Origin of the sequence: Micropruina sp. (assembly GCF_047606365.1) — a bacterium.
In the GTDB taxonomy this organism is placed as follows: domain Bacteria; phylum Actinomycetota; class Actinomycetes; order Propionibacteriales; family Propionibacteriaceae; genus Micropruina.
Window position 1 is genome coordinate 1 of record NZ_JASGEN010000081.1, and the last position, 57094, is coordinate 57094.

Annotated in this window: 46 protein-coding genes; 20 read left to right on the top strand and 26 right to left on the bottom strand. The window is 70.0% G+C overall.

Annotated elements, in window-relative coordinates; all coding sequences use genetic code 11:
* Together QM624_RS09185 and QM624_RS09190 are read left to right on the top strand one after the other, a co-directional pair.
* A partial coding sequence (locus tag QM624_RS09185; protein WP_415091028.1) for a hypothetical protein occupies nt 1–960 on the top strand: 960 nt, incomplete at its 5' end.
* Nucleotides 938–1762 carry a patatin-like phospholipase family protein gene (locus QM624_RS09190; RefSeq protein ID WP_415091030.1) on the top strand — a complete coding sequence of 275 codons (825 nt, stop codon included), beginning with the start codon at nt 938–940 and terminating at the stop codon, nt 1760–1762. The genes QM624_RS09185 and QM624_RS09190, both read left to right, overlap by 23 nt.
* On the opposite strand, the gene QM624_RS09195 is transcribed toward QM624_RS09190, so the two are convergent.
* From QM624_RS09195 to QM624_RS09205, 3 genes are all read right to left on the bottom strand, one after another.
* Nucleotides 1759–2571, bottom strand: coding sequence for a phosphatase PAP2 family protein (locus tag QM624_RS09195; RefSeq protein ID WP_415091032.1), 813 nt, complete (start codon nt 2569–2571; stop codon nt 1759–1761). The genes QM624_RS09190 and QM624_RS09195 overlap by 4 nt on opposite strands.
* Nucleotides 2572–2655: 84 nt before the next feature.
* Complete coding sequence (locus QM624_RS09200; RefSeq protein ID WP_415091034.1) at nt 2656–3375, bottom strand: TetR/AcrR family transcriptional regulator; 720 nt, start codon at nt 3373–3375, stop codon at nt 2656–2658.
* 14 nt (nt 3376–3389) lie between these two features.
* Nucleotides 3390–4628 carry an FAD-dependent monooxygenase gene (locus QM624_RS09205; RefSeq protein ID WP_415091036.1) on the bottom strand — a complete coding sequence of 413 codons (1239 nt, stop codon included), beginning with the start codon at nt 4626–4628 and terminating at the stop codon, nt 3390–3392.
* A gap of 165 nt (nt 4629–4793) precedes the next feature.
* Between QM624_RS09205 and QM624_RS09210 the strand changes: the two genes are divergently transcribed.
* Nucleotides 4794–8180 (top strand): pyruvate carboxylase, encoded by a 3387-nt coding sequence (locus QM624_RS09210; RefSeq protein ID WP_415091038.1) that lies wholly within the window; start codon nt 4794–4796, stop codon nt 8178–8180.
* A gap of 92 nt (nt 8181–8272) precedes the next feature.
* Nucleotides 8273–8680, top strand: coding sequence for a low molecular weight phosphatase family protein (locus tag QM624_RS09215; protein ID WP_415091040.1), 408 nt, complete (start codon nt 8273–8275; stop codon nt 8678–8680).
* Nucleotides 8681–8690: 10 nt separating this feature from the next.
* On the opposite strand, the gene QM624_RS09220 is transcribed toward QM624_RS09215, so the two are convergent.
* Nucleotides 8691–9056: a DMT family transporter gene (locus QM624_RS09220; protein ID WP_415091042.1), complete on the bottom strand. Its 366-nt coding sequence runs from the start codon at nt 9054–9056 to the stop codon at nt 8691–8693.
* Entirely contained in the window at nt 9053–9364 is a 312-nt protein-coding gene (locus QM624_RS09225; RefSeq protein WP_415091044.1) for a DMT family transporter, read from the bottom strand. The genes QM624_RS09220 and QM624_RS09225 overlap by 4 nt, the downstream gene beginning before the upstream one ends.
* A 97-nt stretch (nt 9365–9461) precedes the next feature.
* Here QM624_RS09225 and QM624_RS09230 point away from each other — a divergent pair, with 97 nt between their 5' ends.
* Nucleotides 9462–10052 (top strand): TetR/AcrR family transcriptional regulator, encoded by a 591-nt coding sequence (locus tag QM624_RS09230; RefSeq protein ID WP_415091046.1) that lies wholly within the window; start codon nt 9462–9464, stop codon nt 10050–10052.
* Here QM624_RS09230 and QM624_RS09235 read toward each other — a convergent pair.
* The 12 genes from QM624_RS09235 to QM624_RS09290 all read right to left on the bottom strand — a co-directional run bounded on the left by QM624_RS09235 (nt 10045) and on the right by QM624_RS09290 (nt 21730).
* Nucleotides 10045–10827 carry an Ig-like domain repeat protein gene (locus tag QM624_RS09235; RefSeq protein ID WP_415091048.1) on the bottom strand — a complete coding sequence of 261 codons (783 nt, stop codon included), beginning with the start codon at nt 10825–10827 and terminating at the stop codon, nt 10045–10047. The two genes, QM624_RS09230 and QM624_RS09235, sit on opposite strands and share 8 nt — an antisense overlap.
* 105 nt (nt 10828–10932) lie before the next feature.
* Entirely contained in the window at nt 10933–11505 is a 573-nt protein-coding gene (locus QM624_RS09240) for a maleylpyruvate isomerase family mycothiol-dependent enzyme (protein WP_415091050.1), read from the bottom strand.
* Nucleotides 11502–11978 carry an SRPBCC domain-containing protein gene (locus tag QM624_RS09245; protein ID WP_415091052.1) on the bottom strand — a complete coding sequence of 159 codons (477 nt, stop codon included), beginning with the start codon at nt 11976–11978 and terminating at the stop codon, nt 11502–11504. The genes QM624_RS09240 and QM624_RS09245 overlap by 4 nt, the downstream gene beginning before the upstream one ends.
* A complete protein-coding gene (locus tag QM624_RS09250) occupies nt 11975–12322 on the bottom strand; it encodes an ArsR/SmtB family transcription factor (RefSeq protein ID WP_415091054.1) in 348 nt (115 codons plus the stop codon). The genes QM624_RS09245 and QM624_RS09250 overlap by 4 nt, the downstream gene beginning before the upstream one ends.
* 81 nt (nt 12323–12403) lie before the next feature.
* A complete protein-coding gene (locus QM624_RS09255; protein WP_415091056.1) occupies nt 12404–14848 on the bottom strand; it encodes an FtsX-like permease family protein in 2445 nt (814 codons plus the stop codon).
* Nucleotides 14848–15600 carry an ABC transporter ATP-binding protein gene (locus QM624_RS09260; RefSeq protein WP_415091058.1) on the bottom strand — a complete coding sequence of 251 codons (753 nt, stop codon included), beginning with the start codon at nt 15598–15600 and terminating at the stop codon, nt 14848–14850. Before QM624_RS09260 ends, QM624_RS09255 begins: the two co-directional genes overlap by 1 nt.
* A gap of 96 nt (nt 15601–15696) precedes the next feature.
* Nucleotides 15697–16317 carry a response regulator gene (locus QM624_RS09265; RefSeq protein WP_415091060.1) on the bottom strand — a complete coding sequence of 207 codons (621 nt, stop codon included), beginning with the start codon at nt 16315–16317 and terminating at the stop codon, nt 15697–15699.
* Entirely contained in the window at nt 16314–17447 is a 1134-nt protein-coding gene (locus QM624_RS09270; RefSeq protein WP_415091062.1) for a sensor histidine kinase, read from the bottom strand. Before QM624_RS09270 ends, QM624_RS09265 begins: the two co-directional genes overlap by 4 nt.
* A gap of 19 nt (nt 17448–17466) precedes the next feature.
* The gene (locus QM624_RS09275; protein WP_415091064.1) at nt 17467–18294 is read right to left on the bottom strand and encodes an ABC transporter permease; all 828 of its coding nucleotides are present in this window, start codon (nt 18292–18294) and stop codon (nt 17467–17469) included.
* Between the two features lie 26 nt (nt 18295–18320).
* Nucleotides 18321–19184: an ATP-binding cassette domain-containing protein gene (locus QM624_RS09280; protein ID WP_415091066.1), complete on the bottom strand. Its 864-nt coding sequence runs from the start codon at nt 19182–19184 to the stop codon at nt 18321–18323.
* A gap of 78 nt (nt 19185–19262) precedes the next feature.
* Nucleotides 19263–20717 (bottom strand): DUF2252 domain-containing protein, encoded by a 1455-nt coding sequence (locus tag QM624_RS09285; protein WP_415091068.1) that lies wholly within the window; start codon nt 20715–20717, stop codon nt 19263–19265.
* A gap of 50 nt (nt 20718–20767) precedes the next feature.
* Nucleotides 20768–21730, bottom strand: a complete 963-nt coding sequence (locus QM624_RS09290) for an HAD family hydrolase (protein ID WP_415091070.1) — start codon at nt 21728–21730, stop codon at nt 20768–20770.
* An 89-nt stretch (nt 21731–21819) separates the two neighbouring features.
* On the opposite strand from QM624_RS09290, the gene QM624_RS09295 reads away from it, so the two are divergent.
* Nucleotides 21820–22725: an AEC family transporter gene (locus QM624_RS09295; RefSeq protein WP_415091072.1), complete on the top strand. Its 906-nt coding sequence runs from the start codon at nt 21820–21822 to the stop codon at nt 22723–22725.
* A 76-nt stretch (nt 22726–22801) separates the two neighbouring features.
* Nucleotides 22802–23758, top strand: a complete 957-nt coding sequence (locus QM624_RS09300) for a threonine dehydratase (RefSeq protein WP_415091074.1) — start codon at nt 22802–22804, stop codon at nt 23756–23758.
* Between the two features lie 2 nt (nt 23759–23760).
* On the opposite strand, the gene QM624_RS09305 is transcribed toward QM624_RS09300, so the two are convergent.
* The 6 genes from QM624_RS09305 to ilvD all read right to left on the bottom strand — a co-directional run bounded on the left by QM624_RS09305 (nt 23761) and on the right by ilvD (nt 33091).
* A complete protein-coding gene (locus QM624_RS09305; protein ID WP_415091076.1) occupies nt 23761–25020 on the bottom strand; it encodes a hypothetical protein in 1260 nt (419 codons plus the stop codon).
* Between the two features lie 140 nt (nt 25021–25160).
* Nucleotides 25161–26891 carry an Ig-like domain-containing protein gene (locus tag QM624_RS09310; protein WP_415091078.1) on the bottom strand — a complete coding sequence of 577 codons (1731 nt, stop codon included), beginning with the start codon at nt 26889–26891 and terminating at the stop codon, nt 25161–25163.
* Between the two features lie 129 nt (nt 26892–27020).
* The gene (locus tag QM624_RS09315) at nt 27021–29006 is read right to left on the bottom strand and encodes an Ig-like domain repeat protein (protein WP_415091080.1); all 1986 of its coding nucleotides are present in this window, start codon (nt 29004–29006) and stop codon (nt 27021–27023) included.
* Nucleotides 29007–29186: 180 nt separating this feature from the next.
* Nucleotides 29187–30518 (bottom strand): sensor histidine kinase, encoded by a 1332-nt coding sequence (locus QM624_RS09320; RefSeq protein ID WP_415091082.1) that lies wholly within the window; start codon nt 30516–30518, stop codon nt 29187–29189.
* The gene (locus QM624_RS09325; protein WP_415091085.1) at nt 30508–31170 is read right to left on the bottom strand and encodes a response regulator; all 663 of its coding nucleotides are present in this window, start codon (nt 31168–31170) and stop codon (nt 30508–30510) included. Before QM624_RS09325 ends, QM624_RS09320 begins: the two co-directional genes overlap by 11 nt.
* A gap of 73 nt (nt 31171–31243) precedes the next feature.
* On the bottom strand, nt 31244–33091 hold the full coding sequence (gene ilvD, locus QM624_RS09330) for a dihydroxy-acid dehydratase (protein ID WP_415091087.1): 1848 nt from the start codon (nt 33089–33091) through the stop codon (nt 31244–31246).
* A gap of 79 nt (nt 33092–33170) precedes the next feature.
* Here ilvD and QM624_RS09335 point away from each other — a divergent pair, with 79 nt between their 5' ends.
* Together QM624_RS09335 and QM624_RS09340 are read left to right on the top strand one after the other, a co-directional pair.
* Nucleotides 33171–34988 (top strand): PQQ-binding-like beta-propeller repeat protein, encoded by a 1818-nt coding sequence (locus tag QM624_RS09335; RefSeq protein ID WP_415091089.1) that lies wholly within the window; start codon nt 33171–33173, stop codon nt 34986–34988.
* A gap of 39 nt (nt 34989–35027) precedes the next feature.
* Nucleotides 35028–35264, top strand: coding sequence for a DUF6191 domain-containing protein (locus QM624_RS09340; protein ID WP_415091091.1), 237 nt, complete (start codon nt 35028–35030; stop codon nt 35262–35264).
* Between the two features lie 64 nt (nt 35265–35328).
* Here QM624_RS09340 and QM624_RS09345 read toward each other — a convergent pair whose 3' ends face one another.
* Both QM624_RS09345 and QM624_RS09350 read right to left on the bottom strand, forming a co-directional pair.
* Nucleotides 35329–36258, bottom strand: a complete 930-nt coding sequence (locus QM624_RS09345) for an aldo/keto reductase (RefSeq protein WP_415091093.1) — start codon at nt 36256–36258, stop codon at nt 35329–35331.
* A gap of 8 nt (nt 36259–36266) precedes the next feature.
* Nucleotides 36267–38318 (bottom strand): molybdopterin oxidoreductase family protein, encoded by a 2052-nt coding sequence (locus QM624_RS09350; protein ID WP_415091095.1) that lies wholly within the window; start codon nt 38316–38318, stop codon nt 36267–36269.
* 316 nt (nt 38319–38634) lie between these two features.
* On the opposite strand from QM624_RS09350, the gene QM624_RS09355 reads away from it, so the two are divergent.
* From QM624_RS09355 to QM624_RS09400, 10 genes are all read left to right on the top strand, one after another.
* Nucleotides 38635–39921: a DUF222 domain-containing protein gene (locus tag QM624_RS09355; protein WP_415091097.1), complete on the top strand. Its 1287-nt coding sequence runs from the start codon at nt 38635–38637 to the stop codon at nt 39919–39921.
* Nucleotides 39922–40086: 165 nt separating this feature from the next.
* Nucleotides 40087–41088, top strand: a complete 1002-nt coding sequence (locus tag QM624_RS09360) for a DMT family transporter (protein ID WP_415091099.1) — start codon at nt 40087–40089, stop codon at nt 41086–41088.
* Nucleotides 41089–41120: 32 nt separating this feature from the next.
* Nucleotides 41121–42920, top strand: coding sequence for a DUF2207 domain-containing protein (locus QM624_RS09365; RefSeq protein ID WP_415091101.1), 1800 nt, complete (start codon nt 41121–41123; stop codon nt 42918–42920).
* A gap of 18 nt (nt 42921–42938) precedes the next feature.
* Complete coding sequence (locus QM624_RS09370; protein WP_415091103.1) at nt 42939–43736, top strand: DNA polymerase beta superfamily protein; 798 nt, start codon at nt 42939–42941, stop codon at nt 43734–43736.
* 95 nt (nt 43737–43831) lie between these two features.
* A complete protein-coding gene (locus QM624_RS09375; RefSeq protein ID WP_415091105.1) occupies nt 43832–44617 on the top strand; it encodes a class I SAM-dependent methyltransferase in 786 nt (261 codons plus the stop codon).
* A gap of 81 nt (nt 44618–44698) precedes the next feature.
* Complete coding sequence (locus tag QM624_RS09380) at nt 44699–48319, top strand: DUF4132 domain-containing protein (RefSeq protein WP_415091107.1); 3621 nt, start codon at nt 44699–44701, stop codon at nt 48317–48319.
* On the top strand, nt 48316–49425 hold the full coding sequence (locus QM624_RS09385; RefSeq protein ID WP_415091109.1) for an ATP-binding protein: 1110 nt from the start codon (nt 48316–48318) through the stop codon (nt 49423–49425). Before QM624_RS09380 ends, QM624_RS09385 begins: the two co-directional genes overlap by 4 nt.
* 7 nt (nt 49426–49432) lie before the next feature.
* On the top strand, nt 49433–51826 hold the full coding sequence (locus QM624_RS09390; RefSeq protein ID WP_415091111.1) for a DUF5682 family protein: 2394 nt from the start codon (nt 49433–49435) through the stop codon (nt 51824–51826).
* Nucleotides 51823–52941, top strand: a complete 1119-nt coding sequence (locus QM624_RS09395) for a VWA domain-containing protein (RefSeq protein ID WP_415091113.1) — start codon at nt 51823–51825, stop codon at nt 52939–52941. The genes QM624_RS09390 and QM624_RS09395 overlap by 4 nt, the downstream gene beginning before the upstream one ends.
* A 13-nt stretch (nt 52942–52954) precedes the next feature.
* On the top strand, nt 52955–55033 hold the full coding sequence (locus QM624_RS09400; protein ID WP_415091115.1) for a hypothetical protein: 2079 nt from the start codon (nt 52955–52957) through the stop codon (nt 55031–55033).
* 1 nt (nt 55034) lies between these two features.
* Here QM624_RS09400 and QM624_RS09405 read toward each other — a convergent pair whose 3' ends face one another.
* The gene (locus QM624_RS09405; protein WP_415091117.1) at nt 55035–56315 is read right to left on the bottom strand and encodes a citrate synthase; all 1281 of its coding nucleotides are present in this window, start codon (nt 56313–56315) and stop codon (nt 55035–55037) included.
* 150 nt (nt 56316–56465) lie between these two features.
* Between QM624_RS09405 and QM624_RS09410 the strand changes: the two genes are divergently transcribed.
* The gene (locus QM624_RS09410) at nt 56466–57011 is read left to right on the top strand and encodes a YceI family protein (protein ID WP_415091119.1); all 546 of its coding nucleotides are present in this window, start codon (nt 56466–56468) and stop codon (nt 57009–57011) included.
* The last annotated feature ends 83 nt before the right edge of the window (nt 57012–57094 follow it).

Genomic DNA, 57094 nt, shown 5'->3' on the forward strand with positions numbered 1-57094 from the left:
ACCCGCTGGATCGCCGCGCTGGCCTTCCTGGTGGTGGCGGGTCTGATCGCCGGCATCGCTTGGCTGCTGCGGCCCCAGGCGGAGAGTTCCGCGGTGCCGTCCGCGACCCCGCAGCAGGCGGTCGCCGGCTATCTCGACGCCCTGATCGCCGCCGACGCCGACCGGGCGCTGGAATACGCGCTGAACCGGCCCACCGACACCAAGTTGCTCACCCACGACGTCCTCGCCGAGTCGCAGCGCCTGGCCCCGCTGAGCGTGGTCAACGTGCCGGAGGCCAACGGCGGCGAAACCGTGTCAGTGCCCGCCGAGGTGAAGTTCGGCGAGAAGGCCGCCACTCTCACCTTCTCCACCACCCACACCGAGGCCGGGTGGCGACTCGCGCAGGTCACCTCCACGATCGACCCGGGGCCGCTGCCCAGCGAACTGCGGGCCACCCTGAACGGGCAGGCGCTGACCGACCCGGCACACCTGGAGGTCTTCCCCGGCACCTACGTGTTCGCCGAGAAGCTGCGACAACTCGACTTCGACGGCAACCGGGTGACGGTGGACGCCGTCGGCGACGACGTCCGGGCCGGGCTGAGCCCGGTGCTCACCGCGGCGGGCCAGAAGCAGGCCAACGCGACGGCGGCCGCCGCACTGAAGAAGTGCCTGGCCAAGCGCGATCCGGCCCCGAAGGGCTGCCCGAACAGCGTCACCATCGAGAAGGGCCAGAAGGTCGACACCAAGTCGATCAAGTGGACCCTGGTCGGCGACCCGTGGAAGAACGCCACCTACACCCTCGATGTGGCCGAACCGACCAAGGCCCGCGCTGCCACCAAGCTGAAGTTCCGGTTCCGCTGCACCTTGACCCAGAACGGCGAGAAGTACCAGGTGGATCAGTCGCTGCCGGCCGTCGACGTGCGCTACGTGGTGTCGGTGACCAACGCCAAGGAGCCGGTTGTCTGGCAACGGATCAGCTGACGACCCCACGCCCGACCGGGCCGTCGTGCTGGGCGGCGGCGGACTCACCGGAATGGCTTGGCTGCGCGGTGTCCTGGAGGAACTACCGGACGTGCTGGGCGGCGCCGAGCGGGTGATCGGCACCTCTGCGGGTGCTCTGCTCGCCACCCGGCTGCTCGCCGGCGGCGACGCCGAGGGCCTGCGCGATCACATCGCCGAGCTGGCCGGCGTCCGGGTCGGAACGGCCGCCGGGCTGCGGCTGCTGGCCGCCCAGCTGTGGCCCAGTCGTCGGCACGCCCTGCGCTGGCTAGGACGCGGCGCCGGCCGTCCGGTGGCACTGGGTGAGGCGGAGTTCGTCGACCTGGTCGCCCGGGCGATCGGCACCACCAGTTGGCCCGCGGCGCTGATCGTGGTGGCGGTGGACGCCGTCGCCGGCCGTCCGGCCTATTTCACGCCCCGTTCGCAGGTCGAACCGGCCCGGGCGGTCGCCGCCAGCTGCGCGCTGCCGGGCGTGCTGCCGGCCGTCACGATCGAGGGCCGGCCGTTCCTGGACGGCGGCCTGCGCTCGCCGGCCAACGCCGATCTGGCGTCCGGTTGCGGGCGGGTGCTGATCCTGGCGCCGCAGGGACGGTCGGTGCGTGGCGTGCGGCGTCCGGGTCATCAGGCGGCCCGGCTGCGGGCCGACGGCGCCGAGGTCGTGCCGATCGCCGACGACCGTCCCGGGCTCGACGCGATGTCAGAGGCGGGTCTGGCGGGCGCTCGGGAACGCGGCCGGTACGCGGGCCGCAAGGCTGCCGCGGCCGTCCGCGAACTCTGGCACTAGGTCAGCGCACGCCGTCCGAGCTTGTGGTCACGATGCTGGGTCAGCCACAGCCGGTGGCAGGTGATCACCAACGTCAGCCAGGCAATGCCGAGGCACCAGGCGGCGAGCACGTCGGTCAGCCAGTGGTGTCCGAGGTAGACCCGCGACATGCCCATCGCGAAGGCGTACAGCGCGCCGATCGTCACGGTCGCCAACCGGGCGAGGGTGCTGGTCAGGTAGGCCAGCAGGACGTAGACGATGATGCCGGTGATCACCAGCGAGTTCAGTGAGTGCCCCGACGGAAAGGACGCCGACGTCTCCGGCGGCGGGATGGACAGCTCCAGCGGCGGCCGGGCCCGTCCGCTCAGCCGCTTGCCGACCACGGTCATGGTCAGCGATCCGGCGACCGCGATGACCATCAGCACCAGCGGCGTCCAGCGCCGCCAACGCAGCCACATCGCCAGCAGCACCGCGGCGGTGATCGGGGTCATCCACATCGTGCCGCCGGACGCGCTGAAGGTGGCGATCACCGCGTTCAGTTCCGGCGTCCGGACGCTGATCATCCAATCCAGCATCGGCTGGTCGATCAGGGCGACGCTGTTCCCAGCCGTCACCGCCTCGTAGATCTCGCCGGCGGCCCAGGTGGCGGTGACCGCAACGACGGCGGCTGCGGCGAGCAGCACCAGCGCCGCAGCCTCGACGTTGCGCAGCCGCTCGCTGAGCGCGCCGAACATTGCCTGCAGCCAGCGTCCGACCGGGGTGCGCCAGGTGGTGAGGTCGCGGTCGCCGATGGTGTGCTCGGGTTCGACCGGCAACGTGGGAGGGGGCATCGGCCAAGTCTGCCAGGAGACAGCGGCGTAGCCCCACGCCCGAACGGCGGTGTGCCGGGGTCGTGGCCAGCCGCCGAGCCCTGCCTACGAGGCAGTCGCCCTTGCCTTCAGTGCCGCCTCGCTCAGATCTCGGGCATGGGCATCGAGCACGTCGCCGATCTCATCGGCCAGCGTTCGGCCGGCGGGTTCGCCGGCCGAGTCGCTCTGCAGCAGCGTGGCGAGGCTCCGGCGCAGGATCGACAGCCGATCGGACGCCGGCTGCGGCGAGATGCCGTGGGTTTGGATCGTGAAGTAGCCGACCAGGACGAGCTCGATGGCGCTCGCCTGGTCCTCCAGCGACCAGTCGGTTCGGACGGTGCCGTGCCGCCGCCAGACCGGGAGGAGCCGGCGCAGCACCGCGGCAGCGCCGTGCTCGGCGGCGACGGCATGGGCGCGGGGGTCGTCCAGGAGTGCGCCGAGCACGTCGTTGTCCGCGATCTGCAGGGCGCGGACGAGGGGATGCGCCAGCCAGGCCTCGGCGACCGCCGGGCAGAGCTCCTCGGCCCGGGCCAGCCCGGTCTCGACCCGGACGCGGGCCGCCAGGCCCCGCAGCAGCTCGGCGAGATTGAGGGCGATCAGCTCCAAGAAGAGGTCTTCCTTCGCACGCCAGTACAGATAGGGGGTGCCCTTGCCGACGTGGGCGCGCTGAGCGACCGCGGCCATCGTCACACCCTTGAAGCCCTGCTTGACGACAAGTTCTTCCGCGGCGGCAAGCACCTTCGCGGTCCGGGGGCTCGGCTGCGCTTCGGTCACGCTGCTGGTCATGGCCCAAGCCTCGCTCACGCGAAGTCTGCGGCCAAGTCGCCGTTGCGCAGCTGGAAGCTCTTCGACCGCATCATCAGCTTCATCAGCAGGGGAAATCTGAACATGAACCGGCGCAGCGCGATGGTGAAGGTCTGCTTCCGCTGCTCCTGCGGAGAGGTCTGGGTGAACAGCTCACGCATCGGGTAGGCCGACTTCTGGAAGTCGGCGATCGCGGGACGGAGGGTCTCCTCCCACTTCGACAGTGCGGTCTCCAGATCGTCGGGGTACTTGGCGAGTGCGAGGCCGAGGGCGTCCGCGCCGGCCAGCCCGGAGGTGGCGCCCATCCCCGAGTACAACGTGGGGCACCAGGCGGCGTCGCCGAGCAGCACGACGCGTCCGTCATGCCAGTGATCCACCGTGACCTGCTCGACCGAGTCGAACAGGAACTCGTCGGTGTTCTCCAGATGCTCGATGGCCGCACCCATCAGGTCACCCAACGGCTCGGGGCCGTAGACCTGACGCAGTCGCTGCGCCACGCCGACCTGCTTCGCCCGGGCGCGCTCGGCGTCCACATCGTCGGCGTGGTACGAGAACAACACCGTGGGTGCATGGTCGGCGAACGGGAACACCCAGAACGACCGCCCGGGCTCGGAGAGGATCGCGCCCTCCTGCTGCTTCAGGCCCGGCAGCGATTCGGGGAGTTCGAAGGCGCAGATCATGAACCCGAGCCGGTTGAGGTAGTTCTCGTGGGGGCCCCAGGCCAGTTGCCGCACGGTCGAGCGGATGCCGTCCGCGCCGACGACGAGGTCGAACCGTTCCACGGCCGACTCCCCGGTCTGGGTGTTCAACAGGGTGACCGCCACGCCTTCGCCGTCCTGGGTGAGGGCGGTGGGTGTGGTCGAGAACCGGATGGCCACCTGGTCGGGCAGCGCATCGAACGCGGAGCGCTCGACGTCGCCGCGCAGCATCATCCAGGGACCGTTGGGCACGTCCTGGAAGCCCAGGCCCGGCCTGCGGTTGGCCGCCCGATCGACCAGGTAGGTGTGCGCGCGGTCGGGGACGCGGTTGCGGATGCCCTGGAGGCCGATCCGGTTCGCGGCGGTGCGGCCGCAGCCGAACATGGCGATGAAGTAGCCGCCGCGGCGACGCTGTGCTGCTCGCTCGATCACGACCGGCTGCCAGCCCGCCTTGGCCAGCGCGGACGCGGCGGCCAGCCCGGCGATGCCCGCGCCGACGATCAGTGCCCTGCGTGTGTCACTCGATGCCTGTGTCATGTCTCCAGTGTAGAACCAACTGACCAAAATGCCCAACTGGTCAGTCAGTCACGAGGAACTCCCGCGTGGCGAGGGATTGTGTCAGGCTGTCCGGCAGTGGGTGTCGCGGTCGGCAGGGTCGCCGAAGCGCGATCGCCGACCTCCGCCGACCTGTGAGGAGACGACATGTTCCGCAAGATCCTGGTGGCCAATCGGGGCGAGATCGCCGTCCGGGCGTTCCGCGCCGCAACCGAGCTGGGCATCGGCACCGTGGCCGTCTTCCCCTACGAGGACCGGCTCGCCGAATACCGGTTGAAGGCCGACGAGAGCTACCAGATCGGTGAGGTCGGGCACCCGGTGCGGGCCTACCTCGACGCCGACGGCATCATCGCGGCCGCGCTGGACGCCGGGGCCGACGCGATCTACCCCGGCTACGGCTTCCTCAGCGAGAACGCCGGCTTCGCCCAGGCCTGCGCCGACAACGGCATCACCTTCATCGGTCCGGGTCGCGAAATCCTGGAACTGACCGGTGACAAGGCCAAAGCCATCGCCGCCGCGCGCGAGGCGGGGCTGCCGACGCTGCGTGGTGCGGACGCCTCGGACGACATTCCCACCCTGCTGGCCGCGGCCGAGCAGATCGGCTACCCGGTCTTCGTCAAGGCGGTCTCCGGCGGCGGCGGACGCGGCATGCGCCGGGTGGATGACCCAAAGACCCTCGAGCCGGCCCTGGTCGAGGCGATGCGCGAGGCGCAGGCCGCGTTCGGCGACGCCCGGATGTACCTGGAAGAGGCGGTGATCAGCCCGCGGCACATCGAGGTGCAAATCCTGGCCGACCACACCGGCCAGGTGATCCACCTGTTCGAGCGGGACTGCTCGGTGCAGCGCCGGCACCAGAAGGTCGTCGAACTGGCGCCGGCACCCAATCTCGACCCGGCCCTGCGGGACGCGATCTGCGCCGACGCGGTGAAGTTCTGCCGGCACATCGGCTACACCAACGCCGGCACGGTCGAGTTCCTGCTCGGTGCGGACGGCCGCTACGTGTTCATCGAGATGAACCCGCGGATCCAGGTCGAACACACCGTCACCGAAGAGGTCACCGACGTCGACCTGGTGTCGTCCCAGATGCGGATCGCCGCCGGCGAATCGCTGGCCGACCTGGGCCTGCGGCAGGAGGACATCCAGGTGCGTGGCCAGGCGCTGCAGTGCCGGGTGACCACCGAGGATCCCGCCAACGGCTTCCGGCCCGACACCGGCCGGATCTCGGTCTACCGCAGCCCCGGCGGCGCCGGCGTCCGGCTGGACGGCGGCGTGGTCTTCGGCGGCTCCGAGGTGGGCGCCCACTTCGACTCGATGCTGGTCAAGCTGACCTGCCGCGGACGCGACCTGCGGGCGGCCGCCCGGCGCGCTTACCGGGCGCTGAACGAGTTCCGGATCCGAGGCATCTCGACCAACATCGGCTTCCTCGAGGCGGTGATCTCCGACCCCGACTTCCTGGCCGGACGCGCCACCACGTCCTTCATCGACGAACGTCCGCAGTTGCTCACCCAGCGGATCCCGGCCGACCGGGGCACCAAGCTGCTCAAATACCTGGCCGGTGTCGCGGTCAACAAGCCCAACGGCGAGTGCCGCACCACCTTGATCGCCCGCGACAAGCTGCCGGCACTGACCAAGCAGGAGCTGCAGGCGCCGCCGCCGTCCGGTTCGAAGCAGCTGCTGCTGGAGGAGGGTCCGGAACGCTTCGCCCAGGCGCTGCGCAATCAGACCGCCGTCGCCGTCACCGACACCACCTTCCGCGACGCCCACCAGTCGCTGCTGGCCACCCGGGTGCGTACCCGTGACCTGCTGCACGTCGCACCGCACATCGCCCGGATGCTGCCGCAGCTGTTCTCGATGGAGTCCTGGGGTGGTGCCACCTACGACGTCACGCTGCGCTTCCTGAAGGAGGATCCGTGGCAGCGGCTGGCGAAGTTCGCCGAGGCGATGCCGAACATTCCGCAGCAGATGCTGCTGCGTGGCCGCAACACAGTCGGCTATACGCCCTACCCGCTCAAGGTGACCCAGGCGTTCGTCCATGAGGCGGCGCGCACCGGCTGCGACATCTTCCGGATCTTCGACGCGCTGAACAACATCGACCAGATCCGGCCGGCGATCGAGGCGGTGCGCGAGACCGACCACGGCGTCGCCGAGGCCGCGCTGTGCTACACCGGCAACCTCACCTCGCCGGGCGAGAAGCTGTACACCCTCGACTACTACCTGCGGTTCGCCGAGCAGTTGGTCGACGCGGGCGCGCACATTCTGGCGATCAAGGACATGGCCGGCCTGCTGCGTGCCCCGGCGGCGGCGAAGCTCGTCCGGGCGCTGCGGGAGCGGTTCGACCTGCCGGTGCACTTGCACACCCACGACACCGCCGGCGGCCAGCTGGCCACCCTGATCGCCGCCATCGACGCCGGGGTGGACGCGGTGGACGTCGCCTGCGCCGCCTGGGCCGGCACCACGTCCCAGGTGTCGATGTCGGCGCTGGTGGCTGCCACCGACGACACCGAGCGGGCCACCGGGCTGTCGCTGCAGGTGGTCACCGACCTGGAGCCGTACTTCGAGGCCGTCCGGTTGCTCTACGCGCCGTTCGAGTCCGGCCTGCCCGGCCCGACCGGACGCGTCTACAACCACGAGATTCCCGGCGGTCAGCTGTCGAACCTCCGCCAGCAGGCGATCGCGCTGGGGTTGGGCCACCGGTTCGAGGACATCGAGAACATGTACGCCGCGGCCAACCGGATCCTCGGCAACATCGTCAAGGTGACGCCGTCGTCCAAGGTGGTCGGCGACCTGGCGCTGGCCCTGGTCGGGGCCAACGCCGACCCGGACGACTTCGAGGCCAACCCCGGCCGCTACGACATTCCGGCCTCGGTGATCGGCTTCCTGAGCGGCGAGCTGGGTGACCCGCCCGGCGGCTGGCCCGAACCGTTCCGCACCAAGGCGCTGGCCGGCCGCACCGTGAAACCGGTCGAGACCGAACTCTCCGCCGAAGATGCCGAGGCGCTGGAGAGCGAGCCGCGGCGCACCCTGAACCGGCTGCTGTTCCCCGGACCGACCCGTGACTACGAGGACGCCGTCGACGAGTTCTCGGAGCTGTCGGTGCTGTCCACCCGCGAGTTCCTGCACGGCCTGGCCGTGCACCAGGAGCACGAGGTCGAGTTGGAGCGCGGCAAGAAGCTGCTGCTCGGCCTGGAGGCGATCGGGGAACCGGACGCCCGCGGCTACCGCCAGGTGGTCTGCACCATCAACGGCCAGATCCGGGTGGTGTCGGTGCGCGACCATGCGATCAAGTCCGAAGTGGCGCTCGCCGAGAAGGCCGATACCGGCAATCCGGGACATGTGGCGGCGCCGTTCTCGGGTGTGGTCACCCTGACCGTGGCCATCGGCGACACGGTCGAGGCCGGCCAGGGTGTGGCGACCATCGAGGCGATGAAGATGGAGGCGGCGATCACCGCGCCCACCGCCGGCACCGTGCAGCGGCTGGCCATCGGGCCCGCCCAGGCGGTGGAGGGCGGCGACCTGCTGGTGGTGATCGGCTGACCCGGAAGCGGGGCCCGTTCGTCGACCGCTGTTCACCTGGTTGTCATCTTCGGCTGCGAGAGTCCAACTCTCGTCCGACCAAGGAGGGTTCGATGGCAATCAACTCGGTGCTCTTCGTGTGTGTCAGCAACGCCGGTCGTTCACAAATGGCGGCAGGCTTCCTGACCCAGCTCAGCGGCGGCTCGATCGCCGTCGAATCCGCCGGTACGGAACCGGCGGACGCCCTCAACCCCGCCGTCATCGCCGCGATGCTCGAAGAGGGCGTCGACCTGCGCGACGAGGAGCCGAAGGCGGTCAGCCCCGACATGCTCTGGCAGGCCGACAAGGTGATCACCCTCGGCGTCGACCTGCGTCCGCTCAGCGGCGGTGTCCGGTTCGACGACTGGGACCTACCCGAATCCGGCGGGCTTCAGCTGGCCGAGCTCCGGCCGATCCGCGACGCGATCAAGGCCCGGGTGCTGACCCTGCTGGCCGAGTTCAACGCGCCGGCCGCCGCCTGAGCGAACGGGGTTACCGCTCCGCTGACGCTTCGGATTTGGCAGGCTCACGTCCGCCGACCAGCTTCAGGCCGATCATCGCCGCCACCAGCCCGGTGAGCAGCAACACCCGGACGGGGCCCAGCGGGTCACCGAACGCGAACGCCCCGATCAGCACCGTGCCGACCGCACCGATGCCCGTCCAGATCGCGTAGGCGAGCCCCAGCGGGATCGTCTTGATCGCCTTAGCGAGGCATTCGAAGCCGGCGATGGCGCAGACCAGGAACACCCACAGGAACTGCGAGTTCTGCTGTTCGAGCTTGAGCGCGGTGGTCATGCCGATCTCGAACGCGCCGGCCACCAGCAGCCAGAGCCAGCCGTTCATTCCCTGCCGCTTCATCCCAGCACCTTCAAGCCGATGATCATCGCCACCACGACGCCGAGCAGGCCCAGCGTGGCCGGCTTCAGCCGTTCGCCGAAGGCCAACGCTCCGACCAGCACGGTGCCGACGGCACCGATCCCCGTCCACACCGCGTAGGCGGTGCCGAGCGGGATCGTTTCCATCGCCTCGGACAGCAGGGTGAAGCTGATGCCGGCGCAGATCAGGAACGGGACGATGAACCACTTGCTGCGTTCCTCGAGCTTCAGACAGGTGGTGAAGCCCACCTCGAAGACACCGGCCGCCACCAGGGTGACCCAGGGATCCATCTCCCCACCTCCTATTTCGCACGGATGTGCTGAAACATCTTTATAACACAGTCGTGCGACATCTGACAATTTCGCACAGGTGTGCTACAACTGGCGCATGCCTCGGGTGGTGGATCATCGGCAACGCCGTGATGAGCTGGTCGACGCGGTCTGGCAACTGATCATCGAGCACGGCCTGCCCGGCGCCACCATTCGTGCGGTGGCCGAGCGCAGCGGCTGGTCGAGTGGGGCGGTGCGGCATTACCTGCCCACCCGCGAGGCGATTCTGGACGCCGCCGCACAGCGGGTCGGTGCGGTGATCGAGCAGCGGGTGCGGGCGGTCGATCCGTCGGCGCCGCCGCTGGAGGTGCTGGCCGGCATCCTGATCGCGGTGCTGCCCACCGACGAGTCGAGCCGGCGGGCGTCCGAGGTGTGGCTGGCCTTCGTCGGCCAGGCGGTCAGCGACCGTGCGATCGCCGACGCCCAGGGCATCCTGTACCGCGACCTGAACCAGCTGCTGGTCGAGGTACTGACGCAGGTGACGACCCTCGGTTACGAAGTGGACGGCGGCCCGGACGCCGCGGCCGCCGAACTGCAGGCGCTGGTCGACGGGCTCACCGTGCACGTCCTGCTCGGACGGGTCGAACCCGTCCGAGCCGAGGACGTGCTGCGGGCGGCGGTGCGCCGCCTGGTGGTGTCCGCTACTTGACGGTGATCTTGTAGGACTTCGAGCTGGCCTTGACCTTGTCGGTGCCGGCGTACTTGATCGTCAGGGTGTGCTTGCCCTTCTTCAGCTTGGGCAGCTTGATCTTGATCACACCCTTGTTCTTGCTGGCCAGCTTGCCCTTGGCGATGGTCTTGCTGCCGTCGAGGATGTTCACGGTGCCGGTCGGCTTCGAGGTCGCCGAGGTGCTCACCGTCACCTTGGCGGTGCCCTTCGACTTCTTCTTCTTGGTCTTCGAGTCGAACGACGCCTTCACCTTCGAGCTGAACTTCACCACGGTGAAGTGCACGTACTTCGAGGCCAGCGTGCCGCCGTCGTTGCCGGCCAGCAGCCGCACCCAGTAGGTGGTCGGGTTGTCGTTCGGCGCAAGCGTGGACGGCACGGTGAGCTTCACCGAGAACGAGCCGGACGCGTTGGGCAGGTTGGCCGCCTTCTTGGTGGTCACCGTGCCCGAGCTGTCGAGCGTGCCGTCCGGCTTGCCGGAGGTGAACTTCAGCTCGCCGTCGTTGATCTTGTAGGCGAGGAAGCCGCCGGAGGGACGCTGATCGAAGCCGGTGCCCTTGATGGTGATCGTGCCGCCCGGGGTCACCTCGACCTTCGAGATGGTCAGGGTGCCGTTACCGGCCTCGGGTCGCGGTGCCGCTACCGCGCTCTGCTGCGGCAGCAGGCCGCCGCCGAGCAGCGCGATGGCCGCCCCGGTCGCCACCAGCCGCGTCGCCCACCGGCCGAGACCCGGACGGGTCACGCTGTTGGTCGTCATTTCTCCTCCTCGCTCACAACCCCCCGATAGGGGAAACTTAGGTAAGCCTAACCATCAGCAGCTGGCCGGAGCGGCGAGTTCCGGAGAATGTCTCACCCGGAGCGGTCAGCCGGCGGCTTCCCGCTGCCATAGCGGATCACGTCCGATGAAGGCGATGAAGCGCTGCTGCGCGGACGGGTTCGCGGGCACGCTCTGCTGGTCGCCGAACTGGCCCGAACTCCGGATCACCTCGGTCATCTGCTCCATGCCCGCCAGCATGTCGGCGCAGACAGCTTCGTCCAGGGTGTCGTCGACGCCCGCGGATCGGGCCAGGTCCCAGGTGTGCATGAAGATATCGGAGGTGTAGAACCGGTCGACCGCCTCGGTCAGGGTCAGCTCGCCGAACATCTGGCTGCGGTAGCTGCTGGTCGCGGTGACCGGGTCGTCCAGCAGGGCCTGGATGTCGGCGCGGCGAGCGTCCCAGGCGGCCGCCGGATCGGTGTCCAGGTTCGGGACGGCGGGCAGTGCGATGCCGGTGCCCGCCTCCAGGAAGCCGGGGAACCAGTCGATCAGGTGGGCCACCACGTCGCGGGCAGTCCACTCCTTGACCGGGGTCGGCGCCGTCCAATCGGTGACGGCGCCGACGACCTCGGCGAAGTGGGCCGCGTAGCTGCGGTGGCGTTCGGCTTCGGCGCTCATCGGGCCAGCAGTTCGTCGAGCTTGGCGTAGCCGTCGTTGACGCCGACCTCCATGCCCGAGGCGAGCCAGGCGTCCCGGCCCTCGAAGCTGTCGGTCAGCGAGGCGGCGTGCAGCCGCGTCCAGCCGTCGCCCAGGTCGGTCGCGGTCATCGTCTCCAGCGCGACGCCCTCGGGCATGCCCTCCCAGGTGAAGGTCTGCACGATGCGGTTCTCGCTGATCTCGTGGAAGCAGCCGCGGAAGGCCTGGACGTCGGCGTCGGTGCTGTCGGTGTAGCGCCAGCTGCCGCCGGTGCGGGCGTCCCAGTGGTCGATGGCGATGGTGCGGTAGTTGGGGCCGACCCACTGGGTGAACAGCTCCGGGTCCACGTGGGCGCGGATCACCTGGGCCGGGGTGGCCCGGAAATCGCGGGTGATGTGGATCACCGGGACGACAGGATCGGCTTCGATGGTGGCGGTGGTGAGGTGCTCGGTCATGATGGGTTCCCTTCTTCGGGTGCGGCCTCGGCGAGTGAGGCGAGGACGTTCTCCAGGCGTGAGTAGCGCTGCTCGGCCAGGCCGGCGTAGTGCTCGACCCAGTCGGTGAGCCGGCGCAGCGCGTCCGCCTCGAGATGGACGAGCCGGCGCTGGGCCTGGGGGCGCTTGGTGACCAGTCCGGCTGCCGCCAGCACGTTCAGATGCTTGGAGATCGCCTGGATGGTCATGTCGTACGGGGCGGCCAGCTCGCCGACCGTCGCGTCCCCGATCGCCAGCCGGGCGACCAGGTCGCGCCGGGTGGGATCGGACAGGGCCGCGAAGGCCGCATCGAGCTGATCCGTCATGGTTCTTCTCTCTTCAACCGGTTGGTTGAATAAACCGTACGACGGCGGCGAATCATTGTCAACCGTTCGGTTGAACAACCCTCAGATGTCGGCCAGGGCCTCGGTCGGGGAGGCCTTCGCGGCCCGGCGTCCGGGCAGTACGGACGCCAGCGCGGCGGCCAGGATGGCGACCACCACCATGCCCAGGGTGAGCGGCAGATCGACGACCAGCCGGACGTCGGCAGCGACCTGCTTGGCCAGTGCGGTGGCGCCCAGCCAGCCGAAGTAGATGCCGGCGACGACTCCGACGGCGACGCCGACGACGGCCAGCAGCAGCGCTTCGATCAGCAGCATCAGCCGTAGTGAACGGGCCTGCAGACCGAGTGCCCGCATCAGCGCCGACTCGCGGGTGCGCTCCAGCACCGACAACCCGAGGGTGTTGCTCACCCCGATCAGCGCGATCAGTACCGCGACGCCGAGCAGCGCGGTGGTGATGGCCAGCAGCACGTTCAGCACCGACTCCATCGCGACCGCCTCGATGATCGCCCCGGTCACCTCGTACTGCTCGCCGTTGGTCAGCTCCGAAACCGCGGTGGCGGCGGCCACGGCGTCGGCCCGGTTCGGCACCGACAGCCACAGCATGGCGTCCGGAACCACGGAGCCGAGCCGGTTGAGGTTCGCCGTCGACACCATCGCCTGGCCGAGCGGCACGATCGGCGATTTCACCACCTTCAGCCGCAGGCTGCCGGTGTGGCCCTTCAGGCCGACCTGCTGGCCGTCCTTCAACTCGTTCCAGTTGTCCGAGACGTAGATCTGGTCGTCGGCGATCACAGCCGGCGCGTCGGCCGCGACCGCGGCGGCGTCCGGACCGTAACCGAGCACGGTCATTCCCTGGTAGGAGTCGTCGGCAGCGCCGGTGAGGTCGGCGGATGCGGACGGCAGCGCCGCCGCGCCGTCCACCCCGGAGACCCTCCGCAGCTGACCGACCAGCTCGCCGGGCAGCGACTTGGTGGCGCCCCAGGTGCTGACCGAGATGTCCACCGGCCGTTGCCGGTCGATCTGGTCGAGCATGGTGGCGCGGGCACTCGCGGTACCGACCTGCAGGGTGACGATCAGCCCGACGGCCAGCATCAGCGCGGTGGCCGTGGTGGAGGCCCGCCGCGGGTTCCGGACGGCGTTCTGCGCCGCCAGCCGCGGGGTGACCCCGAAGCCGCGCACGAGCAGGCCGACCAGCCGCAACAGGCCCGGCACGAACAGCGGAGCACCGAACAGGACTCCGATCGCCACCAGCGCACTGCCCGCGATCGCTATCTGCAGCGCGGCGCCGGTGCTCAGGCCGAGCACACCGGCGGCGACGCCGCCGACCACCAGCAGCCCGCAGATCACGCCGCGGACGATGCCCGCCCGGCGCTTCTCGTCGGAGGCCGGCTCGGGCTGCAGCGCCTCCAGCGGCCGGACCCGGGTGCCGCGCAGCACCGGCAGGACGGCGGCCAGCACGGTGATCGCCACGCCCACGCCGAAGGCGACCGAGAGATCGACGGCGGGCAGGGCGAGCCCCCAGAACAGCGAGCCGGTCAGCGACGATCCGATCGCCGCCAGTCCGGCACCGGCCAACAAGCCCAGCGCCGAGCCGATCACGCCCAGGGTGAGCGCTTCGAGCAGGTACCGCCGCCGGATCTGGGCACCGCTGGCCCCGACCGCGCGGAGCAGCCCGATCTGCCGGCGGCGCTGCGCCAGCAGAATGGTGAAGGTGTTGGCGATGGTGATCATGCCTACCACAGCGGCGATCGCCGCGAACGCCCAGAGCAGGTTGCGGAAGGCGTCGAACTCACCGGTCAGCTTCTTCAGCGACTCGGCGCGCACCTGCTCGGCCGGTTGCACCTCCACGTCGGAGACTTTGCCGAGCGCGGCGCTGACGGTCTGGGCCAGGGCGGCCGGGTCGGTGCCGGGTGAGGCCTTGACGATCCAGGTTTCGGCGTTCTGAGCCGGGTCGTCCCCCGACGCGGCGAAGGTGGCCGGCGCGACGTAGCCGGTCTGCAGGAACAGCGACTTCGGCTCGTCGGTGAGGCCGACCACGGTGAAGGTGACGTCGGCGTAGCCGGTCTCCAGCCGGTCGCCGATCCGCGCCTGCAGGCCGTTGGCGGCGTCCCGGCTCAACGCCAGTTCACCGGCGGCCTGTGGCCAGCGTCCTTCCATGATCCGCGACCAGCGCAACGGTTCGGACGGCAGCACGATTAGCCCGGTCAATGCCGTCGCGCGGCCGTTCCGCAGCGTGGTGGTCATACTCAGGCTGGGTTCGGCCGCTTCGGCTCCGGCGACACCGGTCAACGCCTTGGCGACGGCGGCCCGGTCGGCGTCCGGACCGAGGGTGACCACGACGTCCGCGGTCGAGATGGGTAGCGACTGGAGGCGTTGGAAGCCGTTGGTCTCAGTGGCGACCAGGATCGACGAGCCGGCCATGAAAGCCACGCTGATCGCGATGGCGATCACCGTGGCGACGAAGCGGGAGGGGTGGAACCGCAACTCCCGCAGCACCTGCCGCAGCATCAGGCACCCAGCTTCCGCATGGCGTCCAGCACAGTGTCGGAGTTCGGGGCGTCCAGGTCGTCGACGATCCGGCCGTCGGAGAGGATGACCGCCCGATCGGCGTAGGCGGCGGCGTTCGGGTCGTGGGTGACCATCACGATGGTCTGGCCCAGCTCACGGCTGGCCGAACGCAGATGGTCGAGCAGCTCGTGGCCGGTGCGCGAGTCGAGGGCGCCGGTCGGCTCGTCGGCGAACAGCACCTGCGGCTTGGTGATCAGGGCACGGGCGATCGCCACCCGCTGCTGCTGGCCGCCGGAGAGCTGGGAGGGCAGGTGACCGAGCCGGTCGGTGAGCTTCAGCGAGGCCACGATCGCGTCGAACTCGGACGCCTCGACGCGGCGTCCGGCCAGGTCGAGCGGCAGCAGGATGTTCTCCTTGGCGGTCAGCGTCGGCAGCAGGTTGAACGCCTGGAACACGAAACCGACCGAGTCGCGGCGCAGCTGGGTGAGCCGCCGGTCGTCCAGGCCGGTGATCTCGGTGCCGCCCAGCCAGATCTGCCCGGACGTCGAGGCGTCCAGCCCGGCGAGGCAGTGCATCAGGGTCGACTTGCCCGACCCGGACGGCCCCATGATCGCGGTGAACGAGCCGCGGCGCAGCGCCAGATCGACGCCGGCCAAGGCGTGCACCTGGGCGTCACCGGTGCCGTAGGTCTTGGTCAGGCCCACGGCGCGGGCGATGACATCCGTAGTGGGAGCGGGCAAAGTCGCGGTCATGCGGCAACCCTAGGTGTCAGCTGTGAACCACCGAATGGCGACCGGGCGAGAGTGGGGGTAGTGCTGGCACTACCGTCGAGCACTCGTTGCGCGGCCTCAGATCCAGCCGTTGTCCAGCGCGGTGCGGATCGCCTCGGCGCGGTTGCGGGCGCCGAGCTTGCCGATCGCGGCACTCAGGTAGTTGCGCACGGTGCCCTCGGAGAGGAACACGGCGGAGGCGATCTCGGCGGTGGCGGCGCCGCCGATGCTGGCGGCCAGCACCTGCGCCTCGCGTTCGGTCAGCGGCGACGCCCCCAGGCTCAGGCTCGCAGCGGCCAGTTCGGGGTCGACGTGCCGCAGGCCCTGACTGACCCGGCGGATTCCCTCCAGCAGCCGCTCGATCGGGGCATCCTTCACCATGAAGCCGAGCGCGCCGGCCTCCAGCGCGCGGCGCAGGTAGCCGGGCCGTCCGAACGTGGTCACCACCAGCACCCGGACGCCCGGCGCGGCGGCCAGCAGCGGTCCGATGGCGTCCAGGCCGTCCTCGCCGGCCAGCCCGCCGGTCGGCATTTGCACGTCGAGCAGCGCCACATCCGGCCGGGCGCGGGCGGCTGTCGCCACGGCGTCGGCGCAGGTACCGGCCTGACCGACCACCTCGAGGTCGTCCTCCAGGTCGAGGGTGGTGGCCAGCGCCGTCCGGATCATCTCCTGGTCGTCGGCCAGCAGCACGCGGATCATCGGGCTCCTTCCGTTGTCGGTGCGGCGAGTTGCACCCTCAGCACGGTGCCGGCGGACGAGGTGTGCACGTCGAAGCTGCCGCCGGCTTGTTCGACCCGGCCCTGCAGGCCGGCCAGTCCGCTGCCGTCGTGCGGGCCGGCGAACCCGGTGCCGTCGTCGGTGACGCTGACGTGGTCGGCGTCGGCCTCGATGGTGCAGATGGTCGCCCCAGAGTGCCGGACGACGTTGGTCACCGCCTCGCGCACCGCATAGCCGAGCAGTTCGCTGTCGGCGTCGCCGATCACCGGCAGCGCGACCGGTGCCCGGCACTCGATGCCGGCCGCGGTCAGCACCGAGCGGGCGGCGGCGATCTCGGACGCCAGCCGCACCTCACGCATGCCGGCCGCGGTGGCGCGGACATCCTTCAGCGACTGCCGGGCGATGGTGGCGATCTCGCCGATCTGGACGGCGGCCGCCCCCGGATCGCGGCTGGTCAGCCGCTGGGCCAGGTCGGCCTTGACGGCGATGGTGGTCAGTGAGTGGCCCAGGATGTCGTGCAGGTCTCGTCCGATCCGTTCCCGTTCGGCGGCGACGGCCAGCACAGCGGTGCGTTCCTCGGCCTTCCGCAGGGCAGAGCGGGCGGCGTCGTAGCGGATGCCGAGACCGACGGTGAGCGCCAGGGCCAGCCCCATCAGCACCATGACCACGCCGAACAGGTCGCCCTGCAGCAGTGAGAATCCGAGGCCGAGGACGGTGGCGGCGACCACCACGATCAGCGCGTGCCGCCAGGCGATCAGGGTGACTGCGGTGCAGGTGATCAGTGGCGCGAAGTAGAGCGGCCGCGACTCGGGGAACAGGCCCAGCGCCAGGATCGAGCTGATCAGCCCGGCCAGCCACAACCAGCGGGCCCACTCGGGCCAGTGCATGACCAGCGTGCTGCCGACGAAGAAGGTCACGATGACCAGGCAGTTCAGGGTCACCAGGGCGATCGTGGCGGGCCCGGCGTCCAGGGCGTAGGCGATCGGAATGAGCGCGAAGACGCAGCTGGGCAGGATGTAGCCGGCGCCCTGGGCGAATGCCCGCCGGTACCAGGGCAGGCCGCAGGCCCCGGGTACGAAGGCCGGGGCCTGCAGGCTGGTGTCGTCGGTCATGGCTGCGATGGGGTCCGGATCAGCGGCGGGAGGTGCGGATAGCCCGACGGTAGCCGAGGGCTCCGACGCCGACCAGCACCGCCAGCCAGACCACCAGCACGAGCACGCCCTGCCAGGGAAAGTCGCCGCCGACCAGCGGCCAGGCGCCGATCTGGCTGGCCCAGTACGACGGCAACAGCTTGCCGATGGTCTGCATCACCTCCGGCATCAACTGCAGCGGCACCCACAGGCCGCCCAGCATGGCCAGCGCCAGCATGGCCAGTGTGGTGACGGCGGTGGCGGTCTGCGGCTTGAACCACAGCGCGATGACCAGGCCGAACACGATCATCGGCAGCAGCGCGGTGACGATCAGGCCGAGCGAGGCGGCCCAGGTGCCGGCGTCGAGCCGGACGCCGCGGGCCGCGCCGGCCAGGAACACCGTTCCGATCGCCGGGACCAGCACCGCGATCGCGGTGAGGATCTTGGCCAGCACGAACTGGGCGGGGCTCAGCGCGGTGAGCATCAGTTGCCGGAACCAGCCCGAGGAACGCTCCGACTGGATCTGCGAGCCGGCGTTCATCGCCGCACCGAGACCGCCGTAGGTGGCCATCGTGACCATCATCACCGCCGCCACGTTGATGCCGGAGTCACCACCCTCGTCGCCGTACATGCTGGCGAAGAACAGGTAGATAGTGGTCGGCATCACGATGACGAAGCCTAGGAAGGCCCAGTCGCGCAGTTGGATCAGGATGCTCTGGGCGGCGTAGTGGAAGAACCGCCGCGCCGAGCCGGAGGGCCGGGAATCGCGGACGGGAGTTTCGGAAGTCGGAGCGAGGTCATTCGTGCGGTCTGTGGTGAAGGTGGTCATGAGGTGTCCTTGTCGAGGTCGATGAATTAGGAGACCAGCGAGACGAAGGCGTCCTCGAGGCTCGGCGCGCTGACCTCGACGTCACGGACGGCGTCGTCGGCGAGCAATGCCCGCAGGGTCGCGTCGGAGTCGGTGCTGGTCAGCACGATGCGGGCGCCGCGCTGCTCCTGGGCCGCGACGCCGGGCAGTCCGGCGTAGTCACGGGCCGGTCCGGTGAAGCCGATCCGGCGTCCGCCGACCACCGCCTTGATCTGGCTGCCGGTGCCGTCGGCGACGATCCGGCCGTCGTTGAGCACCACGATCCGGTCGGCGAACTCGTCCGCTTCGTCGAGGTAGTGGGTGGCGAAGACGACGGTGCGGCCCTCGGCGGTCAGGGTGTCCATCGTCGCCCAGAAGGCGCGGCGGGCATCCACGTCCATGCCGACGGTCGGTTCGTCCAGGATCAGCAGCCCGGGGTCGGCCATCATCGCCAGTGCGAACCGGACGCGCTGGGCCTGCCCGCCGGAGAGCTTGTTGGTGTTGCTCTTCAGGATGGAGGTCAGGTCGGCGCGTTCGATGACGTCGTCCAGCGGCAGCGGGTGGGCGTACAAGCCGTGCATCAGGGTGAGCAACCGACGCACCGGCACATCCCAGAGCAGGACGCCGTTCTGCAGCATGGCGCCCACATCGCCGCGGCGCATCGCGCTGATCGGGTCGGCGCCGAACACCTCGACGGTGCCGGCGTCCGGCTTGGTCAGCCCCAGCACCATCTCGGTGGTGGTGGATTTGCCGGCACCGTTGGGGCCGAGCAGCGCCATGATCTGGCCGGCCCGCACCGCCAGGTCGAGCGCGTCGACCGCGGTCAGCGTGCCGTAGGTCTTGGTGAGTCCGGTGAGGGTGATCGCGTCCATGCCTCAACGGTGCCGTGAGCCGTCCGTTTCGCTCAGAGGGCGCTGTCACCGGTTGGCGATGACAGCTGTCACAGTTCGCTACCCGCCCGGGCGGAAGGCCGAGCCCATGGCGGCCAGCGCGCCGTCGGCGATGGGCACCCGACCCTCGCGAGCGGCCTTCACCAGTGCGGCATGATCGGCCTCGGTCTGGTCGGCATACAGCCGGGCGAACCGGGAGAACGCCTTGGCCGCCTTCTCACCACGACCCAGGTAGCCGGCGATCATCGACGCGCCGGACGTCCGGGCGTGACCCTTGGCGAGCAGATGCCCGACGATGCCCGCGTAGTCGGTCAGCGCGGTGGCGGTCAGCCCGTCCAGCGGCACGGTGCCCTTCATGTTCCGGAACTGCCGGACGTAGTACTGCCGGCCGTCCGCCTCCGTCCAGCCCAGCAGCGGGTCGGAGACGGTCTGCAGCGCCTGCTGATATTCGACCACCCGCTGCCCCTGGTGGGCGTGCCGGGCGGTGTCGCCGTGCACGTGCCGAGCGAGCACCGAGCGACGGGCCTGCTTCAGCTGCAGGAACAGCACGTCGTCGGGCGAGCTGCCTTCCAGCAGCGCGACGTAGGCGCGCAGCCCGACCGATCCGACCCCGACCACCTTGTGCGCGATGTCGACCAGGTGGTAACCGCCGACCACCCGCCGCCAATGTGGGGCGAGGGTGTCGAGATAGGCATCCAGGGCCTCGGCGAGCTGCTCGTACTCCTCGCCGGTCACCCGACGGATCAGCGGAGGCTCCTCGACGATCTGCCGGCTGCCGTTGCCGGTCTCGTTGGTGAAGCGGGGCAGCGCTCGATCGGAGGTGCGCTTGCGGGCCTCCCGACCGGCCCGGCGGATCTCGTCGCGCAGGCTCTTCTCGGTGGCGGTCTCGTGTAGCCGCTCGATGTCCAGCCGGTTGTACGAGCGGGCCAGCAGCGGCATGGTCGCCAGCAGTGCAACCTCGTCCCGGTAGGCCAGCACGCAGGCGCGCACCGCCTCGGCGATGTCTTCCTCGGAGTAGCCGTTCTCGCGTCCGGCCACCCACACTGCGGCGGCCAGTCGGCGAAGGTCCCATTCCCACGCGCCCGGGTGGGCTTCGTCGAAATCGTTCAGGTCGATCACCTGCTCGCCCTCAGGTGAGCGGTAGAAGCCGAAGTTGCCGAGGTGGGAGTCGCCGCAGATCACCGGCATGATCCCGGTCAATGGCAGGGCGGCCACGTCGGAGGCCATCACAACGGCGCTGCCGCGGTAGAAGCCGTATGGCGAGGACACCATCCGGCCGACCCGGATCGGCACCAGGTCGTCCACCCGCCCCTCGTGGGAGGCGTTGATCAGATCGATCGGGTCGGTCCTGGCCTGGGTGGCGTTCCAGACGCCGAGCGCCGAGATCGGCACCCGTTCGCGCAGCGATCGGCCCAGCGCGAAACGCTCGTCGCGGGTGGTGCCGCGCTGCCGCACGGACGCGAACGCGCTGCTGTCGGTGCTGGCCAGGACGGTGTGGCTGGTGTGGTGCGACATGACGGCTCCTCTCGGCGGAACGAGCCTAGTGGGACGGGGAGAGTCGCCGCTCAGATCGGGACGCCGAGCGCAGCCAGTTCGGACGCCAGCCCGGCCGCCCCGTCGCTGGTGCGATGCAACGCCGACGGCACCCCGGCGGCTCGAGCGGCGCGGATGTTGCCGGGGGAGTCGTCGACGAACACCACCTGGTCGGCGGCCAGTTCGAGGGTGTCGAGGATGTGCTGGAAGTACGCCGCCGACGGCTTCGCCACACCCACCTCGTAGGAGTAGAAGACGTGGTCGAAGTGCCGATCCATCTCGTAGTGCTGACGCATCCGGGCGCCGCGGTAACTCTGCTGGTTGGTGGCCAGCACGGCGAGCAGCCCGGCGGCGCGGACGCGGTCGACGACCGCGAGGGCGTCCGGATCGATCACGAGTTCGTGCCAGACCTCAAGGATCTCGTCCACGCTGCCGCCGGTGCCGGATGCGAGCAGTCTCTCCAGCCGCGGCTTCAGGTCGGCATCGCCGGTGAGGCAGTCCAGTTCGGCCGCGAAGGCGTCGGCGACGAAGGTGGGGCCGCCGATCCGGACGAAGTCGGCCAGCCAGCCCGGACGCGGCGACTGCAGCACGCCGTCCGCGTCGAACAGCACCGCGCGGGGTGCCGTGCCGGCCGGATTGGGCTGGTTCAGGTACTCGGACGCTGTCGTCACCGCACGCTGCCAGTAGTCGCGGGCGGCGTCCGCATGGTCGTCGGGGATGGCGCGGGCCTCGATCACCAGGTCGTCGCCGACGAACAGCACCAGCCGTCCGGACTGCTCCCAGCCGTCGCCCGCCCAGCTGAACTCGACCCGTCCCGGTTCGACGGTTTCGATCCGGCCCTGGCCCGCGATGCCGAGCGCGTTGTTCGCGTCGTAGTCACGGCCCGGTTCCAGGTCGGGCGCGCCGTGGCTCCAGATCAGCTCGGGGTGGGCGCGCAGCTCGGCCCAAGCGGTCCCCGGATCGGTCAGCGGAGCGGTCAGGGTGAAGTCGGTCATGGCTGCCATTGTTACGGACGGCTCCGCGCCGGCTGCTCGCGCAGTGGTTGCGGCCGGTTCGTCCGCGGCGACGATGAAACGATCGGCGGGTGGCCTTCTTCACCGCGCTGATCGAGGTGATCCTGCCGGTGGTGCTGGTCGCCCTGGTCGGTGTCGCGCTGGCCCGGACGTTCCGGCTCGACATGGACACCGTCGGCAAGATCAACCTGTACGGACTCACCCCGCTGCTCGCCTTCGACAGCGTGATGAAGACCGAGGTGTCCGGCGGCCAGGCGGTGCAACTGGTCGGCGGCTATCTGCTGATCACCCTCGTCATCGGCCTGGTCGCGCTGGCCGCCGGCTGGGGGCAGGACCGGCCGACCCGGCGAGCGATGGTCGCCAGCGTGATCATCGGCAACAACGGCAACTTCGGGCTGCCGATCGCGCTGCTGGCGCTCGGCCGGGTCGGCCTGGACCAGGCGGTGGTGATCTTCGTCACCTCGCTGGTGGTGATGTACACGGTGGGGCCGGCGCTGCTCGGTTCGCACGGCGGCGTGGGCGATGCGGTGCTGACCGTGGTCAAGCTGCCGGTGACCTGGGCGCTGGTGGCCGGCCTGATCGTGCGACTGACCGGGGTGACTCTGCCGGTCGGCGTCGCACGGGGCGTCGAACTGCTCGCCCAGGCGGCGATTCCGATGGTGCTGATCGCGCTCGGACTGCAGCTGGGACAGCGAGCCAGCCTGCGGCTGACGGCACCGGTGCTGATCGCAGCCGGCGTCCGGGTGGTGGTGCTGCCGCTGCTCGCCGCCGGCATCGGTCTGCTGCTGCGGCTGGACGGCCTGGAGCTGAGCAGCCTGCTCCTGGCCTGCGCGATGCCGACCGCGGTGAACGCGTTCATGCTGGCCCGCGAGTACGGCTCGAATCCGGAGCTGGTAGCCAGCGTCGTCGCACTGTCGACGTTGGCCAGCCTCGGCACGATCGCCGCAGTGGTGGCTGTGCTGCCGATGCTGACCTGACTGCCGGGATGACGGGGTCTCGACTCGGGGATGACGGCAAGTTCGACCGATGGGGTTGGGGCTTAGGCTCGGGATCATGCTGACCACCGAGGATCTTGCCGACGCCGCTCGGATCGTTGCCGCCCATGTGCCGGTGACACCCGCCTACCGCTGGCCGCTGCTGGAGCAGATCACCGGGACGCCCACCTGGGTGAAGCATGAGAATGCCGCTCCGACCGGGGCGTTCAAGGTGCGCGGCGGCCTGGTCTTCGCCGAGCGGCTGCGGCGTGAGGGGGCGGCCGCGTCCGGGCTGATCGCCGCCACCCGCGGCAATCATGGCCAGTCGGTCGCCTATGCCGCCCGGCAGCACGGGTTGTCCGCCACGATCGTCGTGCCCGAGGGCAACAGTCCGGCCAAGAACGCGTCGATGGCGGCCTTCGGCGCCGAACTCGTCGTCCACGGCCGTGACTTCCAGGAATCCCTGGAGCACGCCCGTGTGCTCGCCGCCGAGCGCGGACTGATCTTCGTGCCGTCCTTCCACCCCGACCTGGTGGCCGGGGTCGCCACCGGCGCGGCCGAACTGCACGCCCAGGCCGGACAGCTCGACGTCATCTACGTGCCGGTGGGCCTGGGATCCGGCATCTGCGCCCACATGGCCGTCCGCGATCTGCTGCAGACCGGCACCGAGATCGTCGGGGTGGTCGCCGACCGGGCGCCCGCGCACGCCCTGTCGTTCGAGGCCGGGCATGCCGTCAGCACCCCGGACGCCGACACCTTCGTCGACGGGGTCGCCACCCGGACGCCGGTGCCGGATGCGGTCGCGGCCATGGTCGCCGGGGCGGCCCGCTTCGTCCGGGTCAGTGAGGCTGCCGCCGAGGAGGCGATGCGGATCATCTGGCAGACCACCCATCAGATGCCCGAGCCGGCCGGGGCGCTGTCGCTGGCCGGCCTGCTGGGCGACACCGGACGTGCTCCCGGTGCCGCCGCAGCGGTGATCATGTCCGGCGGCAACTGCGACACCGACTTGGTGCTGCGGGTGCTGGCCGGAGCGTGAGCTCAGTGCGAGAGCACGACCATCCGGGTCGGCTTCCCGCCCACCCGCAGGGTGTAGACCCCTCCGCGCAGGTCGGCCGAAAGGGTGCGCACTGTCCCTGACTGCGGCACCGACACGTGCACGCTGTCCTCGCCGAACGCCAGGTCGGGCAGGATCGCCACCTCGGTGGTCTCGTCCAGCGAGGTCGGCACCTTTTTCATCACCCGACGTTCCCGGATCAACTTGCCGGTGTGGCCGTCCCGCAGCTGCAGGTAGCCCTGGTGCGTGAGCACGTAGAGCCGGGCGCCGTCGGGGGAACTGTTCACCCGCAGCACGGTGCGCTTGTGGCCGCGGCGTCCGATCGAGACCTCGGTGACGGTCGGCACGGCGGGTTTGGTGTCGATCCGTTGCACGGTGCTCAACGCGCCGCCGGTGCTGCCCCAGATCACCCCGTCGGCACCGCCGAACATCACCGCGACCCGCCGGCTGCCGGGGTACGGCACGAACGCCTGCTCGGCACCGGACGCCGGATCGGCCGGCACCACCCGCAGTCCGTTGGCGCAGGAGAAGATCACCCGGCTGCCGTCGGCGGTGAGCATGCCGCCGTGCAGCGCGGGGCAGCTTCCGGTGCCGGTGGAGAGCACCTTGCCGGAGGCGATGTCGAGCACCTGGCTGGTGCCGCGAATGTTGCCCACATGCAGCAGTTCGGCGCCGTCCCCGGCCTTGGCGACCACCAGGCTGTAGTGGCCCGGCTGGCCCAGGTTGAGCGTGCCGGCCCGCGGATCCTCGAAGCCGGTGATCTTCTTCGGGTCGAACCACTGCAGCACGCCGTCCGATTCCGACGGGATCCCGATCTTCCCGGACGCCTCCGGCAGCCGTCCGTCGGTGACGCCACCCGGCGAGGTGGTGACCCAGGTTCGGGCGACATAGGGCAGCCGGGCCTCGGCCCTCTGAGCGTCGTAGGCGGTGTCGATCATGCTGACGTGGTGCCGGTCGGCGGCGCGTCCACGCAGCGCGAAGGCCAGCGTGCCGTCGGCGGAGCGGGCCAGGCTGATCGGTGCCTTCGGGGTGGAGATCCGGTCACGGACCCGGCCGTCATCGATGACGACGATGTCGCCGGTGCGCGAGTCGCTGACCAGCAGCCGTTCGTGGACGTGCCACACCTCGCCAACCGGGTCGGGCACTTCGTGGGCGGGAGCGGATTGTGGGGGCGTCGCGGTGACCAGTCCGGCGGCCAGGCCGATGGACAAGGTTGCGACGACGAGAGGGCGGAGCAGTTTCATGCTGGAAGACTACGAGAATCATTATCGACATGACTACTCGGTCCACTCCCACAACGCCGATCGCCGGCCGAACTGGTCGCCACCCTGGCAGGGTCTCGACAAGCTCGACCGGCGATTCGCTGTGCGGCCGGGAGGTTCGATCAGGTGACCTTCAGCTTCACCGTCTTGCTGGTCTTGCCGGACACGTTCGAGTTGCCGGCGTAGACCGCCTTCAGCTTGTGCGTGCCCTTCTTGCTGATCTTCGGCAGCTTCACCGTGAGCTTGCCCTTGTCGCTCGCCTTGAGCGTGTAGGTGCCCAGTCGCTTCTTGCCGTCGTAGATCCGCACCGTGCCGGTGGCCGCCAGCTTCGACGCGCCGCTGATGCCGACCTTGACGGTGGCGTTGGCCCGCTTGCTGCGCTTGATCTTGGACGCCGAGAGCTTCAGCGAGGCCGATGACGACGCCTTGGTCACCTTGAAGGTCTTCGACGCCGTGGCTGCCGCCGTATTGGCGTCGCCGGCGAAGTGTGCGGTCACCTTCTGGCTGCCGACTCCGGCGTCGATCGGCAGGGTCACCTTGGCGCCCTTCGTGCCGACCGCGACGGTCTTCGTCCAGCTGCCCTGGGCGACCTCGACCTCACCAGACGCCGCAGCGCCGTCGATCTTGAGGGTGACGGTCGACGTCCGCGCCGCGCCGTAGCGCACCGTCTTGGGCGCGGTCACCGCCAGGGTGGCCGTCCGCGGCTGGGGCGCCTCGGCGTCCACCGTGACGTCCCGGGTGATCCGCGAGATCGGCTGGTCGTTGATCACGCCGGCCGGCGGCAACACGCAGGACAGCCCGACGTTGAAGCCCACCACGACCGTGCCGGTGAGTTCCGCCGGGAGCTTCGCGCTGCCGGTGGCCGAGCCGTCGCTGCCCGCCTGGATGCAGGCCAGCACCTTCTCGTTGACGACCACCGCGACCTTCTGCGGGGCGCCGCCCACGCCGATGTAACCGGTCAGGTTGAACCGGATCGTGCCACCCGGCTGGACGTGCGGGGTGAGCAGGGTGACGGTCGGCGTCGCGGTCACCTTCAGCGACACCTGGGCGGCGAGGGTGCCGGTCGCCAGCCGCAGCGTGTGCGAGCCCACGGTGACGTCGCTGGGCAGGGTGACGCGTGCCTGGGCGGGCAGTGCACCGTTGCCGTCGGCGGTGATCTCGCTGGTCAGCGCTTTGCCGTCGAGTGTCGCCGCCAGCTGAGCGCCGGGGGTGAATCCGTCGCCGCGCACGGTCAGCTGCGCGCCCGGCCGGAACGTCGTCCCGGCCTGGAAGACACCGGTCGGGCTGGTCAGCCCGGTGTTGAGGGTCGCCGAATCACTGGCGACGGTGAACGGCACCTGGAAGGTGATGGGATCGGTGAGCCGGTCGCCGGTGGTGGTGAAGAAGGCGCCGGAGAGGATCCGCAGCCAGTGCTGGCCGTTGCCCAGCGGACCGGCCGGGGTCAGCGAAGCCGGTGCCTGCAGCCAGCCCTCGAACGAGCCGTCCTGGTCGTGGTGGGTGATGAACCAGTACTTCGCCTCGCTGCCGGGCGGCTGGCTCGGGTTCGCCGGACGGTAGGCGTCGCGTCCACCGGTGGTCCAGGCGGGTCCCTCATCGAAGTCGTAGGGACGGACCGCGACCAGCGGCTCACCGCTGCTGCCCTGGACCGGGGTGAAACCGCGTCCGGAGATCTCGATCCGCTCCCCGGGCTCGATGCGGTTCTTGCTGAGCGTGATGCTCGCCCCCGAGTTCGGATCGGTGACGGTCACCGCGGCATGCGCCGGCTGGGTGCTGAGCACCAGGCCGGACGCCACCATCAGTCCGGCGATCAGGACGGCTATCACCCGCCGCAAGGTGTGAGTCTGAGCGTGCATCGGAACCTTCTTCGTCGAGTGAGCGGAGTTCGTGGACAAACGGCGGGGGTGGGAGATCCGCCGGTCGAGCCTGCCGAAACCCGTTGTGAAAGGGATTTCGGCAAGCTCAACCAGCGGACAGGGGGGGACCTACTTGGTGACCTTGAGGCTCTTCGAGGCCTTGGACGACTTCAGGTTGGAGTCGCCCGCGTAGCTGACCTTGACGGTGTGCTTCTTGGCCTTCAGCTTGGGCAGCTTCACCTTGACGGTGCCCTTCGCCGAGGCGGACAGGGTGACCGTCTTCAGCTTCTTCGAGCCGTCGTAGACGGTGACCTTGCCGGTCGGCGCGTAACCGGCCGGCAGGCCGCTGCCGCTGATCTTGATGGTGGCGGTGGCCTGCTTCGACTTCTTCACGCTCTTCGGCAGGCTCAGCGTCGTCTTCGAGGACGCCTTCGCGACCGTCACCGTGGCCGAAGCCTTCGACCCGGCCACGCCCGCACCCGGGGTGACGCTGGCCTCGACGGTGTGCTTACCGGCGGTCAGGCCGGCGGGCAGGCTGAAGCTGGCGATGCCGGACGAGCCGATCTGCACGGTCTGCAGCTGCTTGCCGTCCACCGTGACGACCGCCTTCGCCGACACCGGTGCGTCGCCGGCGCTCACCTTGATCGAGCCGGTGTTGGCGGCGCCGAAGGTGGTGCTGGTCTTGGCCAGGGTCAGTTCGGTCTGCGAGGCCACCGGGGACAGGTCGAGGGTGACCAGCTGGGCGTCGCCGTTGCCGTAGCCGGCAGCAACCACCTGGTAGCCGTCACCGATGGTGGTGATGCCCCACAGGTAGTCGTCGGCGCCGCCGAAGTCGACCACATGGGTGGTGCCCGGGGTGCCGTCCGGCGCGGTGATGGTGATCAGCGCATTGCTGGTGCCGCTGGTGCCGCCGACGCCGACGATCCGCCCGTCGGGCAGGATCACGTGGTCGCGATGCCGGTCGCCGCTGTTGTTGCCGTCCTCACCCACGTGGTAGGCGACCAGGCCGCGGTCGGCCCAGGACTTGTTCAGCGAACCGTTCGGCTTCAGGCTGAACAGCAGCGCGTCGACGCTGTTGCCGGCCGCTGCGCCGGTGCGTCCGCCGCGGTAGCCGTAGGCGCTGACGATGTAGTTGCCGTCGGCGTCCTTCTTGATGCCGTAGGCCTCGGCGAAGCCGCCGGTGCCGCCCGGGTAGGCGGTGGCCAGGCCGTCATCACCCCAGGAGGTGTCCGGCTTGCCGGCCGGGGTGAACTTCTGGATGAACGGCTGATTGTTCGAGCCGACGTTGGCGTAGGCGGTGGTGAAGTACGAGCCGTCGGAGTCGAGCAGCCCGCGGCGCAGGTTGTCGCTGAACGGCGTCTCGATGGTGGCCACGCCGCCCTCGCCGAAGGACTTGTCCAGCTTGCCGGCCGAGGTCAGCTGGACGGCGGCCGCGTCGCGTCCGGTCCGGGTGCCCTCGGAATCGGTGCCGATGGCGGCGGACAGGATCGCCTTCTGGTTCGGCCGGACGAAGATGTCCCAGCCCGCGGCGTCGGTCACCGCGGCGCCGCCGGCGGGGTTGACGCCGTCGCTGAGCGAGATCCGGGTCCAGCCGCCGTTGGTGCCGTAGCTGCGGTCGAGGGTGCCGGCCGGGTGCAGCCGGGCGACGAAGATGTCGGTGTCGACGGCGGTGGCGGCCTCGGACTGGTCGCCCTCGACCTCACCGACGATCAGCAGCCGGCCGAGCTTGTCGATGGCGACGCCCTTCGCGGTCTCCTTCACGCCGGGGTTGGTGGTGATGGTCTCGTGGAACGAGCTGACCAGGTCGATGACGGCCCGGCCGTCGGTGCCGAAGCTGGTGTCGAGGGTGCCGTCGGCGTTGCTCTTGGTGACCAGCACGGCGCGGTTGGTGCCGTCGACCACCTGGTAGCCGACGTTGTAGGTGCCGCCGTCCGGGGCTGCGATCACGCCGTTGTAGGCGTCGGCGACCTCGGCCGCGCCGTGGCTGATGATGACCGGGTCGCCGGACGCGGCGAGGGCGCTGGGAGCACCCAAGATCGCGATCGGCGCGACGAGGCCGAGGCCGGCGATGACGCCGACGGCGCGCGCCAGCGGTCGTCGATTCTGCTGTTGCATTCCTGCTCCTTGGAAGGGTGGGGCGGTGGCGCCGTGACCGGCACCGGTTGCTGCCCATCTGCGGCCGACATCCGGCCGTCAAAAGTTAGGTTAGGAATACCTAATCATCGGCGGATGTATGGGTCGGTGGTTTGGGCTCCCCAAAACTGGGGGGTTGACCAACCGGCGCGAGGAGAGGGTTCAGGGCTGGTAAGGCAACCGGACGCGGAGCGTCGTGCCGGCCCCGGATCGGCTCTCCAGCCGTGCCTCGCCACCGACGGAGCCGGCGGCATAGTGGATGATCCGCAGCCCGAGGCCGGGGCTGCTCGCGTCGTCCAGGCCCGGCCCAGGTGGTGCCGTCATGCCGCGACCCTGGTCGGTGACCTCGATCCGCAGTTCGCCGCCGTCGGCTTCGACCGAGATCTCGATCGGGGTCTCACCGGCGTGTTTGACGGCGTTGCGCACGCCTTCCTTGATCACCCGCAGGGCGACCGCCACCTCGGTTCGGGCCAACGGCAACGGCTGCTCGGGCAGGGCGCAACTGATGCGCTGCGGGTCGGGCAGCCCGGCGATCCATCCGGTCAATGCCTCGGTGAGGGTCGCGGCCTGCCACTCGGACGCCTCGCCGCTGCTCAGCAGGCTGCGCAGGTCGGCGACGTCGGTGGCCAGCAGGTCGGTGGTTCGGTCCAGCGCCGTCCGGACGGCCGCCGGGTCGTCGGTTTCCTTGGCGTTGTCGAGGATCAGCCGGGCCGCCGAGAGGTCCTGCACGGTTCGTTCGTGCAGCACCTCGGAGATCCGGCGATGTTCGTCGGCCCGGGCCTGCAGGGCACGATTGGCGAACAGCACCCGGTCGCGCTCGGCGCCGGCCGCCGTCCGAGCCAGCCGCAGGCTGAGCGGGAAGGTGACCAGGCTGAGCAGCAGGATGCCGGCGATCGGAATCGGTAACCAGTCGGCCAGCAGGCCGCGGTAGATCGCATCGAAATCGCGAACCGGTTTGTAGACCTCCAGCACGTAGGGCGTTGCGGTGCCGTCCCGGAAGGGCAGGTAGATCTCGTACAGATTGGGCAACGGCGGGCCCTCGGACTCGGTGCCGTTGTGCAATTTGTCGATCACCGGAGTCCAGGTATCCAGCGCCTGCGCGGCGCCGCCGAGCGGCTTGACGGTGCCGCGGCGTTCGGGGTCGGTCGACCAGAGGATCTCGCCGTTGCCGGCGTCGACGCGTCGCCAGACGTGCACGACGACGACCTCGCCGGCCTCGATCAGCGGTTCTGCCGAGGCCTGGAACTGCTCGTGCCACGAGTCGTCGCCGGCGATGTCCTCGGAGGTGAGCGGCAGGGCCAGGCTGAGCGCGACCGCCCGGACGTTCTCGACGGCGGTCAGCTCAGCCATCTCGGTGGCCCGCTGGTGGCCCTGCCAGGTCACGGCCAGGCCGACCATCAGCATGGCGATCAGCACACCCAGCACATGGCGCCGGACCGCGGACCTGGCCAGCGGCGGCCGCGAGGCGCCGGCCGGCGCCGGCTCAGCGGACATGCACTTCGACCACGCCCAGCCGGGAGCCTTCGACCACCGCGGCCAGCACGGTCTGCACGCCGAGCTTCTCCCGGACGCTGCGAATGTGATCGCGGACGGTGTGCGTGCTGAGCCCCAGCAGCCGGGCCACCTGCTGCGGATCGCGTCCGTCGGCCAGTAGTTGGAGCACCTCGGTCTCGCGCCAGGTCAGCGAGTGCTCGTCGGCATCGGCGGTCGCCTCGAATTCCGGCGTTTCGCCGGCGACCACCGCGCGCAGCGCGTCCATCAACTCGGGCAGGCCGGTGCCCTTGGGCAGCACCGCGACCGCGCCCAGGCTGCGCGCCCGGCGGACGATCGCCGGCTGCGGATGGGCGGTCAGCACCACCGCCCGGGTCGCGGGGGACAGCCCCGGCAACTCCCGCACCAGAGTCAGCCCGTCGTCCCGGTCGAGCCGGACGTCGACGACGGCCAGGTCGGGCTGTTCCCGTTGCAGCAGGCGACGTCCCTCGTCGAGCCCGGCGGCGGTCCACACGGCACTGACGTCGGGCTGTCCGGTGAGCACGCTGGCGAGGGCGCCGGTGAACACCGGATGGTCGTCGATCAGGGCGACACTGAAGGGTGTCGCCGCGCCGCCGTCGGCTGCGCTGCCACCGGACCGATCCTCCCGGGTCACGACCGACTCCACGTCCTCGCTCCGCGTCAGGCAATAGGTGAGGCAGATCCTACCGACCGGCGGCAGGCGGGCCTCAGAGTTCGTCCGGGGACCTGCGGGCGGCACCCTTGTCGGCCGACTGGGCGAGCATCGCGAAGATCTTCAGCGCCGAGGACACCTCGCGCTTGCGGTCCTTCGGCTTCCAGCCCCGGGCTTCAGCCTCGGCCCGGCGGGCGGCCAGGGTGGCGTCGTCCACCTCGAGCGTGACGGTCCGGTTCGGGATGGAGAAGGTGATGATGTCGCCGTCCTCGACCAGACCGATGGTGCCGCCGGACGCCGCCTCGGGCGACACGTGCCCGATCGACAGGCCGGACGAGCCGCCGGAGAAGCGTCCGTCGGTGATCAGCGCGCACTTCGGGCCGAGCCCGACCCCTTTCAGGTAGGACGTCGGGTACAGCATCTCCTGCATGCCCGGTCCGCCCTTGGGGCCCTCGTAACGGACGACCACCACGTCGCCGGCCTGGATCTGGCCGCCGAGGATCTTCTCGACCGCCTCCTCCTGGGACTCGGCGACCTTGGCCGGGCCGCGGAACTCCCACTGGTCGGCGGGGACGCCGGCGGTCTTCACGATGCAGCCGTCCTCGGCCAGGTTGCCGTACAGCACGGCCAGGCCCCCGTCCGCGGTGTAAGGCGTAGCCACCGAGCGAATGCAGCCGCCCTCGGCGTCGGTGTCGAGGCTCTCCCAGCGGTTGCTGGACGAGAACGCCTCGGTGGTCCGCACCCCGCCCGGGGCGGCGTAGAACAGGTCCGCGTTCTCGGGCTTGACCCGTCCGCCACGGATGTCCCAGTCGTCCAGCCAGGTGTCCAGGTCGGGGGCGTGGACGGCGTGCACGTTGCGGTCGAGCAGGCCGCCGCGGTCGAGTTCGCCCATGATGGCGACGATGCCGCCGGCGCGGTGCACGTCCTCCATGTAGTAGTTGGCCGAGTTCGGGGCCACCTTGCAGATGCACGGGGTGACCCGCGAGAGCGCGTCGATGTCGTGCTGGTCGAAGTCGACGCCGGCCTCGTGGGCGGCGGCCAGCAGGTGCAGCACGGTGTTGGTCGAGCCGCCCATCGCGATGTCGACCCGCATGGCGTTGTTGAACGCCTCCTTGGTGGCGATCGACAGCGGCAGCACCGAGGCGTCCTCGTCGTCGTACCAGCGCTTGGCCAGGTTGACCGCCAGCTTGCCTGCGTCGGTGAACAGGTTGCGGCGGGCGGCCGAGGTGGCCAGCGTGGAGCCGTTGCCCGGCAGTGACAGGCCGAGCACCTCGGTCAGGCAGTTCATCGAGTTCGCGGTGAACATGCCCGAACACGAGCCGCAGGTCGGGCAGGCGTTCTGCTCGATGGCGGTCAGGTCGGCGTCGTCGACGTTCGGGTCGACGGCCTTGACCATGGCGTCGACCAGGTCGAGCCGGGTCTGCACGGTGCCGCCGTTGACCAGCGCCTTTCCGGCCTCCATCGCCCCACCCGAGACGAACACGGTCGGAATGTTCAGCCGCAGCGCGGCCAGCAGCATGCCGGGGGTGATCTTGTCGCAGTTCGAGATGCAGACCAGGGCGTCGGCGCAGTGCGCGTTCACCATGTACTCCACCGAATCGGCGATGATCTCGCGGCTGGGCAGCGAGTAGAGCATGCCGTGGTGACCCATCGCGATGCCGTCGTCGACGGCGATGGTGTTGAACTCGCGGCCCACGCCGCCGGCCTCGGCCACCGCTCCGGCGACCAGTTTGCCCATGTCCCGCAGGTGCACGTGACCGGGCACGAACTGGGTGAAGCTGTTGGCGATCGCGACGATCGGCTTGCCGAAATCGGACTCTCCCATGCCGGTGGCGCGCCACAGGGCGCGGGCGCCGGCCATGTTGCGGCCATGGGTCGTGGTACGAGATCGCAGAGCAGGCATGCGGAGAAGACTACGCCCGCGTAACCCGTCCGGATTCCAGCGGTCATCCGCTGACCCACAAGGGGCTAGCCTGAGCCGAATGAGCCGGCCCGACTTCTTCGCCCGGCCGCCGGAGTGGGCGAAGTTGGAAGGTCCGGACGAGCCGCCCGCACGGCAATCTCCCACGGTTTCCGGTGGGCGACCCCGTTCACGACGCTGGCGAAAGCGCCGGCTCAAGGGCCTGGGCGAACAGTCCGCCGGGCCCGACTTCCGCTGGCCCTCGGCGGCCCCGGCCCAGGGCGGAGCTCCGTCGGCCAGACAGAGCGGCGTGCCCGGACTGGACGCGCGGGCCGGCGCCGAGGCCAAGCCGAACAGTGCCGGGGCCAAGCCGAACGGCGCCGGGGACGGTACGGACGGCGTCCGGACGAGGGCCAAGAAGGGCAAACGTCGCGGTGCCCGGGCGGCCACCACGCCATCGACGACGCGACTCCCGCAGGCGTCGCGCGCACCACTCGAACGGCAGCGGCTGGTGCGTCGCGCCGCCGGGCTGCTCGCCCTCTATGTCGGCATCTTCGTCGTGGTGGTCGTCGCGCTGAGCCTGCTACCCGACGGCGGCCGGCGCACCCCGAACCCGCCCCGGACGCCGCAGCCCGCGCAGCCCGAACTGGCGGCGACCTGGTCGGTGCAGCCTGCCGAACTGCGGCCCGACCTGGGCGCCGGTGCGGAGCTGGTGGGTCCGGTCGACGGCACCTTCGATCCGAATCGGGTGGTGGCGATCGGCAACACCTGGGCGGTGCTCAGCGGCGACACCGAGGACCGCCGGATCGCCGTGCACGGCCTGGACGCCCGCACCGGAGAGGCGCTGTGGCGCACCGACCTGCCGAACGGCCTCTGCGCCGCGAGCCCGGTGAAATCGCGGCTGGTCTGTGCGGCGTCCACCGCCACCGACCCGGCGACCGGGCTGGGCACCCGATGGCGGATCTCGCTGCTCGACCCCGCCACCGGACGCGAAACCCGGGGCGTCGATTTCGCCGGCTGGCTCACCCTGATCCATGCCGACGGTGACCGGGTCATGCTGGTCGAGCAACGCCAACCGGCGCCGCACGCCGTCCTGACCGGTCTGGACGCCGACCTGCGGCAACGCTGGCAACTCGATCTGGCAGACCAGCCGCAGCATGCCGGCATGTTCAGCGACAACCGGATCTACTACCGCAAGCTCCCGATCCCGGACGGCCCGGCGCTGGACCGTCCGCGGATCAGGAAGGTCGGCGACGGGCTGACCGCGCTGTGGTCCGGGCAGACCACCGCCTTCGTCGACCTGCGCAGCGGGAAGCTGGCCGGCATGCCCCGCTGTTCGCGGCTGGTGGACGACGGCGAGCGGCTGTGGTGCAACGACGGTCCGCTCGCGGTCAGCTACAGCTACACGCTGCGCAAGCTGCACCAGACAGCCCTCAACACCCGGCTCGCCTTCCCCGACCGTGACCCGCGGGCGGGCGACGTCACCGATCCGGTCTTCCTGCAGTCCGACGGCAGGGCCGTCCGGGTCGACCTGGCCACCGGGAAGACTCTCGGCCCACTGGCGCAGACCCGCAACGGTTCAGCGTTCGGCATGATCACCTCGCCCAAGGCTGCCTTCGTCGCCGGGCTGACCCTGCTCTCGGATTCCTCAACCCTGTTCGCAGTGGACGCCCGGAACGGAAAGTTGCAGTGGCAGGGGCAGAAGCCGAGGTCGCTGGGCGATGCCTGGGCGTGGCGCGAGAAGCTGCTGTTCACCGACTCCGTCGTCCGGGTCCTCGACCCGGCGGACGGTAAGGAACAGGCGGCGTACCGGCAGCGGCACGGGTTGTACACCGTGCTGGTCGGCGACACCCTGGTCGGGATCGGGCCGGACGAGGTCGCTCGGCTGGTCGATCCCTGACCGGGATTCGCCCCGAATTGCTGTGCGTAGACTGTGGCGATGAGCGACTTCTTTCAGCTCTTCAATCCCGGGGCGCGGCATGTTCAGCAGCAGCGCGACCTGGAGAAGATGCTGGTGGTCGACTATCGCAAGGGCGGCTGGGGCCCGAAACCGCTCGATCTGGAATCCGGCAAGGTCACCATCGTGATGCCGAACCGGTTGCCCGAGACCCCGGAAGCCGAGGCTGAGGCTGAGGCGAGCGAAGATCCCGGATCAAACGCATCCACCGCTGGTTGAGCTTGTCGAAACCCCTCTCCAGGGCGCCCATGGCCAGGTCTCGACATGCTCGACCGACGAAAGCTCAGGGCAGTGGGTGCCCGGCGGCCCGATACAGCCGGTACCACTCCTCGCGGCTCAGCGTGACGTCGCTGCCGGCGGCGGCCTCGGCGACCCGCTCGGGTTTGGTGGTGCCCAGCACCACCTGGATGTTCGCTGGATGCCGGGTGATCCAAGCGGTCGCGATGCCGGTCGGCGTCACGCCGTAGGCATCGGCCAGCTCGTCCAGCACGTCGTTGAGTTCGGCGTGGTTCTCCCGATCGCCGATGAAGACGCCGTTGAAGAAGCCCCGCTGGTACGGCGACCAGGCCTGCAGGGTGATCCCGGTGCGGCCGGCATGGTCGAGAATGCCGTTGTCCCGGTCGATGGAGGCATCGACGCCGGCCATGTTGGTGGCCAGCCCCGAGGCGATGATCGGGGCGTGGGTGATGCTGAGCTGCACCTGATTGACGATCAGCGGCTGCTCCACGTAGGCCCGCAGCAGTTCGATCTGGCCCGGGGTGTGGTTCGACACCCCGAAGTGCCTGACCTTGCCGGCGGCCGCCAGCGTGCTGAACGCCTCGGCGACCTCCTCGGGTTCGACCAGGGTGTCCGGACGGTGCAGCAGCAGGACGTCCAGATAGTCGGTGCGCAGCGCCGCCAGCGACTCGTCCACCGTGGTCAGGATGTGCTCGGCGGAGAAGTCGAAGTAGCCGGGCCGGATGCCGACCTTGCTCTGGATGAGCAGCTGCTCGCGCTCGTCCGAGCTGAGCGACAGCGCCGTCCCGAACCGCTCCTCACACTCGTGCCGGTGGGTTCCGTAGATGTCGGCGTGGTCGAACATGGCGATGCCCGCCTCGCGGGCCGCGCCCACCAGCGCACGGATCTCGGCGTCGGTGAGTGAGGGAATCCGCATCAGCCCGAGGATGACGCTGGACGCCTCGAGCTCGGTCTGGGGCAGCCGGTAGGTCTTCACCGGTCCATTCAACCAGCGGTGCGCCGGTCACACCCCTTCGAGTCGGCCCGGACGCGCCTTGATGAACCACGACCAGAGTCGCCGTCGTGGATGTCCAGCCGGGCCGCGTCGTCGGGGTGCACCTCGACGAACGGCCCGGGATTCAGCTTGTTCAGCTTGGCGACCTTGCCGGTCTTGGTCAGGGTGTGCCACTGGTGCTGCACCCGTCCGGTGTTCAGCACGAACGGGTAGTCGGGGTCGGCGAGCTCAGCCGGTTCGACGTGCGGACGCGCGAAGAACACCGCGCGTCCGCTCGGGGTGGCGAAGGCGAGCCGGGGCCGGACGCCGTCCGGACGCTCCAGCGGCCGCTGACTGATCCCGTCGTTGAGGTAGCGGATCGGGTTGCGGCCGTCATCGGCCCCGCCGTCAGGGTCGACGGGCGGCGCCGGCCACTGCACCGGCGTCCGGGCCAGCCGGGCATAGCTGACGCCGCGCAGGTCGTAGCCGGTCTTCGGGTTCCAGAACTGCTTGAGTTCGTCGAACACCTCGTCGGACGAGGCGTAGTCGAACGCGTCGCTGTAGCCCATTGCGCAGGCCACGTCGGCGATGATCTGCCAGTCCGGCAGGGCTTCACCGACCGGGTCGGCGGCCTGCTGCAGCAGGGTCAGGTTGCGTTCGGAGTTGACCGCGACGTAGGTCGACTCGGCCCACAACGCGGCGGGCAGAAGCGCGTCGGCATAGGCGTTGGTCTCGGTCTCGGCGAAGACGTCCTGGCAGATCACCAGGTCGCAGGCCTGCAGCCCGGCGATGACGTTGGCCCGGTTGGGCACCGAGGCGGCCGGGTTGGTGCAGATGATCCAGGACGCCTTGATCGCGCCGGTCTGCATCTGCTGGAACAGGTCGACGGTGCCCGTGTTCGCTTCGCTGCGAAGCGTGCCCGGCGGCAGACCCCACGCCTGCTCGGTGAAGGCGCGGTCGTCGGCGTCCAGCACGCTGCGCTGGCCGGGGAGGCCCGGACCCATGTAGCCCATCTCGCGGCCGCCCATCGCGTTCGGCTGGCCGGTCAGCGAGAACGGCCCACTGCCCGGACGGCAGATGGCGCCGGTGGCCAGGTGCAGGTTGATCAGGGCGTTGGTGTTCCAGGTGCCGTGGGTGCTCTGGTTGAGGCCCATCGTCCAGCACGACATCCAGTTTCCCGCCTCGCCGATCAGCAGGGCGGCGCGGTGCAGGTCGGCCTCGTCGATGCCGGTCAGTTCGGCCACCACGGACGGCGGATAGTCCGCCAGGAACGCGGGCAGCTGCTCCCAACCTTCGGTGTACTCGGCGATGAATGCCTCGTCGCCGTGCCCGTTGGCGACCAGCAGGTGCAGCAGGCCGTTGAGCAGAGCCAGATCCGTACCGGGTTTGACCTGCAGGAACAGGTCGGCGTTGGCGGCGGTCGCGGTCCGCCGCGGGTCGACCACGATCAGCTTCGCGCCGGCCCGGACCCGGTCCATCATCCGCAGGTAGAGGATCGGATGGCAGTCGGCCATGTTCGAGCCAATCACGAAGAACACGTCGGCGTGATCGAAGTCGGTGTACGAGCCGGGCGGTCCGTCGGCGCCCAGCGACAGCTTGTAGCCGGAACCTGCGCTGGCCATGCAGAGCCGCGAGTTCGATTCGAGACGGCTGGTGCGAATGAACCCCTTGGCGAGCTTGGTGACCAGGTACTGGGCCTCCAGCGAGAGCTGTCCCGAGACGTAGAGCGCGACGGCGTCCGGACCGTCGGCGTCCACGATCGAACGCAACCGGCGTCCGAGTTCGGTGATGGTCTCGCGGGTGTCCCTCGGTTCGGGTTCGGCACCGCGGGCGGGCCGCACCATGGCGCGCTCCAACCGCCCCGGCGCGGCCAGCATCTCGGCGCTGGTGGCGCCCTTGGTGCACAGCCGGCCCCGGTTCGCCGGGTGCTGCTTGTCGCCGGACACCTTGGCGACCCGGCGGCGTCCGGTGGCCGGGTCGGTCTCGATCTGCAGCACTATGCCGCAGCCCACACCGCAATAGGAGCAGGCCGAGCGCACGGTGCCGGATTCGGGGCGGGTCACTGTGTCATGGTGAGCAGCGCGAGTTTCGCTCCCGCTTCGGGACTGTGCCGCCCGGGTAAACACGACCTCACCAGCCCGGACGCCGCAAGTGCGGCGTCCACAGAGATGTCCACAGCTGTGGAGAACTACAGCGGTGTGATTCGTTTCCCGACTCCCGGCCACCGTTGGTCGAGCTTGTCGAGACCCTGCCGCGCCAGAAACCGTCAGAGCCACCCGGCACAATGAACTCCCCGACGACCTCCTGGCGTCCCTGACGACTTCGAGAAACCCCACCCAGGCCATTGTAATCAAACATCTGTACTATTATAATGAGGGGATGGAGGCATCCAGCAGGCACGACACCGCACTGACCGACATGGTCACCGCGGTCGCCGGCCTGACCTGCGGTGATCCGGTCGAACTGATCGATCAGCTCACCGAACTCGAACGGCTCAAGAACGCCGCCGCAGCTGCCCAAGCACGATTGACCGTGGAACTACGGCAGGTCCGGGAAGCCGAAGCCCGCGCTACCGGCCGGAACGTGAAACGTGTCGCCGCTTCGGTGGCGGGTGAGGTCGGGTTGGCTCGGCACGAGTCACCCCACCGGGCCAGCAGCCTCGTTGGGCTGGCCGGTGTCCTCGCCACCGAGATGCCCCACACCATGAAAGCGTTCATCGCTGGGGACGTGTCGGAGTGGCGAGTCACGATCCTGGCCCGGGAAACGGCGTGCCTGTCCCGTGCCGATCGGGCCCACGTCGATGCCGAACTCGGACCTCGACTACGAGAGTTGTCGACCCGGCAGGTGGCGGCCGAAGCCCGCAAACTCGCCTACCAACTCGACCCGCACAGCGTCGTCGAGCGCATCGGGAAAGCCGAAGCCGACCGGAACGTCACCATCCGACCCGCACCCGACTGCATGACCCGCGTCTCCGCGTTGTTGCCCGCCGCGGACGGTGTCGCCGCCTACGCCGCACTCACCAGTGCCGCCGACACTGCCCGCGCCACCGGGGATCAACGATCCAGGAACCAGATCATGGCCGACGCCCTCATCGCCCGCATCACCGGCCAAGAAGAGGCCGGCCAGGTCGATGTCGAGATCCAGTTGGTGATCACCGACGAAGCACTCCTGGGCGACAGCGACACCCCTGCCCGCCTCAACGACTACGGACCCATCCCCGCCAGAATCGCCCGCCGACTCGCCGCCGACGCCATCAACACCGAGCGGGCCTGGATCCGCAGGTTTTATGTCCGCCCCGCAGACGGCCAGCTGGTCGCGATGGAATCAACCCGCCGGCACTTCCCGAAAGCGATGAAGACGTTCATCAAAACCCGTGACGACCACTGCCGCACCCCCTGGTGCGACGCCCCCATCCGACACACCGACCACATCACCCCCGTGCATGCCGGCGGCCCCACCAGCCTGGCCAACGGGCAAGGGATATGCGAACAATGCAACCAACTCAAAGAACACCCCGGCTGGCGACATATCGCCAGCCCTGACGGAACCATCACCATCCGCACACCCACACCACAGCCGACCACCCGACCTACCCCACGAGTTGCCGCCCATCCCATTCCCGGTCGATTTCAGATACGCCAGGCCTGCGGCTTGAGAGTGGACTGACTAGGGCTCACGGTCGAGTAGTCCGAGCGTGACTGTTCTGGCGAAGCAGTGATCCTGGCCGCGCCGCGCGGCCCGAGTCTTCGCCGCCGGCGGTCCGCGAGCCGGTGCCGCGGTTAACGTCGAGCCGTGTGCGCAGTTGGAGGACGCGAGGGCCACAATGGCGCAGTGAGTGAATCGGCTCGACACTCCGGCGCCGTGTTGCCGGCACCACCGCCCACCCGCATCCGGACCGCTCCGGCGCTTGCCATCACCGCATTGATGGGTGCGCTCGCCGCGATCCAGGCCAGGATCAACGGCCAACTCGGGGTGCGGCTGGACGACGGGCTGACGGCGGCGGCGATCTCGTTCGGCTCGGGTCTGGTGATCCTGATCTGCCTGGCTGCAGCGCTCCCCGACGGACGCCGCGGCGTCCGAACCCTCGTGCACGGCGTCCGCGACGGTCGGATTCCGTGGTGGATGCTGATGCCCGGCGTCGCCGGCGCTCTCACCGTCGCCACCCAGGGCTTGGCCGTCGGCATCATCGGCGTCGGACTCTTCACCGTGGGCTTCGTCGCCGGACAGGTGGTCTTCGGGCTGGTGCTCGACCGGATCGGCTTCGGTCCCGGTGGTGCGGTGGCGGTGACCCTGCCGCGGCTGATCGGCGGCGCGCTGGCCCTGGTCGCGATCGGCATTTCGCTGGCCGCCGGCGGCTCCGGGGCGGTGCTGTGGTGGCTGCTGATCCTGCCGTTCCTCTCCGGTCTCGCCGTCGCCTGGCAGCAGGCCGCGAACGGACGGCTGCGCGCCCGGGTGGGCAGCGCGCTGACCACGACGCTGATGAACTTCGTCTCCGGCACGGTGGTGCTGCTGATCGCGGCTGCCGTGCACGCTGTGGTCGCGCACCCTCCGGCGGCACCGCCCGGCGAATGGTGGCTCTACATCGGCGGCTCACTGGGCGTCATCTACATCTTCGTGTCGGCCAACCTGGTGCAGCACACCGGCGTCCTGCTGCTCGCCCTCGGCTCAGTGGCCGGGCAGCTGGCCATGTCGGTGGTGCTCGACGTGGCCTGGCCGACCCCGGCCAGTCCTGACCTGCCGCACGAGCTGGCGATGGTGGTGGTCGCCCTGCTCTCTGTTGTTGTGGCGTCCGTGCCGTGGGGACGCAGGCGAGCCACACTCGCCGATCGATAGTCGGCTGCGCCCCCGGTTGTTACCGTGGACGCATGCGACGCATCCTTCTGCTGCTTGTCGGTTTAGGGGTTTTCCTGCTCGGAGTGCTCCCGGCGTCCGTCGCGCGGGCCGACTCCGACGATGACCGGATCGACAAGTACACGGTGACCACCGATGTGGCGAAGGACGGCACCGCGGCCGTCCAGATCGCGTTCGACTTCAACTTCGGCTCCGACTCGGGTCACGGGCCCTACCTGACGCTCCCGCTGCGCCAGGAGATCGCCAACGACCCCGACCATTGGCGGATGATCGACATCACCCTCGGTCAGGTGACCAGCCCCTCCGGAGCGAGCCCCGAGGTGCAGACCGAGACCAAGGACGGCAACCTGCTGGTCCGGATCGGCAGCGAGAACAAGACCTACACCGGCACCCAGCAGTACGTGGTCAACTACACCGTCCGTGGCCTGATCGCCCCCAACCAGGCGCAGTCGGGGCTGGACGAGTTCAACTGGAATGTGATCGGCGGCAGCTGGGAGGTGCCGTTCCGGAACATCACGGCCACCGTCACCGGTCCGGTCGACGTGACCAGGGCGGCCTGCTTCGTCAACGGCAATGCCAATCAGCCGTGCAGCGATGTGAAGGAGTCCGGCAAGTCGGTCACCTTCACCCAGGAATCGCTGCCCAGCGAGACCTCGCTGCAGATCGTCGCCGGCTTCCCGGCCGGCACCTTCGTCGGTGCCGAGGCCCGGCTGGAGAAGCGGTTCTGGATCGGCAACATGTTCCCGGTCACCCCGCTGACCGGCGGCCTCACCGCGGCACTCACCGTCATCGGCCTGATCCCGCTGCTGCGCCGCACCCGCCGCGGCAGCCAGGACGAGGTGTACCTCGGTCTCACGCCCGGGGTGACCCCGGCGTCCGGGCAGCAGGTCGCCATCGGACACGGTGCGAGCAAGGCGCCCGTCGCGGTCGCATTCACCCCGCCGCGTGATGCCCGTCCGGGCGAGATCGGCGTGCTGGTCGACTCCACCGCGAACGACGTGGACATCACCGCGACCATCATCGACCTGGCCGTCCGCGGCCATCTGCGGATCGATCAGCAGGGCAAGAAGGACTGGACGCTGACCCGGCTCAACGGCGAGGGCAAGCTCAGGGGTTACGAGTCGTACCTGGTCAAGAAGCTGTTCCAGAACGGCTCCACGGTGAGCACGGACGACCTGAAGGATTCCGACTATTCGGGCACCCTGGAGGGCACCCGGCAGCGGCTCTACAAGAGGGTCACCGACGAACTGCACTGGTTCCGCCGCAACCCGGTGACGGTGCGCGGCGTGGCCATCCTGGGCGGCATCGGACTGGTCGCGCTGGGTGCCGTTCTCGGCTTCGGGCTGGGCTTCGTCGGGTTCGGCCTGCTGGGCCTGGCCGGAGTGATCTGTGGCCTGGTGATGCTGGCGCTCAACAACCGCTTCGGTGCCCGGACGGCCGACGGCTCGGCCGTGCTCGCCCAGGCGAAGGGATTCGAGCTCTACCTGACCACTGCCGAGGCCGACCAGATCAAATTCGAGGAGGGCATCGACGTGTTCTCCCGCTACCTGCCCTACGCGATCGTCTTCGGTGTCGCCGAACGTTGGGCGAAGATCTTCCAGGATCTGGCCGCCCGTGGCGTCTACACCCCCGACAACTCCTGGTACGTCGGCTACGCCTACGGCAACGTGCTGAGCAGCGGCTTCGTGTCGTCGATGAGCCAGCTGACCTCGACCATGTCGTCGTCGATGCAGAGCGCCACCTCGGCCTCCAGCGGCGGTTCCGGCTTCAGCGGCGGCGGCGGTTTCGGCGGCGGTGGTGGCGGCGGCTGGTGAGGCCGCTACGGTGACCCGATGAACAATCAGGTCACGCCGGTCAACGTCGAGTACGGCGACCCGAGCGTCGCACTACCCAACGAGATCCTTCGTTCGGTGGTCGGCAGCGGCGTGCACGGCATCGCCATCGCCGGCACCGACGACCATGACGAGATGGGCGTCTACATCGAGCCGCCCGAGTACGTGCTCGGGGTGCGGAAGCATCGCGACGACTACGTCTGGCGCACCCAGCCCGAGGGTGCGCGCAGTGGGCCCGGCGATACCGACCTGGTGCTGTACTCACTGGCGAAATACCTGCGGCTGGCGATCAAGGGCAATCCGACGGTGATGCTGCCGCTGTTCGCGCCGCAGGAGTCGCTGGTCAAGGTCACTTCGCTCGGCGAGGAACTGCGCGCGCTGCGATCGAGTTTCCTCTCCCGGCAGGCGGTGGAGCGGTTCCTGGGCTACATGCATTCCCAGCACGAACGGATGCTCGGCCAGTCCAAGCGGAACGTGCCGAACCGGCCCGAGTTGATCGCGAAGCACGGCTGGGACGTGAAGTACGGCAGTCACGCGCTGCGACTTGCCCATCAGGGCTACGAGATCGCCAGTGCCGGCAGGCTCACCCTGCCGATGCCGGACGCCGAGCGCGAGCGGGTGCTGGCCGTGAAGCGTGGCGAGGTGCCCCGCGACGAGGTCTCGGCCGAGATCGGACGGCTCGAGGCGGCGGTGCGCGAACTGCTGGATTCCGGACGCTGCCCGCTCCCGGTCAGCGCCGACATCGAGGCGATCTCGGCGTGGGCGATCAGCGCGCAACGGCGGCATTGGGGCTGGTGACCGGCCCCGGCTGGGTGGTAACTGTGCCCAGGTTCGCAGTGCCGTGACGGACGTAGCCTGCTGTGGGAACCAGCGCAGGAGGAGCCATGGAACCGGTGGCAGGAGCACGTACGTTCGCCGTATCCGGTGACGCCTACGACCGTTTCATGGGTCGCTATTCGCGGCCGCTGGCGGCCGAGTTCGCCACCTTCGCCGGTGCCGCCCAGGGCCAACGCGCCCTCGATGTCGGCTGCGGGCCCGGCGCGCTGACCGGGGAACTCGTCCGACGTCTCGGCACGGCGAATGTGGCCGCCTGCGACCCGTCCGACGCCTTCGTGGCCGCCTGCGCGGCCCGGCACCCGGGCGTGGACGTGCGGCACGGTTCCGCCGAGCAACTGCCCTACGACGCCGGCGAATTCGATCTGGTCACCGCCCAGCTGGTGCTGCATTTCGTCACCGACCCCCGCCGTGCGGCGTCCGAGTTCAGCCGGGTCGCACGGCCCGACGGGGTGGTGGCCGCCTGCGTCTGGGACTTCGAGCAGGGCATGGAGCTGCTGCGCGCCTTCTGGGACGCCGCGCTCAGCCTCGACGCTGGTGCGCCTGACGAGGCCCGGGTGCTGCGTTTCGGACGCGCCGGCGAGATCGCCGAGTGGCTGACCGATGCCGGCATCGGTCAGGTGGCCGAGACCACGCTCACCGTCGAGAGCGAATACCGTGACTTCGACGACCTGTGGATGCCGCTGCGAGCCGGTATCGGGCCTGCTGGCAGCTACTTCGTGGGCCTTCCGGATGCCGTCCGGCAGGCACTGCGGGCGGTGCTGTTCGAGCGCCTCGGCTCACCTGCGGGCGCGTTCCGGTTGCGTGCCGTGGCGCGGGCCGCACGCGGCGTCCGGACCGGCTGAAGCGGTCAAGGGTGGTGCTGCCCTGCAGAAGTGTCCCCGGGGCCTGACAGGATGCCGTTCAGCAGTTCTGTAAGGGGAGCGATGGTGTTCGAGCGTCTGAAATCCGCCCTGACCGGGCAGCCGGCCGGTCCGCATTCGCATTTGAAGGCGGCGTTGGCGCCGTTCAAGGCGGTCTCCGAGGAGTTGTTCGAGCGGGCCGTCCGGTATGTGCACGACGGCAGCGGACCCGAGATCCTGCTCGAGGTGGACGCCGCGCACCAGGCCGATCTCGACCAGTTGATGGGGCGGCCCGGCCAGCTGACCTCGTGGCGTCCGTGGGTTCCCGACCCGCTGAAGAAGCGGCTGGCCCAAGTCGGTGTCGGCGGTGATCCGCGTAAGACCGTGCCGCACGCGCGCTCGCAGTTCTACCGCGAGGGTTCGATCACGCAGCCGGAGTTCCTTCGTTTCGGCTACCTGCTGGCCGCGCTCGGCACCGGACCGAACCGGCGGGTGGATGGCGTCCCGGCCTGGCTGACCGCGTTGCTCAACGACCTGGCCTCGGTGATCGGCCAGTCTGCGCTGCCGCACCTGCAGTGGCCGCCGGAGCGGTTCGCCGACCTGTTGCGGCACGACGGCTGCCGCGAGCCCGAGATTCCGGCCACGGTGGTCCTCGCGATGTGCCAGCAGGAGAAGGTGTGGGGTTCCAGCATGGTGCAGCCGCACGAGCTGCCCGGCATCGACAACTACCTGCTGGGCTTCGGGCAGCTGATTCCGCCGGGGTCGGTGTCCAAGCTGACCGCCGACGCCCGGGCCGACTTCGCCCGCAGGCTGAAGGACAACCCGCAGCTGGCCGGTGTGCTGGCGCCGATCATCGCCCAGCTGGCCGCCGACCGCGCCAAGGGCGTCCGCACTGCTGCGATCGGCGTCCTGCCGATGCTGCCCGATCAGCTGCAGGCGGCCGTCCTGGCGCCCGTGTTGCTGACCGTGCCCGCCTCGGCGGCCGGTGAACTGGTCGAATACCTGTCCCGCACCCCGGCCGGTGGCGCGCTGCTCGACCAGGCGGTCGCCGCCGGTGCCAAGCTGGGTGCGGCGGTGCAGAAGGCGAACGCCCGCCGCGACGCCCTGCAGTCAGCGGCGACGCAGGTGCAGCAGCTGGTGCTGCCCGACTTCACCCCGTTCCCCGACCAGTTCGACGAACAGCGAGCCTTCGACGAATTGCGCCGCATGGTCGACGCCCAGATCGCCCGGCTGGAAGGCAAGGAACATGCCTGGAGCGTCAAGCGGCGCAAGCAGTTGCAGCAGATCTCGGACGCCGACCTGCGGCACATCGTCGAGGCGGCTGCCGGGCGACGGAACCCGCCGCAGGTCCTCGGCCAGTTCAACCTGACGCTGATCAGCCAGTCCGTCCGCTCGTTCAACCCGGTGCAGCTGATGCGACTGCACCGTCCCGACCGGAACTCCCGGCTGGGCTGGCTGATGCAGCCCCGCGCCGACACGATCACCGACCTGCGCCAGGTGGAGGACGCCGTCCGCCGCACCTGGAACACCCGCGAGACGCTCGAGCAGGTACCGCGGATCGCCCGGTCGTCCGACTGGTGGGTATCGATCGAACCCGAAGCCGCCTGGCCCTGGTTCGCCCAGCATCTCGACGTGCTGCAGACCTGGCTGGCCGCGTCCGCCCAGGACGCCGGCGAAGCCCTGGCCATCCTGGACGCCTTTCCCTCGCTGCCCGCGAACCTGCTGCCCAGCATCGCCGCGGCGGCCGTCGGCGAATCCCGCCGGAACCGGCCACCGGCCCAGGCCTTGCTGGCCAAACACGGCTTGGCCCGCGACCTGGCCGAGCAGGGGCTCACCGACGGGCGGGGTGAGATCCGGGCGGCGTCAGCATCCTGGTTGGCCAAAGCCGCCGACCCGGCGGCGGTTCCGGCGCTGCGAGCGGCGCTGGCCAAAGAGAAGCGCGAGGTGCCCCGGGCGGCGATGCTGAACGCGCTGCGCGACCTTGGCGACGACATCTCCGCCGACCTCGCCCCCGACAAGCTGCTCGCCGAGGCGAAGAAGGGGCTGCGGGCGAAGCTGCCGGCCACCCTGGACTGGTTCGAGTTCGACCAGCTGCCGGCACTGCGCTGGACCGACGGCGCCCAGGTCGATCCGGTGATTCCGACCTGGTGGGTGGTGCTGGCCAACAAGGTGAAGGACCCGGACGGCTCCGGCCTGCTCGACCTCTACCTGGGGCAACTCGATCCGGCGTCCGGTGAGGCGCTCGGCCGGTACGTGCTGGACAGCTGGATCGCCCAGGACACCCGGCACCCCACCGAGGAGGAGAGCCGCGCCCACGCCGAGACCGACGGGCAACGCCGCCACGACTGGGCCCAGAAGAACCTGCAGCGGGTACTGGCCAACCCGAACCAGTCGCAGTACTCCGATTGGGTGCACCAGGCTGCCGCCGTGCCGTTGGAACAGCACATCCGTGACTCCTACGCGATGCATCAGGGCACCTACCTCGGTTCGGCGTCCGCGAACCGGGGCCTGCTCGCGCTGACCACGCGCATGCCCGGCATCGAGCTGGCGAACGCCGTCCAGTCCTACATTCGCAACCACGGCGCCCGGCGGGCCCAGGTCGACTCGCTGATGTATCCGCTGTACGCCAACGGGCAGCCCGCCGCGGTCCAGCTGCTGCTGTCGATCTCGCGACGGTTCAAGCAGGCCAGTGTCCAGGCCACCGCGGCGAAGCTGGTCGAAAACCTGGCTGACAAGCGTGGTTGGACGGCCGACGAACTCGCCGACCGGACCATTCCGACCGCCGGCTTCGACGCCGACGCTTTGCTGCGGCTCGACTACGGCAGCCGCCAGTTCATCGGCCGGGCGACGCCGTCCGGGGCGATCGAGTTGAGCACCGCCGACGGCAAGACGATCAAATCGCTGCCGGCCGCTCGGGCCAGCGACGACGCCGACGAGGTCAAAGCGGCGAAGAAGCAGCTGACCGCGTCCCGCAAGGAGCTCAAGGCGGTGCTGACCCAGCAGACCGCACGGCTCTACGAGGCGATGTGCGCCGAACGCACCTGGACCGCCGCCGACTGGCGCGAGTTCCTGCTCGAGCATCCGCTGGTCGGGCAACTGGTCAGCCGGCTGGTCTGGCTGGAGAATCCCGGACCCGGCCAGCGGGCCTTCCGGCCCACCGAGGACGGCAGCTTGATCGACGCCGACGACGAGACAGTCGAACTTGGGTCTGCCGCTCGCATCGGGCTGGCGCACCGGGTGTTGGTGGGCGACGACGTGGCAGCGACGTGGAAGGCGCATCTCGCCGACTACGAGGTGACCCCGTTGTTCGCCCAGTTCGACAACACCGTCCCCGACATCGACCGCAACGCCACCGACACCTACGCGCTGCAGGGCCATCTGACCGACACCTTCAGCTTCCGCGGGGTGGCCACCAAACGCGGCTACCAGCGCGGCCCGGCCGAGGACGGCGCCTGGTTCTCCGAGTACACCAAGCAGTTCTCGGCCGCCGGGTTGACCGCCGTGCTGGAGTTCACCGGCAGCTACGTGCCGGAGGAGAATTTCGCCTGCGCCACCATGGGCCTGAACTTCCGTGGGGCACGGCGGCGCGCGGTGCGGCTGGCCGACGTGCCCGATGTGCTGCTCGCCGAGTGCTATGCCGACTACGCGGCCCTGGCCGCGCTGGGACCGTTCGATCCCGACTGGGGGAAGAAGACAGGGATATGACCGAATCGACCGCTGCGCCGGCCGCTGAACTGCGGCCGCCGGCCGAGACCCGCTACGCCGCCGAACTGGACGCCCTGGCGCGCGCCGACGCGGCCACCGGAGCGCCGATCCCGCCCGGCTGGCGGCTCAGCGCCCGGGCCGTCCGCGCGTTCGTGCTGGGTGAGCCGTCACTGGGCGTCTCGCGGAAGTTCTACGGCGACGACCCGCTGGTCGACCGGGCCATCGTGTCGCTGCTCGGACGGCAAGGGCTGATGCTGGTCGGCGAGCCGGGCACCGCCAAGTCGATGCTGTCCGAACTGCTGGCCGCCGCCATCTCGGGCACCTCGAACCTGACCATCCAGGGTTCGGCCGGCACCACCGAGGACCACGTCCGGTACTCCTGGAACTACGCGCTGCTGATCGCCGAGGGGCCGACCCAGCGGGCGCTGGTGGCGTCGCCGGTGTATCAGGCGATGGCGCGTGGTGCGATCGCCCGCTTCGAAGAGATCACCCGCTGCCCGGCCGAGATCCAGGACACCCTGGTGTCGATTCTCAGCGAGAAGCAGATCATGATCCCCGAGTTCGGCGACGAGGCCCGGCTGGCCGCCCGTCCCGGGTTCAACGTGATCGCCACCGCCAACCTGCGCGACCGCGGCGTGCACGAGATGTCCTCGGCGCTGAAACGGCGGTTCAACTTCGAAACCGTCCGCCCGATCAGCGACCGGGCGTTCGAAGCCGAACTGATCGGACGTGCCCTGGACGCCGAGCTCGGCCCGCGGCGTCCGGTGCTGACGCCGCCGGTGATGGAGGTGCTGGTCACCGCCTTCGCCGACCTGCGCACCGGACGCACCGACGCCGGTGCCCCGGTGAAGCGTCCGGACGCGGTGATGTCGACCGCCGAGGCGGTCAACGTGGCGATCGCGGCGTCGATGGCCGCCACCTACCTGGGCGACGGCACGGTGCGCTCCGGCGACATCGCCCGGCAGATCGTCGGGGTGGCGCAGAAGGGCGAAGAAGAGGACGCCCGGCTGGTCCGGCACTACGTCGACAACGTGGTCCGGCAGCGGGCTCGCGGGAACCCGCACTGGCGGGAGTTCTTCGACGCCGCCGAGGGGCTGTGGGGCTGACCCGGCGATGGTCGAGCTTGTCGAGACCCCTGCGCTACCCGAGCGACTGCAATTAGCCCTGGCAGCACACGCTCGCTGGCGCGACGCCGGAATCCACCTGGTCGGCGTCCGGCACCACTCGCCCGGCTGTGCGGCGGCGCTGGCCGCGCTGCTCGACGAGGTGCGACCCGCGGTGGTGTTGATCGAAGGGCCACGCGAGTACACAGCGCTGCTGCCGGCGTTGGCCGATGAACGCACCAGGCCGCCGGTGGCGATCCTGTCGGTCGGCGAACGGACCAGCGGCTTCTATCCGCTGGCCGATTTTTCTCCGGAGTGGGTGGCGCTGCGCTGGGGGACGGCCAGCGGCGCCACCGTGGACTTCATCGACGCCAGCTACGCCGACATCGCCGATCCGGACGGCACCGAGGTCCGCACCCTGCAGGCCGAACACCACCTGGCCCGCAGCGCGCTGATCGCCGCGGTCGGCGACCGGCTCGGCTGCCGTGACCATGACGAGACCTGGGAGCACCTGTTCGAGGTGCGCTCCCCGGAGGCACTGGCCGACTGGCGCCGCTTCTTCGCCGACACCCTGGCCTGGGGTGCGATGGCCCGGCTGGACGCCGACCGCGAGCTGCTGGACGCCGACGGCACCCACGCCCGCGAAGCCGTGATGGCCGCGATCCTGGACCGCTACCGTGACACCTCCGGTGGCGTGGTGGTGGTCACCGGCGCCTTCCACACCCTGGCCCTGCTCGACGTGCTGGAGAACACCCCCGAGGCGGCCTGGGTGCGGGCCAAGGCGGGCGCCGCGCTCGACCCGAAGCGGGACGCCTGGCTGATCCGCTACGACTTCGACCGGCTGGACGGCCTGCGCGGCTACGGGGCCGGCATGCCCGCACCCGGGTTCTGGCAGCGGGCCTGGCAGGCCCGCAGCGACGGGATCGACCCGCGCCGGTTCGCCACCGAGGTGGTGCTCGAGGTGGCCGAACGGCTGCGAACGACAGGCGAACCGGCCGGTTCGGCGACCGCGATGGACGCCGTCGGGCACGCGCTGCGGCTGGCCGAGCTACGGGGCCGCGGCTGGCCGGGACGCACCGACCTCACCGACGCCCTGCTGAGCTGCTTCGTCAAGGACGACCTCGGCCTGTCAGGTGCGATCGGCGAAGCGCTGCGCGGCGTGTTCGGCGGTCCGACGCTCGGTCAGATCCCCGACGGCCTGGCCGCCCCACCGCTGGTCGCGGAGGCCCGCCGGGAGGCGTCCCGGCTGCGTTTCGTCATCGACGACGCCACCCCGCGCCAGGTCAGCCTGGACACCCAGCGCAAACCGTCACACGTGAAACGGCGCGAGTTCCTGGCCCGGATGCGGTTCATCGGCTCGGGGTTCGCGCGGCAGCTGGGCGGCGCCGACCTCGTCCAGGGCACCGGCGCCGGACTGCTGTTCGAGGACTGGGAGTACGCCTGGACACCGCTGGTCGAGGCAGCCCTGATCGCCGCCTCGGCACGTGGCGCGACGATCGCCGAGCTGGTCCGGGCAGGGGTGTCGAAGCGGCTCGACGACGAACACCTCGGGGCGGGACGGGTGGCCAGGCTGATCACCGAACTGCTGGTGATGGGCGAACCCGACGCACTGCGCCCCGCACTCGATGCGCTGCGCCGCTGCTACGACGACGAGGTGCACCTCGGCTCGGTGGTGGCCAGCCTGCATGCGCTGGTCAGCCTGTCGGCCGCGCAGGGTCGGCTGTCGTTGGGTGAACATGGCGACACGGTGGCCGAGCTGATCGGCACTGGTTTGGCCTGCGCGGCGCATCTGATCGCGCCGCTGTCCGGGCTGCGGCCCGAGGACCAGCCGGGTGCCTGTGACGACCTGATCGGTCTGCGTTCGCTGCTGCTCCGGCTGGAAAATTCCTCGTCGGCCGAGACTCCACCACTGCGCCGCGAGTTGCGGCTGCTGCGTCGCGACCCTCGCACCCCGGCCCGGCTGCACGGCTGCTTGCTCGGACTCGGCTTCTCCGACGCCGAACTGGACGCCGATGAACTGGCCCGGGCGTCCGCCGCGCATCTGGCGCCCGGCGCCGACCCGGAGCGGGTGGCCGACTTCGTCCTGGGTCTGCTGCAGGCCGCCCCCGATCTGTTGCTGCACACCCCCGAGCTGGTCGAGGCGCTGAACGCCGCGCTCGGCGCGATGGAGCCCGAGGCGTTCCTGACCGTGCTGCCCGACCTACGTCGCGCGTTCACCTGGCTGAAGCCGACCGAGACCCACGCGCTGGCGGCGATGCTGGCCCGGCTGACCGGAGCCGCGGTGACCGAGCTCGACACGGTGCTCGAGGCCGATCCGCTGCTGGCCGAGCGGGCGGCGTCGGTGGAACGCGACCTGGTGGCCTCGCTGCGGCGGGACGGGCTGACCGAGTGGGTGGCGTCGTGACCGCCGAGCAGAGTCGGCGCTGGCGGCTGGTGCTGGGCCGCTACGCAGAATCCAACCTGCCCCGGGGTGGTGGCGACGCCGAACTCGACCAGGCACTCGGCTACCTGTACGACCGGGAATACACCGCCCGCGGACACCGCCACGCCAAGGGCGGCGGCGGCTCGCTCGACCCGTCGGCGGTGAAGGCGATCAACTGGCTGGGCAAATCCCGCGGGCTGTTCCCGGCGTCCACCCTGGAACGGCTGCAGGCCGACGCCGTCACCCGCTACGGCCTGGACGACCTGCTCGCCGACCCGGCCACCGTCGAGTCGCTGCAACCGAACAAGCAACTGGCCTCCGCGCTGCTGCGGATCAAGGGCAAGCTGAGCCCGGCGGCCGCCGACGGGCTGCGTGCCCTGATCGCCCGGGTGGTCGCCGAGATCGTCGAACGGCTCAAACCCCGGTTCACTACGGCACTGACCGGCACCCGTGATCGCTCCCGGCGCACCCCGCACGCGTCGCTGGCCAACTTCGACTGGCGGCGGACCATCGCCGCCAACCTGGCCAACGTCGACCCGGCCACCGGCCGGATGATGATCGACGACATCCGGTTCGCCGCCCGGAAACGGCGCAGCAACCTGCACTGGGACGTGATCGTGCTGGTCGACCAGTCCGGTTCGATGGCCGACTCGCTGCTGCACGCCGCGGTGTCGGCGTCCATCCTGTCCGGGCTGCCCGGGGTGAGCGTCCGGCTGATCCTGTTCGACACCAGCCTGGTCGACCTGTCGCACCTGGCTCACGACCCGGTCGAGGTGCTGCTCACCGCGCAGCTCGGCGGCGGCACCAACATCGCCCAGGCGATGCAGCACGCCGAAACCCTGGTCGGGCAGCCGTCCCGGACGGTGGTGGCGCTGATCAGCGACTTCGAAGAGGGCGGCTCGGTGTCGGCGCTGCTGGCCAGCGTGCGCCGGCTGGCCGGCGGCGGCGTCCGGCTGCTCGGGCTGGCGGCACTCTCCGACGAAGGAGAACCCTGGTACGACGCCACCACGGCCGGACGCCTCGTCGCGGCCGGCATGCCGGTGGCGGCGATGACCCCGGACCGGTTCGCCGAATGGCTGGCCGAGGTGATGGCATGACGGGACTGATCCGATGACGGGCCTGCCCGGCTGGCTCGCCGGCTACCGGCTGGACGACGACGCGCTCGCGGTGCTGGCCAACCGCGGGCTGGTCCGCCGCGCGGCCAAGGAGGTGGCCCGGATCGAACTGGATTCGGCCGCCGATACCGCCGTCGAGCTGCGCTACGTCGGGACACCGCCGGCGCAGGTCCGATTGCTGCCCGGTGGTCCACGGAATGCGACCTGCGGCTGCCCGGTGGCCGGGGTCTGTGTGCACATCGTCGCGGCCTGTGTCTGGGCCCGCGAGAGCTCGCCGGTCGAGGCCGCCGAGACCCAGCCACCGTCGGCCCGGGTCGCAGACACCCAGCCACCGTCGGCCCGGGTCGCAGACACCCAGCCACCGTCGGTCGAGCTTGTCGAGACCCCACGCGAGGACGGTTTCGACAAGCTCAACCAGCCAGACGTCGAGGCCCAGCTGCTGGCCCTCAACCCCACGGCGGTCAACCGTGCTGCCGGTATCGCTGCCGTCCGCAAGGTTGCCGCCGGAGTCGAGCCGACTCCCACCACTATCAGCCTCCGCGGCGGCTCGTTGTACATCTCCTGGCCCGGTTCACCCGACATCGTCGCGGTACCGGATGGCGGATTCGCCGGCATGCTGGTGGCCGGCAGCCACAGCGATACCGCAGAGCGGGCCTGGCGGCTCGAGGCGCTGGTCCGGCTGTTCGCCGCCCACGATCGGCGGTGGACCTGGCCCGACAAGGTCGACTCGCCGGACGTCGTCCACCCGGGGCAGCGCGAGGCGATGGTTCAGGCCAGGGACACCATCGAGGCTCTGCTGCAGGCCGGGCTGAGCCGGGTCGGCGCGGACGGCGTCCAACGGCTCACCGCGGCCGCGCAGCGGGCCAGGCTGGAGGCGTTGCCGCTGCTGGCGACCCTGCTCACCCAGGCCACCGGACGCGCCAACGCCCTGGCCGGACGCGCCGACGACACCTCTGAGCGGCAGCTGCTGGACGCCCTCGCCCGGGCCTGGACGCTGGCCGTCGCACTGCATGGTTCGGCACCACCGCTGCCGCCGCAGCTGGTCGGCGGACGGGGCGCCGGCGAAGCCGCCGACACCGGGGTGCTGCTGCCGCTGGCGGTGCGCTGGTGGACGGCGCCGTCCGGCGCCCGCGGGCTGACCGTGACCCTGTGGGACACCGACCATCACCGACTCGAGACGGCAACCACCGGGCGGGCGGCCGGCTCCGACCCGTCGTTCAACCGCTCCTGGGATGCCCCGCTGCTGTGGGGCGTCTCGGCCCAGACCCTGGCCGGCGGCCTGTTCACCCTGCACGGCGCCGAACGCCGCGACGACGGCACGCTCAGCTCCACCACCCGCACCCGCGCCACCCCCGGTGACCGCTTCGCCGGCACCGCCGTCGATCTGGACCAGCTGGCCGAGGCGATCCAGGGTTCGGCCCGTGCGGCTGCCGCAACCGGCTTCCTGCCGCCGCCCGCGTCACTGCGGCTGGTGCTGCCCCGACGGCTGCGCGGGGTGGGCGAGCCGGAACTCGACGAGGTCAGCCAGGAGCTGGTCTGGCCGCTCACCGACCGGGGCGGCGTGCGCCATCTCGCCCGGCTGCCCGCCACCGGCTCGGAGCAGGACGTGATCGGCTGGCTGCTCCGCGACGCCAAGCAGATCGCCGCCGTCGTTCTCGACGACCAGGACCGGCCGCTGTCGGTGTTCATCGTCGAGCAGGGACACCTGCGGCTGATCGCACCGTCGCTGACCCCGTCCGAGCGGGCGATCCGCCGCGGCTGGCTGGCCCGGCGACAACCGAAGGATCAGCGGCCCCGCGCCCACACCGGCGAGCAGCAACGCCCCGACGGCCCGCTGGTGCAGCTGACCGAGGCGGTGCTCGACGTCTGCGAGGCGCTCGCCGCCACCGGACGCCCCGCGCTCAGCAACCGGCAGCGCGACACCCTGCAGGATCGGGCCGGGCAGGCGTCCAGTCTCGGCCTGAGTTCACTCGCCGCCGCGATCGAACCACTGCTGGCCGACCGGGTCACCCCGTCCGCGGTGCTGCGGGCCACCCTGGTGGCGACCCGCACCCGGGCACTGGCCGGCGACTGATTCAGCGCTGATCGACCGGCACGTACTCGCGCTCGACCTCGCCCACGTAGACCTGGCGCGGGCGTCCGATCCGGGTGGCCGGGTCGAGGGACTGCTCGCGCCAGTGCGCGATCCAGCCGGGCAGCCGTCCGAGGGTGAACAGCACGGTGAACATGTTCACCGGGAAACCCATCGCCTGGTAGATCAGGCCGGTGTAGAAGTCGACGTTCGGATACAGCCTGCGTTCGACGAAGTAGTCGTCGTGCAGCGCCGCGTCCTCCAGGGCCAGCGCCAGGTCGAGCAGCTCGTCCGAGCCGGGCCGCTCGCGCAGAATGGCGTCTGCGTGTTGCTTGACGATCTGGGCGCGCGGATCGAAGTTCTTGTAGACCCGGTGCCCGAAGCCCATCAGCTTCACCCCGGAGGTCTTGTCCTTCACCTTGCGGACGAAGCTCGCGGCGTCCTCACCGCTGTCGCGCAGCTGCTGCAGCATCTCGATAACCGCCTGGTTGGCGCCGCCGTGCAACGGGCCGGAGAGCGCGTTGGCGCCGGCCGCCACCGACACGTACAGGTTCGCCCCGGACGAGCCGACCAGCCGCACCGTCGAGGTGGAGCAGTTCTGCTCGTGGTCGGCGTGCAGGATGAGCAGCGTGTCCAGCGCCCGGACGACGGTCTCGTCGAACTCGTAGGGCCTGGTCGGGCTGCCGAAGCTCATCCGCAGGAAGTTCTCGATGTAGCCCAGCGACTCGTCCGGGTACAGGGTGGGCAACCCCAGCGAGTTCTTGTATCCGTAGGCGGCCAGCGTCGGCACCTTCGCCATCAGCCGGTAGGCGTGCTGCTCGACGGTCCGCTCGGTGAGCGCCACCGGCGGCATCGCGAAGGTCGACAGGGCGTTGAGGCCCGCGGTCAGCACCGGCATCGGATGCGAACGCCGTGGGAACAGCCGGAACATCTCCTTGAGCCGTTCGTCGAGCAGGTAGTGCCGGCTGATCGAGTCGCTGAACTCGGCCAGCTCGGACGCCGTGGGCAGCTCGCCGTAGAGCACCAGATACGACGTCTCGAGGAAGGTGGAGTGCTCGGCCAGCTGCTCGATCGGGTAGCCCCGGTAGCGCAGGATGCCGGCGTCGCCGTCGATGTAGGTGATCGCCGAGCGGCACGACGCCGTGTTGCCGAACCCGTAGTCGAGGGCCACATCACCGGTGCTCGCCAGCAACTTGGAGACGTCGTAGCCGTCACTGCCGGCGGTGGCCGGCACCCGGGGGAACTCGCAGGATTGCTCGTCGCGGACGTATCGGGCTGCGCTCATTCGCGAATCCTTCCGGGGTCGAAGATCGGCAGGGCCGAGGGGCTTGCGGCCACCCTACTACCGCTCCATCCCGAGTTATTGACAGATCAACAACCTCGGCCTATAGTGATGATTGTTTAGTTTTCAAACACACTCGAAAGAGGCGCTCAGATGTCCGGAATCGCTGATCTCAAGGGAACCTACGTTCTCGACGCCAGCCACAGCCAGCTCGGCTTCGTGGCTCGGCACGCCATGGTCACGAAGGTTCGTGGCAGTTTCAATGAGGTTTCCGGCACCGCCACCCTCGACGGCGCCAACCCGTCGGCCTCGACGCTCAGCGTGACCATGCAGGCCGCGTCCGTCGACACCCGCAGCGAGGGGCGCGACGCGCACCTGCGTTCGGCCGACTTCTTCGACGTCGAGCAGTACCCCGAGATCACCTTCACCGGTACCGATTTCGTGGTCGACGGCGACGTCATCACCGTGACCGGCGACCTGACCATCAAGGGCGTCACCCACCCGGTGACCATTCCGTTCGAGTTCCAGGGTGCGGCCACCGACCCGTTCGGCAATCAGCGGATCGGCTTCGAGGGCTCCGTGGTCGTCAACCGCAAGGACTGGAACCTGAACTGGAACGCCGCGCTCGAAGCGGGCGGCGTCCTGGTGAGCGAGAAGGTGACCCTCGAACTCGAGGTATCCGCCATCAAGCAGGCCTGATCCCGCTCCCGACACGGGCCCGGGTCGGGGGGCCGAGATGCCCGTGGCGAGTGTGATCGTGGCGTAGTGCCCGGCGTGGGGCG

Bases quoted from the DNA above. Each gene is read 5' to 3' on its own strand.
- QM624_RS09195 (WP_415091032.1), bottom strand. From the start codon at position 2,571: ATGCCCCCTCCCACGTTGCCGGTCGAACCCGAGCACACCATCGGCGAC.
- QM624_RS09200 (WP_415091034.1), bottom strand. From the start codon at position 3,375: ATGACCAGCAGCGTGACCGAAGCGCAGCCGAGCCCCCGGACCGCGAAG.
- QM624_RS09205 (WP_415091036.1), bottom strand. From the start codon at position 4,628: ATGACACAGGCATCGAGTGACACACGCAGGGCACTGATCGTCGGCGCG.
- QM624_RS09210 (WP_415091038.1), top strand. From the start codon at position 4,794: ATGTTCCGCAAGATCCTGGTGGCCAATCGGGGCGAGATCGCCGTCCGG.
- QM624_RS09215 (WP_415091040.1), top strand. From the start codon at position 8,273: ATGGCAATCAACTCGGTGCTCTTCGTGTGTGTCAGCAACGCCGGTCGT.
- QM624_RS09220 (WP_415091042.1), bottom strand. From the start codon at position 9,056: ATGAAGCGGCAGGGAATGAACGGCTGGCTCTGGCTGCTGGTGGCCGGC.
- QM624_RS09225 (WP_415091044.1), bottom strand. From the start codon at position 9,364: ATGGATCCCTGGGTCACCCTGGTGGCGGCCGGTGTCTTCGAGGTGGGC.
- QM624_RS09230 (WP_415091046.1), top strand. From the start codon at position 9,462: ATGCCTCGGGTGGTGGATCATCGGCAACGCCGTGATGAGCTGGTCGAC.
- QM624_RS09235 (WP_415091048.1), bottom strand. From the start codon at position 10,827: ATGACGACCAACAGCGTGACCCGTCCGGGTCTCGGCCGGTGGGCGACG.
- QM624_RS09240 (WP_415091050.1), bottom strand. From the start codon at position 11,505: ATGAGCGCCGAAGCCGAACGCCACCGCAGCTACGCGGCCCACTTCGCC.
- QM624_RS09245 (WP_415091052.1), bottom strand. From the start codon at position 11,978: ATGACCGAGCACCTCACCACCGCCACCATCGAAGCCGATCCTGTCGTC.
- QM624_RS09250 (WP_415091054.1), bottom strand. From the start codon at position 12,322: ATGACGGATCAGCTCGATGCGGCCTTCGCGGCCCTGTCCGATCCCACC.
- QM624_RS09255 (WP_415091056.1), bottom strand. From the start codon at position 14,848: ATGCTGCGGCAGGTGCTGCGGGAGTTGCGGTTCCACCCCTCCCGCTTC.
- QM624_RS09260 (WP_415091058.1), bottom strand. From the start codon at position 15,600: ATGACCGCGACTTTGCCCGCTCCCACTACGGATGTCATCGCCCGCGCC.
- QM624_RS09265 (WP_415091060.1), bottom strand. From the start codon at position 16,317: ATGATCCGCGTGCTGCTGGCCGACGACCAGGAGATGATCCGGACGGCG.
- QM624_RS09270 (WP_415091062.1), bottom strand. From the start codon at position 17,447: ATGACCGACGACACCAGCCTGCAGGCCCCGGCCTTCGTACCCGGGGCC.
- QM624_RS09275 (WP_415091064.1), bottom strand. From the start codon at position 18,294: ATGACCACCTTCACCACAGACCGCACGAATGACCTCGCTCCGACTTCC.
- QM624_RS09280 (WP_415091066.1), bottom strand. From the start codon at position 19,184: ATGGACGCGATCACCCTCACCGGACTCACCAAGACCTACGGCACGCTG.
- QM624_RS09285 (WP_415091068.1), bottom strand. From the start codon at position 20,717: ATGTCGCACCACACCAGCCACACCGTCCTGGCCAGCACCGACAGCAGC.
- QM624_RS09290 (WP_415091070.1), bottom strand. From the start codon at position 21,730: ATGACCGACTTCACCCTGACCGCTCCGCTGACCGATCCGGGGACCGCT.
- QM624_RS09300 (WP_415091074.1), top strand. From the start codon at position 22,802: ATGCTGACCACCGAGGATCTTGCCGACGCCGCTCGGATCGTTGCCGCC.
- QM624_RS09305 (WP_415091076.1), bottom strand. From the start codon at position 25,020: ATGAAACTGCTCCGCCCTCTCGTCGTCGCAACCTTGTCCATCGGCCTG.
- QM624_RS09310 (WP_415091078.1), bottom strand. From the start codon at position 26,891: ATGCACGCTCAGACTCACACCTTGCGGCGGGTGATAGCCGTCCTGATC.
- QM624_RS09315 (WP_415091080.1), bottom strand. From the start codon at position 29,006: ATGCAACAGCAGAATCGACGACCGCTGGCGCGCGCCGTCGGCGTCATC.
- QM624_RS09320 (WP_415091082.1), bottom strand. From the start codon at position 30,518: ATGTCCGCTGAGCCGGCGCCGGCCGGCGCCTCGCGGCCGCCGCTGGCC.
- ilvD (WP_415091087.1), bottom strand. From the start codon at position 33,091: ATGCCTGCTCTGCGATCTCGTACCACGACCCATGGCCGCAACATGGCC.
- QM624_RS09335 (WP_415091089.1), top strand. From the start codon at position 33,171: ATGAGCCGGCCCGACTTCTTCGCCCGGCCGCCGGAGTGGGCGAAGTTG.
- QM624_RS09340 (WP_415091091.1), top strand. From the start codon at position 35,028: ATGAGCGACTTCTTTCAGCTCTTCAATCCCGGGGCGCGGCATGTTCAG.
- QM624_RS09355 (WP_415091097.1), top strand. From the start codon at position 38,635: ATGGAGGCATCCAGCAGGCACGACACCGCACTGACCGACATGGTCACC.
- QM624_RS09365 (WP_415091101.1), top strand. From the start codon at position 41,121: ATGCGACGCATCCTTCTGCTGCTTGTCGGTTTAGGGGTTTTCCTGCTC.
- QM624_RS09370 (WP_415091103.1), top strand. From the start codon at position 42,939: ATGAACAATCAGGTCACGCCGGTCAACGTCGAGTACGGCGACCCGAGC.
- QM624_RS09380 (WP_415091107.1), top strand. From the start codon at position 44,699: ATGGTGTTCGAGCGTCTGAAATCCGCCCTGACCGGGCAGCCGGCCGGT.
- QM624_RS09385 (WP_415091109.1), top strand. From the start codon at position 48,316: ATGACCGAATCGACCGCTGCGCCGGCCGCTGAACTGCGGCCGCCGGCC.
- QM624_RS09390 (WP_415091111.1), top strand. From the start codon at position 49,433: ATGGTCGAGCTTGTCGAGACCCCTGCGCTACCCGAGCGACTGCAATTA.
- QM624_RS09400 (WP_415091115.1), top strand. From the start codon at position 52,955: ATGACGGGCCTGCCCGGCTGGCTCGCCGGCTACCGGCTGGACGACGAC.
- QM624_RS09405 (WP_415091117.1), bottom strand. From the start codon at position 56,315: ATGAGCGCAGCCCGATACGTCCGCGACGAGCAATCCTGCGAGTTCCCC.
- QM624_RS09410 (WP_415091119.1), top strand. From the start codon at position 56,466: ATGTCCGGAATCGCTGATCTCAAGGGAACCTACGTTCTCGACGCCAGC.